This window comes from Amycolatopsis jejuensis, assembly GCF_000717335.1.
Classification (GTDB): Bacteria; Actinomycetota; Actinomycetes; order Mycobacteriales; family Pseudonocardiaceae; genus Amycolatopsis; species Amycolatopsis jejuensis.
The window spans coordinates 280,614-328,109 of record NZ_JNYZ01000003.1; the positions used below are offsets into that span (position 1 = coordinate 280,614).

58 protein-coding genes and 4 pseudogenes (1 of these 62 cut by a window edge) are annotated in these 47,496 nt (G+C 65.7%); 14 read left to right on the top strand and 48 right to left on the bottom strand.

The features are described from left to right. The 21 genes from OO71_RS04410 to OO71_RS04500 all read right to left on the bottom strand — a co-directional run. Positions 1-124, bottom strand: the 5' portion of a protein-coding gene (locus tag OO71_RS04410; RefSeq protein ID WP_033288276.1) for a hypothetical protein. The gene continues 104 nt to the left of window position 1, outside the view; 124 of the gene's 228 nt are visible here — the first part of the coding sequence; it begins with the start codon at positions 122-124; its stop codon lies off the left edge, out of view. Next, positions 121-810 carry a helix-turn-helix domain-containing protein gene (locus OO71_RS53545; RefSeq protein ID WP_483756972.1) on the bottom strand — a complete coding sequence of 230 codons (690 nt, stop codon included), beginning with the start codon at positions 808-810 and terminating at the stop codon, positions 121-123. Before OO71_RS53545 ends, OO71_RS04410 begins: the two co-directional genes overlap by 4 nt. 147 nt (positions 811-957) lie before the next feature. Beyond that, positions 958-1,344 carry a hypothetical protein gene (locus OO71_RS04415; protein WP_051790995.1) on the bottom strand — a complete coding sequence of 129 codons (387 nt, stop codon included), beginning with the start codon at positions 1,342-1,344 and terminating at the stop codon, positions 958-960. Then, complete coding sequence (locus tag OO71_RS04420; protein ID WP_033288277.1) at positions 1,341-1,775, bottom strand: DUF6011 domain-containing protein; 435 nt, start codon at positions 1,773-1,775, stop codon at positions 1,341-1,343. The genes OO71_RS04415 and OO71_RS04420 overlap by 4 nt, the downstream gene beginning before the upstream one ends. Then, positions 1,772-2,278, bottom strand: coding sequence for a hypothetical protein (locus OO71_RS04425; protein ID WP_156096162.1), 507 nt, complete (start codon positions 2,276-2,278; stop codon positions 1,772-1,774). The genes OO71_RS04420 and OO71_RS04425 overlap by 4 nt, the downstream gene beginning before the upstream one ends. Further along, the gene (locus OO71_RS04430; RefSeq protein ID WP_033288279.1) at positions 2,275-2,508 is read right to left on the bottom strand and encodes a hypothetical protein; all 234 of its coding nucleotides are present in this window, start codon (positions 2,506-2,508) and stop codon (positions 2,275-2,277) included. The genes OO71_RS04425 and OO71_RS04430 overlap by 4 nt, the downstream gene beginning before the upstream one ends. Further along, positions 2,505-2,774 carry a hypothetical protein gene (locus tag OO71_RS04435; RefSeq protein WP_033288280.1) on the bottom strand — a complete coding sequence of 90 codons (270 nt, stop codon included), beginning with the start codon at positions 2,772-2,774 and terminating at the stop codon, positions 2,505-2,507. The genes OO71_RS04430 and OO71_RS04435 overlap by 4 nt, the downstream gene beginning before the upstream one ends. Next, complete coding sequence (locus OO71_RS04440; RefSeq protein ID WP_033288281.1) at positions 2,771-3,016, bottom strand: hypothetical protein; 246 nt, start codon at positions 3,014-3,016, stop codon at positions 2,771-2,773. Before OO71_RS04440 ends, OO71_RS04435 begins: the two co-directional genes overlap by 4 nt. Next, positions 3,013-3,444, bottom strand: a complete 432-nt coding sequence (locus tag OO71_RS04445) for an HNH endonuclease signature motif containing protein (RefSeq protein ID WP_156096163.1) — start codon at positions 3,442-3,444, stop codon at positions 3,013-3,015. Before OO71_RS04445 ends, OO71_RS04440 begins: the two co-directional genes overlap by 4 nt. Then, positions 3,437-4,177 carry a hypothetical protein gene (locus OO71_RS47005; RefSeq protein ID WP_051790996.1) on the bottom strand — a complete coding sequence of 247 codons (741 nt, stop codon included), beginning with the start codon at positions 4,175-4,177 and terminating at the stop codon, positions 3,437-3,439. The genes OO71_RS04445 and OO71_RS47005 overlap by 8 nt, the downstream gene beginning before the upstream one ends. Next, positions 4,174-4,770 carry a hypothetical protein gene (locus OO71_RS49875; RefSeq protein ID WP_033288283.1) on the bottom strand — a complete coding sequence of 199 codons (597 nt, stop codon included), beginning with the start codon at positions 4,768-4,770 and terminating at the stop codon, positions 4,174-4,176. The genes OO71_RS47005 and OO71_RS49875 overlap by 4 nt, the downstream gene beginning before the upstream one ends. After that, positions 4,767-5,162, bottom strand: coding sequence for a hypothetical protein (locus OO71_RS04460; RefSeq protein WP_033288284.1), 396 nt, complete (start codon positions 5,160-5,162; stop codon positions 4,767-4,769). Before OO71_RS04460 ends, OO71_RS49875 begins: the two co-directional genes overlap by 4 nt. Then, the gene (locus OO71_RS04465; protein WP_033288285.1) at positions 5,159-5,413 is read right to left on the bottom strand and encodes a hypothetical protein; all 255 of its coding nucleotides are present in this window, start codon (positions 5,411-5,413) and stop codon (positions 5,159-5,161) included. The genes OO71_RS04460 and OO71_RS04465 overlap by 4 nt, the downstream gene beginning before the upstream one ends. Next, positions 5,410-5,598 (bottom strand): hypothetical protein, encoded by a 189-nt coding sequence (locus tag OO71_RS04470; protein ID WP_033288286.1) that lies wholly within the window; start codon positions 5,596-5,598, stop codon positions 5,410-5,412. Before OO71_RS04470 ends, OO71_RS04465 begins: the two co-directional genes overlap by 4 nt. Then, positions 5,598-5,876 (bottom strand): hypothetical protein, encoded by a 279-nt coding sequence (locus tag OO71_RS04475; RefSeq protein WP_033288287.1) that lies wholly within the window; start codon positions 5,874-5,876, stop codon positions 5,598-5,600. Before OO71_RS04475 ends, OO71_RS04470 begins: the two co-directional genes overlap by 1 nt. A 2-nt stretch (positions 5,877-5,878) precedes the next feature. Next, positions 5,879-6,304: a hypothetical protein gene (locus OO71_RS04480; protein ID WP_033288288.1), complete on the bottom strand. Its 426-nt coding sequence runs from the start codon at positions 6,302-6,304 to the stop codon at positions 5,879-5,881. Then, entirely contained in the window at positions 6,301-6,660 is a 360-nt protein-coding gene (locus tag OO71_RS47010) for a hypothetical protein (protein ID WP_051790997.1), read from the bottom strand. The genes OO71_RS04480 and OO71_RS47010 overlap by 4 nt, the downstream gene beginning before the upstream one ends. Continuing rightward, positions 6,660-6,785 carry a hypothetical protein gene (locus OO71_RS52855; RefSeq protein ID WP_281178388.1) on the bottom strand — a complete coding sequence of 42 codons (126 nt, stop codon included), beginning with the start codon at positions 6,783-6,785 and terminating at the stop codon, positions 6,660-6,662. The genes OO71_RS47010 and OO71_RS52855 overlap by 1 nt, the downstream gene beginning before the upstream one ends. Continuing rightward, positions 6,785-7,195 carry a hypothetical protein gene (locus OO71_RS04490; RefSeq protein ID WP_033288289.1) on the bottom strand — a complete coding sequence of 137 codons (411 nt, stop codon included), beginning with the start codon at positions 7,193-7,195 and terminating at the stop codon, positions 6,785-6,787. The genes OO71_RS52855 and OO71_RS04490 overlap by 1 nt, the downstream gene beginning before the upstream one ends. A gap of 132 nt (positions 7,196-7,327) precedes the next feature. Then, positions 7,328-7,579, bottom strand: coding sequence for a helix-turn-helix domain-containing protein (locus OO71_RS04495; RefSeq protein WP_033288290.1), 252 nt, complete (start codon positions 7,577-7,579; stop codon positions 7,328-7,330). Continuing rightward, positions 7,576-7,905 carry a helix-turn-helix domain-containing protein gene (locus OO71_RS04500; RefSeq protein WP_033288291.1) on the bottom strand — a complete coding sequence of 110 codons (330 nt, stop codon included), beginning with the start codon at positions 7,903-7,905 and terminating at the stop codon, positions 7,576-7,578. Before OO71_RS04500 ends, OO71_RS04495 begins: the two co-directional genes overlap by 4 nt. Positions 7,906-8,084: 179 nt before the next feature. Here OO71_RS04500 and OO71_RS04505 point away from each other — a divergent pair, with 179 nt between their 5' ends. The 3 genes from OO71_RS04505 to OO71_RS04515 all read left to right on the top strand — a co-directional run bounded on the left by OO71_RS04505 (position 8,085) and on the right by OO71_RS04515 (position 10,304). Next, a complete protein-coding gene (locus tag OO71_RS04505) occupies positions 8,085-8,534 on the top strand; it encodes a helix-turn-helix domain-containing protein (protein WP_033288292.1) in 450 nt (149 codons plus the stop codon). Between the two features lie 160 nt (positions 8,535-8,694). Next, positions 8,695-9,018: a hypothetical protein gene (locus OO71_RS04510; protein ID WP_156096164.1), complete on the top strand. Its 324-nt coding sequence runs from the start codon at positions 8,695-8,697 to the stop codon at positions 9,016-9,018. A 131-nt stretch (positions 9,019-9,149) separates the two neighbouring features. After that, positions 9,150-10,304 (top strand): site-specific integrase, encoded by a 1,155-nt coding sequence (locus OO71_RS04515; RefSeq protein WP_162186024.1) that lies wholly within the window; start codon positions 9,150-9,152, stop codon positions 10,302-10,304. 17 nt (positions 10,305-10,321) lie between these two features. Here the strand turns inward: OO71_RS04515 and OO71_RS53215 are convergent, their stop codons facing one another. The 7 genes and pseudogenes from OO71_RS53215 to OO71_RS51940 all read right to left on the bottom strand — a co-directional run bounded on the left by OO71_RS53215 (position 10,322) and on the right by OO71_RS51940 (position 13,365). Then, positions 10,322-11,161: a recombinase zinc ribbon domain-containing protein gene (locus tag OO71_RS53215; RefSeq protein ID WP_084144711.1), complete on the bottom strand. Its 840-nt coding sequence runs from the start codon at positions 11,159-11,161 to the stop codon at positions 10,322-10,324. A 17-nt stretch (positions 11,162-11,178) separates the two neighbouring features. Next, positions 11,179-11,364: pseudogene (locus OO71_RS53220) on the bottom strand (recombinase family protein); the annotation flags it as partial. Between the two features lie 66 nt (positions 11,365-11,430). After that, a complete protein-coding gene (locus tag OO71_RS47020) occupies positions 11,431-12,003 on the bottom strand; it encodes a recombinase family protein (RefSeq protein ID WP_156096166.1) in 573 nt (190 codons plus the stop codon). Next, the gene (locus tag OO71_RS04525; protein WP_033288295.1) at positions 12,003-12,449 is read right to left on the bottom strand and encodes a recombinase family protein; all 447 of its coding nucleotides are present in this window, start codon (positions 12,447-12,449) and stop codon (positions 12,003-12,005) included. Before OO71_RS04525 ends, OO71_RS47020 begins: the two co-directional genes overlap by 1 nt. 92 nt (positions 12,450-12,541) lie before the next feature. After that, positions 12,542-12,676, bottom strand: a complete 135-nt coding sequence (locus tag OO71_RS52860; protein WP_281178389.1) for a hypothetical protein — start codon at positions 12,674-12,676, stop codon at positions 12,542-12,544. Positions 12,677-12,739: 63 nt separating this feature from the next. After that, positions 12,740-13,123 carry a recombinase family protein gene (locus OO71_RS51935; RefSeq protein WP_245633559.1) on the bottom strand — a complete coding sequence of 128 codons (384 nt, stop codon included), beginning with the start codon at positions 13,121-13,123 and terminating at the stop codon, positions 12,740-12,742. Continuing rightward, complete coding sequence (locus OO71_RS51940; RefSeq protein WP_051791001.1) at positions 13,087-13,365, bottom strand: hypothetical protein; 279 nt, start codon at positions 13,363-13,365, stop codon at positions 13,087-13,089. The genes OO71_RS51935 and OO71_RS51940 overlap by 37 nt, the downstream gene beginning before the upstream one ends. Positions 13,366-13,683: 318 nt before the next feature. On the opposite strand from OO71_RS51940, the gene OO71_RS53225 reads away from it, so the two are divergent. The 10 genes and pseudogenes from OO71_RS53225 to OO71_RS04565 all read left to right on the top strand — a co-directional run bounded on the left by OO71_RS53225 (position 13,684) and on the right by OO71_RS04565 (position 23,024). Beyond that, complete coding sequence (locus OO71_RS53225; RefSeq protein WP_425388649.1) at positions 13,684-13,794, top strand: hypothetical protein; 111 nt, start codon at positions 13,684-13,686, stop codon at positions 13,792-13,794. Between the two features lie 474 nt (positions 13,795-14,268). Continuing rightward, positions 14,269-14,634 (top strand): annotated as a pseudogene (locus OO71_RS53230) (lanthionine synthetase LanC family protein); the annotation flags it as partial. Positions 14,635-14,879: 245 nt separating this feature from the next. Beyond that, the gene (locus OO71_RS51950) at positions 14,880-15,128 is read left to right on the top strand and encodes a hypothetical protein (protein WP_245633561.1); all 249 of its coding nucleotides are present in this window, start codon (positions 14,880-14,882) and stop codon (positions 15,126-15,128) included. After that, positions 15,128-15,322: pseudogene (locus OO71_RS53235) on the top strand (protein-L-isoaspartate O-methyltransferase family protein); the annotation flags it as partial. The gene OO71_RS51950 and the pseudogene OO71_RS53235, both read left to right, overlap by 1 nt. Before the next feature lie 76 nt (positions 15,323-15,398). Further along, positions 15,399-16,058, top strand: coding sequence for a class I SAM-dependent methyltransferase (locus OO71_RS51955; RefSeq protein ID WP_245633562.1), 660 nt, complete (start codon positions 15,399-15,401; stop codon positions 16,056-16,058). Between the two features lie 191 nt (positions 16,059-16,249). After that, positions 16,250-16,591 carry a hypothetical protein gene (locus tag OO71_RS04545; RefSeq protein ID WP_033288297.1) on the top strand — a complete coding sequence of 114 codons (342 nt, stop codon included), beginning with the start codon at positions 16,250-16,252 and terminating at the stop codon, positions 16,589-16,591. A gap of 151 nt (positions 16,592-16,742) precedes the next feature. After that, positions 16,743-17,216, top strand: coding sequence for a hypothetical protein (locus OO71_RS04550; RefSeq protein WP_033288298.1), 474 nt, complete (start codon positions 16,743-16,745; stop codon positions 17,214-17,216). Between the two features lie 400 nt (positions 17,217-17,616). Further along, the gene (locus tag OO71_RS04555) at positions 17,617-19,350 is read left to right on the top strand and encodes an ATP-binding protein (protein WP_033288299.1); all 1,734 of its coding nucleotides are present in this window, start codon (positions 17,617-17,619) and stop codon (positions 19,348-19,350) included. A 205-nt stretch (positions 19,351-19,555) separates the two neighbouring features. After that, a complete protein-coding gene (locus OO71_RS48480; protein WP_084144692.1) occupies positions 19,556-21,736 on the top strand; it encodes a ParB N-terminal domain-containing protein in 2,181 nt (726 codons plus the stop codon). A 289-nt stretch (positions 21,737-22,025) separates the two neighbouring features. Further along, positions 22,026-23,024 carry an IS630 family transposase gene (locus OO71_RS04565; protein ID WP_245633563.1) on the top strand — a complete coding sequence of 333 codons (999 nt, stop codon included), beginning with the start codon at positions 22,026-22,028 and terminating at the stop codon, positions 23,022-23,024. A gap of 7 nt (positions 23,025-23,031) precedes the next feature. Here the strand turns inward: OO71_RS04565 and OO71_RS04570 are convergent, their stop codons facing one another. The 5 genes from OO71_RS04570 to dndB are packed head-to-tail and all read right to left on the bottom strand — an operon-like array spanning position 23,032 to position 29,528. Then, positions 23,032-24,450: a DNA phosphorothioation-associated putative methyltransferase gene (locus OO71_RS04570; RefSeq protein ID WP_033288302.1), complete on the bottom strand. Its 1,419-nt coding sequence runs from the start codon at positions 24,448-24,450 to the stop codon at positions 23,032-23,034. Next, a complete protein-coding gene (dndE, locus tag OO71_RS04575; RefSeq protein ID WP_033288303.1) occupies positions 24,447-24,842 on the bottom strand; it encodes a DNA sulfur modification protein DndE in 396 nt (131 codons plus the stop codon). Before dndE ends, OO71_RS04570 begins: the two co-directional genes overlap by 4 nt. Positions 24,843-24,865: 23 nt before the next feature. Next, the gene (dndD, locus tag OO71_RS04580; RefSeq protein WP_033288304.1) at positions 24,866-26,842 is read right to left on the bottom strand and encodes a DNA sulfur modification protein DndD; all 1,977 of its coding nucleotides are present in this window, start codon (positions 26,840-26,842) and stop codon (positions 24,866-24,868) included. Next, positions 26,839-28,380 carry a DNA phosphorothioation system sulfurtransferase DndC gene (dndC, locus tag OO71_RS04585; RefSeq protein ID WP_084144693.1) on the bottom strand — a complete coding sequence of 514 codons (1,542 nt, stop codon included), beginning with the start codon at positions 28,378-28,380 and terminating at the stop codon, positions 26,839-26,841. Before dndC ends, dndD begins: the two co-directional genes overlap by 4 nt. After that, positions 28,377-29,528 carry a DNA sulfur modification protein DndB gene (gene dndB, locus OO71_RS04590; protein WP_156096169.1) on the bottom strand — a complete coding sequence of 384 codons (1,152 nt, stop codon included), beginning with the start codon at positions 29,526-29,528 and terminating at the stop codon, positions 28,377-28,379. The genes dndC and dndB overlap by 4 nt, the downstream gene beginning before the upstream one ends. A gap of 159 nt (positions 29,529-29,687) precedes the next feature. Between dndB and dndA the strand changes: the two genes are divergently transcribed. Beyond that, positions 29,688-30,839 (top strand): cysteine desulfurase DndA, encoded by a 1,152-nt coding sequence (dndA, locus tag OO71_RS04595; RefSeq protein WP_033288306.1) that lies wholly within the window; start codon positions 29,688-29,690, stop codon positions 30,837-30,839. 924 nt (positions 30,840-31,763) lie between these two features. Here the strand turns inward: dndA and OO71_RS04600 are convergent. The 15 genes and pseudogenes from OO71_RS04600 to OO71_RS04670 all read right to left on the bottom strand — a co-directional run. Then, positions 31,764-32,666: a patatin-like phospholipase family protein gene (locus OO71_RS04600; RefSeq protein ID WP_051791003.1), complete on the bottom strand. Its 903-nt coding sequence runs from the start codon at positions 32,664-32,666 to the stop codon at positions 31,764-31,766. 142 nt (positions 32,667-32,808) lie between these two features. After that, positions 32,809-33,327, bottom strand: coding sequence for a LeuD/DmdB family oxidoreductase small subunit (locus OO71_RS04605; protein ID WP_033288307.1), 519 nt, complete (start codon positions 33,325-33,327; stop codon positions 32,809-32,811). Between the two features lie 2 nt (positions 33,328-33,329). Beyond that, the gene (locus OO71_RS04610) at positions 33,330-34,580 is read right to left on the bottom strand and encodes a 3-isopropylmalate dehydratase large subunit (RefSeq protein WP_245633564.1); all 1,251 of its coding nucleotides are present in this window, start codon (positions 34,578-34,580) and stop codon (positions 33,330-33,332) included. Next, positions 34,577-35,161, bottom strand: coding sequence for a hypothetical protein (locus OO71_RS04615; RefSeq protein ID WP_051791004.1), 585 nt, complete (start codon positions 35,159-35,161; stop codon positions 34,577-34,579). Before OO71_RS04615 ends, OO71_RS04610 begins: the two co-directional genes overlap by 4 nt. A gap of 71 nt (positions 35,162-35,232) precedes the next feature. Then, on the bottom strand, positions 35,233-36,492 hold the full coding sequence (locus OO71_RS04620; RefSeq protein ID WP_033288309.1) for a hypothetical protein: 1,260 nt from the start codon (positions 36,490-36,492) through the stop codon (positions 35,233-35,235). Beyond that, positions 36,489-36,767, bottom strand: coding sequence for an acyl carrier protein (locus OO71_RS04625; RefSeq protein WP_051791017.1), 279 nt, complete (start codon positions 36,765-36,767; stop codon positions 36,489-36,491). Before OO71_RS04625 ends, OO71_RS04620 begins: the two co-directional genes overlap by 4 nt. A 23-nt stretch (positions 36,768-36,790) precedes the next feature. Then, positions 36,791-38,440 (bottom strand): acyl-CoA dehydrogenase family protein, encoded by a 1,650-nt coding sequence (locus OO71_RS04630; RefSeq protein WP_051791005.1) that lies wholly within the window; start codon positions 38,438-38,440, stop codon positions 36,791-36,793. Then, the gene (locus OO71_RS04635) at positions 38,437-40,005 is read right to left on the bottom strand and encodes an acyl-CoA dehydrogenase family protein (RefSeq protein WP_051791006.1); all 1,569 of its coding nucleotides are present in this window, start codon (positions 40,003-40,005) and stop codon (positions 38,437-38,439) included. Before OO71_RS04635 ends, OO71_RS04630 begins: the two co-directional genes overlap by 4 nt. Continuing rightward, positions 39,998-41,740 (bottom strand): fatty acyl-AMP ligase, encoded by a 1,743-nt coding sequence (locus tag OO71_RS04640; protein ID WP_084144694.1) that lies wholly within the window; start codon positions 41,738-41,740, stop codon positions 39,998-40,000. The genes OO71_RS04635 and OO71_RS04640 overlap by 8 nt, the downstream gene beginning before the upstream one ends. 420 nt (positions 41,741-42,160) lie before the next feature. Continuing rightward, positions 42,161-43,276, bottom strand: a complete 1,116-nt coding sequence (locus OO71_RS04645; RefSeq protein WP_033288310.1) for a cupin domain-containing protein — start codon at positions 43,274-43,276, stop codon at positions 42,161-42,163. Next, the gene (locus tag OO71_RS04650; protein WP_051791007.1) at positions 43,273-43,977 is read right to left on the bottom strand and encodes a GntR family transcriptional regulator; all 705 of its coding nucleotides are present in this window, start codon (positions 43,975-43,977) and stop codon (positions 43,273-43,275) included. Before OO71_RS04650 ends, OO71_RS04645 begins: the two co-directional genes overlap by 4 nt. Continuing rightward, positions 43,974-44,533 (bottom strand): annotated as a pseudogene (locus OO71_RS53550) (maleate cis-trans isomerase family protein). Before OO71_RS53550 ends, OO71_RS04650 begins: the two are co-directional and overlap by 4 nt. Continuing rightward, positions 44,530-45,423, bottom strand: coding sequence for a fumarylacetoacetate hydrolase family protein (locus tag OO71_RS04660; protein WP_033288311.1), 894 nt, complete (start codon positions 45,421-45,423; stop codon positions 44,530-44,532). Before OO71_RS04660 ends, OO71_RS53550 begins: the two are co-directional and overlap by 4 nt. A 16-nt stretch (positions 45,424-45,439) precedes the next feature. Then, positions 45,440-46,414, bottom strand: coding sequence for a carbon-nitrogen hydrolase family protein (locus OO71_RS04665; protein ID WP_033288312.1), 975 nt, complete (start codon positions 46,412-46,414; stop codon positions 45,440-45,442). A 455-nt stretch (positions 46,415-46,869) separates the two neighbouring features. Continuing rightward, positions 46,870-47,496, bottom strand: a 627-nt coding sequence (locus tag OO71_RS04670) for an amidase (protein ID WP_162186025.1), incomplete at its 5' end; no start/stop codon positions are given.

A 47,496-nucleotide genomic window follows, 5' to 3' on the forward strand; every position in this document is an offset into this window, starting at 1 on the left:
CGTAGCAGGGACGCGGATGATCAGCGTCCCGGTCCACCCAGCCGTTCCCGTCGCAGCGCGGGTCATGCAACGGCAGTTGGGGTTCGTCGTCGTCGATCCGTTCGCCGGTTCGGTCGTGGCTCATGCGGTGTCCTTGGCGGGGAGCCCGCGCCGACAGGCGGCACAGGTGGGTGTTCCGTCGGGGCGGTGGTGGGCAGGGAGGCCGTGCGGACATTTGCGGGGGCGAAGCTGGATCGGCTCGGTTGGGTCGCGCGCGGTCGGTGGTTGCGTTGGGTCCGGGCCAGAAGGTTGGTCGCTTTTAGGTGGTTGGTGTAAGTGACTTGGTAGGCGCTCGGAGCTGCGAGCGGTCAATAGGCCGGAGCGAGCGGTCAATAGGCCCGTAACGGTGTTTTCCGAGCGGTCAATCGGTTCGTCCGCCGCGGATTGACCGCTCTCTATGGCGAGCAGTGAATCCGATTTGTCCACAGGGGACGGTGCCGATTGAGCGCTCTCCTGGGCGAGCGGTGAATCGTCGGATTGAGCGCTCGCTATACGGAGCGATGAAACTTCGGTCGGCGGCAGCAGCGACAGACTGTCCACATCAGACGGAAGCGTCAATCGGTACTCCGTGGCGCGCCCACGACCCGACCGGCCGCCACCACGCGCCACGACCTCGATCAGACCCGACTCCCGCAACGCGGCCACCAGGCGCCGTACCGTGCTCGCTCCCTGCCCCGTCACAGCAGCGAGGACATCGACCCCCGGGCGTACGCGGGTGCCGTCGGCGTCGGCGTACGTCGCCAGCGTCAACGCGACCAGCTTGAGCCGCATCGGGAAGTCAACCCGGCGCACGACGCGTTCCCATTCGAACCGTCCGCACGGCTGCTGCCCATCGACCGACACGATCGTCAATCGTTCGGCTCCTTTCCGGGTGGTGCACGGTCCCGCCCGTACCGGGGAACGACCGGGACCGCGAGATCAGGCGGTAGCGACGAAGCCGGGGTGCTGGCTGGCCATGTGCCGCGCGACGTCCCGGAACGACCGGTTGCAGCACGCACAAACACCAGCGGCGGCGCGCTTCCTCTGCTTGGTGATGACGCCGCGGAGAGCAGCGTTCGAGCGCTCGGCTGCCTCGCGCTGGTCACGCTGGTGGGTCGCGTTGGACTCCGCCCATTCCAGCCGCCGCTTGAGCTTCGTTGCTTCGCTCTCCCGGAACACTAGGCTGTGGCCGTTGGGGCAGTAGAAATCGCCGCCGTCCTCGCGACGCTTCCGCATGAGGTAGTCCGGCATCGCGAACGGCACGCCGCACGTGACGCAGTGCGTGGAGACCAGGGTCAATTCCGCGTTCAGGGTGTAGGTGGTCACTGCTTCTGTCCTTCCTGGACGGTGGGGGCAGCGTGGCCGTCATCTTTTGCGGACGGCAAGCTGGCGATGTGGTCGCGCCACGGGCCTTCGAGTCCGCCGAGGCCCACGAGCGACACCCATGCCCACGCGTCGTCGCACGAGCACTCGCCTCGGTAGGTGTTCGGGTTGATGCCGGAGTGTTCGACGGTGAGCCGGTGCTGCACCTCGGGTGTCGCGTTCACGGGTACCTCCACCTCCATGAGCGGGATCTGGTTGGGGTCGACCGGGTGGTGGTCGACGGGCCGCGCGGCAGAAGGGCGGGCTTTGCTGCTGCGGAGTTTCGGCTCGGGCGGGCCGAACAGCTTCCGGTAGCAGACCGGCCCGTACTTGCGCCGCTTGCTCTCGACGTCCTTGAGCGGCCTGTGGCACTTCTCGCACACAGACGCGGTCATGCGGCCCGCCTCAACGCGGCGTCGATCGCGTCCGGGCGGACGCCGAACCGTTGCGCGACGGCTTCGACGCTGTCGGTTTCCAGCAGCCACCGCAGTTCCCCGGCCGGTGGCAGCGTCCCGCGCCGACGCTCGGCAGCGGCACGCTCCCGATCCCGCACACGCTGGTCCCGCTTCTTGAGCCGCTGATACTCGCGTTCCCCCTCGACGACCCACAGCGACCGGTTGCCGCCCGCGTAAGCGGTGTGCGCGCGGCGCAGATACCGGGTCAGCGGCGACACCGACAGGTCGACCGGGCGCGGCTCCACGGCCGGGATCTCCCCGGTCGGCCGGACCGGGTCGCCGTCGGCGAGCGCGGCGGCGAGCACGCCGAGCACCTCGACGACACGCGCCGGGTTTTGCCGGGCCTGCCCGATCAGGCCCGCGACATGGTTGGCGAATTGGCCCTCCGAGGCCAGCTGCACCAACACTCCCGCCTGCCGTCTTGCGGCAGGACTGCCGATCACTTCGGGACCTTCTTCCGCCCGTTGCGCGACACCGCGACCCACCGGAAGTTGACGTCGACTATCCCGAGCATCTGCAGGATGTCCACGGCCTCAGCCGAGTCTCGGGCCTCCAGCTTCACCCGCCGCACGCACGCCGCGGTTTCCTCTGGCGTGCCCTTCCCGATCGGGCCGCCGAGCACGCCGTGCGCCTGCTCCGTCGGGGTAGCGAACCGCCTGTGCTTCGAGGTCATTCGCCACCGCCACGGCTGACCAGTACCACCGGTGCGCCGTCGAGGATTGCGAGCGCGCCAGCAACCTTGTCGACGTTCGGGATCGTCGGGTTCCCCAGGATCGCGCGGGCATGGTTCACGCGCGTCCACAGGCGCCCGTACTCGACGTGCATCGTGATCCATCCGGGACGCGCACGCTCCATCTGCTTGGCGTGCTGCTGCATCAAGACCTCGGTACGGCGCCGGACTTCCGCGTCCGGTAGTTCCGGCGCCCACTTCCGGCTCATGACACACCCGGCCGAAGCACAGCCCACGAGGCCACGTCCTGAGGCAGCAACGACATGGTCGGCCAGTGCGAGTGATGCCCGGGCGGAACCCACACCACCGACCACGGCCGCGCCCGGCCCCCGTAGAACCGTTCATCGTGGACAGCGACCACACCGATCGGTGACACCCGGAACTCCGCAGGCATCGGCGGGGCGGCCAGGCGGTCGCAGATCGCGTTCAGCTGCTGCACCGTGATCGTCATGCTGCTTCACCTTTCCGGTGATAGTCGGTGGTGTCGTCGTCGATGAGCACCGGGCCCCATTGCCAGTGCTCGAACGGCACAGCAGCCGGGTCCGCGTCGCGATCGACAAGCCACCCGTGCTCCTTCGCCTCGTCCGGGTTGGCGTGCACCCATCCATGGCAGGGAGGGCAGAGCCGTAACCCGTTCGACGGCGCCCACGTCCCGCCCTGCGACCGTCGTTTCCGGTGATGCCAATGCATCACCCCGCCCGCGCCGCACTTCTCGCAGCACTTCGAACGGTCGGCCACCCGCGCCCGGCCGTTCGCCTCGGTCCACTCCGAGCGGCGCTCGGCCTTTGTCCGGCCGCGGGTGCGTTTCATCGGGGAGCGTTTCAGCCCGGCGCCGCGGGGCAGGAACCCGCGGCGCTGCAACGGAGTCCGCCTAAGCATCGGCACCGTCATCAGGCGTGGAATCCAGGTGCTCGCGGTACCGGTCGAGCAGGTCTGCCGGTGCGGTCGCGAACGTCTCGCCGCCCAGGCCGCCTGCCCAGCACGTGAAATTGGCGTCGATCTGTGGAAGCGCCCATCCGAACCGGCGTGACGCGTAGTTGCGGATGGTTCCGCGGATCGCGTCGGCGTCGCGTTTGTCGACTGGCTTAACGGCCGCCCGGGCAGGCGGTCTGGCAGCGCGGCGACGCCGTGGCGACTGCGTCTTCCACAGATCCAACGCCATCCCGAATGACTGGCCAGCGTTGCGGAGCGCGTCCCCGATGACTTCCTTCGTGGCGGCGGTGCCGCGGCGCCCTTCGGCGTCGCCGTATCCGAGCCGGGACACCCCGGCCACGGTGAGCCGGATCCACAGGCCGCCGTAGCTGTCGAACACTGGGTTGCCGTTGTCGTCGCGCCCCAACGGTTCCCAGTCCCACCCCGGGTCGGCCTCGATAAGGCGTTCCCGGATGTGGGCGTGGCCCACGTAGTCGAGGTGCTCGTGCGCGACGGTGAAGACCTCGCCGCAGCTCTCGCAATGCGAGGCCTCATGCTCCGCGCAGACCGCGCCCGGCTGGTCCCGGTCCAGCAGCTCGCAGGCCGGGCAGGTGATGATCGGCCGCTGCCGGACCGCGGAATTCGGGAACTTGCGGCGCAGCTTTTTGAGCGCGGCTTTCTGTTCGTCGGTGAGGGTCACGCCGACCGCCTCTCGGGCTCAGCCTCGGGCGCGGTGAGCAGGTCGAGCAGAAGGTCGCCGTCGGCCAGCATTTCCAGCGCCGCGGCCCCGCCGTCCGGCGCGGTTTGGCACTTCACCGTCCCGCCGGTACGGTCGATCACCACGCCCGGGATCTCGGCCTCGCCGTCCGGCGCCATCGGTGCACCGTTCGCCGTGGACAGGTCGAGCACCTTGCGGCGCAGCTCGTCCGCCACCACCGTCACCGACTTCACCAGATGCGTCGCACCGGCCAGATACAGCGCTTCCGCGACTTCCTTCTCCGACCCGGTGATCTCGAACGCCGGTTGCGTCGCATCCGGGTACGCTTTCGCCGCCCACGCCGCGAACGCGGCCGTGTCGGCGATCCGCGCGGACACCTTGATGTCCTCCCGCAGCACCGTGCCCAGCCGCCAGCCCGCCGGGGAATCCACCCGCAGCCGCGACCCAGCCGACAGCTTCTGCGACACCCGCTGTCTCAGCGCGTCGTACCGGCCGTCGACCCGGTCCTTGAACGCCTTGAGCTGAGCCAGTTCCGACGCCAGCTCTTCCAACGTCACCGTGTTCGGGTCGCTCACGCCGACACATCCTTGGCGCGCTTCGCCGCAATCTCGTCGGCGAGAGACGCGAGCATGTCGAGCTGGATCTCACCGCGCAGCTCACCGAACTCGCGGAGGATCAACTGACCCTCGTCTGCGTCGAGCACTGCGGCTACTCGGTCCAGCCGCGCGCCACCGTCCATGACGCCGGACAGGTACAGGTGGTAGCCGCTTCCGTACGTGTACCGAACCTTCGTCCCGGTCAGTGTCTTCGACCAGGCGATCAGGGCCGCGAGGTGGCTGCCGTCGCGGACGAACAGCTGCACCCCGGCGTTGTTGGCGACCTGCAGACTCGAAAGGGTGCCGTCGAGTTCGGGGTGCGCTTCGAGATGTTCGAGGATGGCGCGTACCCGCGCGGTTGGGGTGCTCACAGGGTTCCTCCGATACGTCCAGCGCCCGGCATGGCGAGCGCGAGGTAGATGGCTTTGAACTGACCGACACCGGCGTTGCTTCGGCGCACGGCGGCCAGGAATTCCTTTGTCGACGGTGCCTGCCAGCCGAGTTCCGCTGCGTCGATCACGGCGGCGGCCCCGGCGGCGAAGTCGTCGACCGCGTGCACCAGCTCGCGGTCACGCTGCTCGTCGAACCGCGCGAACAACGGGTCCAGGTCGGGCGCGGTCATCTGGGTTCCTCCGTGCAGGTGCCGTACTGCGGTCGGCAGTGGGTCATGGTCGGATCGGGGTAAGAGTTGGGGCCGCCGGTGGCGATCAGCGTCAGCGCGACGGCGAGCATCACCACCGAGGCGATCAGCGCCACGACCGCGGCCACCGCCAGCAGCCAGCGTTTCGCCTTATCCGGGAGACCCATCACCGGCCACCGCTCCAGATGTTGAACGGCTTCACGAGGTCTTCCGCCCGAGCACGAGTCACCGGCTCAGGGCGGAGATGTTCCGGCAGGCTCGCGAGCGCGGCCGCGTTCTGCTCTATGAACTCGTCGGCCGTAGCCAGACGCAGCAACACCGGCTTGCCGTCCACGGTGGACACGACGATCGGGTCCCCGGCCGCCGCGGTAAACAGCTCGTGCAGCACGCAGTTCACGACCGGCATGCCTTCGCGTGCAGCACGTTCCTCCGCCAAGCTCGCCATTGCTACGCCACCTTTCCGAGGTAGAGGGGTTCGCTGTCGACGTCAGCTCGCCACGCGCGCAACATCGCGCCGAGGTCGTCGTCAGCAGTGAGGGCTTGATCAACCGCGTCCGCGGGTGGTCGGGGTGCCCGCGCCGGGGGCGGTGGACCGTCCGGCAGCGGCCCGTTATTGCAGCCCGTCACGGCGACCGCGACCAGCAGCAGCGGCGCCAGCACCCGCCGGGCCGGTGCCCGATAAGCACGCCACGCCAGCAGGAAAGTCCCGTATGCCAACGCGATCAGCCCAGCAGCGACCGCGAGCAGCGTCCCGTCGGCGGTGAGCCGGAACGAATGCGCCGGGCCGGTCTGCTCCACCAGCGCCGCCGGGGCCAGGAACACCAGCACCGCGAACGCGGCCACGAGCAGCGCGCTGGCTGCGCGGCGCTTCACCGCTTCACCGCCGGGTCATCCGGGCCGCACTGCCGGTTGCCCATCGTGTGGCAGTCCCAGCACGGTTCGTCTTCCTCGCACTGCACCGACGGCGACGGCGCCGGGTGCGGCGTACCGGGCTCGGGCTTGCACCCGGCCAGCCCGAGCACCGCGGCGGCCATGGTGACGGCGACGATGCCCGTGATCCCGATGCGCTCGCCGAGCCCCTGCAGCTTCCCCGTCCGGCCGTCGTTGTCGTTGCGGCGCTTCGGTTCCGGCTTCTGCTCGGCCGCCTTCTTCTTCCCGTGCTCGATCTCGAAGTCGACGACCTTGTCGGTCCATTCACGGACGGTCCGGAGCCTCTTGATGATCCCCATCACTCGCACACCTCCGCGGCGGTCGCCGCTTCACACTCGTCGACCAGGCGCTGCAGGTCTGTGAGTTCCATCTGGAGCTGCTCGATTCGCTTCTGGCGCTCGCGGCAGCGTTCGCACTTCGCCATCACTCGCACACCTCCACGGACACGAGTCGGAACGGCCCGGCCTCGATCAGGGCCTGCCGCACCGCGCCGGTACGCGGGTTGATCGCGCAGGAGTGGCACACCTCGACCGCGAACAGCGGACGCAGGTCGTCCCGGTCCGGATCGGGGTCGCCGCACACCCGCACCGTTGCCAGCTCCGGCCGGGCCGGTGCACACCACGTGCACTCGCCTGGTGTGAAATGCGGGTCGATCATCACCCGCAGCGCGCCGTGCATCTGCTCGGCGACAGCCTCGATCTCCGCCACCCGCACCGACGGCGGTGCGAGAAGCTGCCAGCTCGGCGGCGTCGCCTCGACCGGGCGCCGCTGGCCATTCAGCCACGCACCCAGCGCCCGCCGACACCGGCGGCCAGTACTCTGTTGAGCGATCATGAGGACTCCCTTTCCTCTTGGTCAGCCCGTTCCGGAGCCCTGCACGGCACCGGGGCGGGCGTCTTCATTTCTTGGGGTGGGGAGCTGGCGGGCCGGGCGGGGTCGGGGGGGCACACCCAGCCCGCCAGCAGCTCAGGCGGCGGTGACGCCGCGGGCGAGGTAGCGCTGCAGCTCGACGTCCGGAACGACGTGAAGTCGGCCATCCTGGACAGCGCCGAGCAGTCCCTCGTGGATCAGTTCGAGGACCTGCTTGTAGGAGAGGCCCGTCATCTGCGCGACCTCGCGCGGACGCCACGCGACGCGGACCGGGGCCTTCGCAGCCTTCTCCAGCCGGGAGATGCGGTCCGTGAGCTTCTCCACCGCCTCGACAAGTGCGGTGCTCATGCTGCAACTTCCTTGCCGGTTGCGCGTTTCGGACCGGTCGACTTCTCCTGATCCTGGCGCCGGGTCGGGTGGGCGGGTTCACGCTTCGGCTGTTTCGGCGGCTCGTCCGGGACGCCGTCGTTCGTTGCCGTGATGTCGTCGATCGTCACGCCGAGGACTCGTGCCATCCGGTGCACCAGGCGATCGCCGGGCTTGTCGGTCTTGCTGAGGATGTTCCTCAGGTACAGAGGGGAGATCCCCAGCGCGCCCGCGAATTCCTCGTTCGAGAGGTCGCGCTCGTCACGCCTCTCACGGATGGCGGTGGGGTTGATGGGGTGGAGTGCCATGCGAGAAGTTTTGCAGGTTTTTGCAAGAAGTGCAACCCATTGATCCTGCAGATCTGCCTGTTTGTGCAACCTTGATATTTCCTGTAGGCTGCAGAACCATGCGAAGACGAGGTCGGAGGCACAACCCGAGACCATCGAGGCGTTCCCCGCCTTGCAGAAACCTGCGCTACGCTCTGCGCGTGGAGGCCATGCGCAAGAAGCTCGGCGAGCATGTCCGCGACACGCGTGAGCGGCTCGGGTTCAGCAGCCGGGAGGCCTTGGCGGAGGTGGCGGACATTGGCACTCGCAGCGTCGCCGCTGTCGAGCGCGGCGAAGCAGCCGGCCGAAAGGTGTTGAACGCAGTCGAGGAAGCGTTGAACTGGCCTCACGGCACGATCTCCGCCTTCCTTAAGGGTGAGGCCGAGTTGCCGCCACTCCCCAAACGCGCACCAGCTCCCGAACTCGCACCTCGGCACGAGTGGTCAGCATCGGAGCGCGCCCGGATGCGGGACATGTCCATGGCCGAGGTCCGCGATACGCACGACATGTTCCGCAGGAAGTCGGAGTACTTGGCCGACGTGTGGATCCGCGAAGTGATGCGAGTTAAGGCCGAGGCCGAAATCGAGGATCAGCTAACTACGGACAGTTAGCTCACGTCGATTTCGAGATCTTCCCTTGACCAGGATCGTTACCTGATCTTAGGCCGTCTTGGTGATGTATCCACAGAGTGCGAGCCACGTGTTAACGCACCCTACGTGACGAACGACGTGCCTCGTACATGTGTTCGATCCTTGTCCGAAGGAGCCTGCTTTGTCCCTCATGCCGCAAACCGTGTCCCGGTCCCCCCGGACGTTCGCGGTCGCCTGCGCCGCGATCGCCTTGACCGCCATCATGGGAGTGCTCGTGGTCTCAAACATCGACAACGACTCGACCCCGCCACTCCTCATCGTCGCCACCACCGCGGCCGGGTTGGCATGGATCTGGCTGATGTTGTTGCGCCGAACCGAGAAAGACGAGCGTGCCGATGAGGAACTGATCGCGGCCATGCGATGCAGCCACGACCAATGTCGCCGTGAGGAGGCAGCATTTCGAGAGATCACCAGATATTTCAACGAAGGAAAACCGTTCTCGTAAAACTGCGGGGGGGCGTCCTTGCGCTTTTCCTTCCCCCAACCCCGCGCCGACCGAAAGGGAAAGCGATGGGCAGACCTCGAACCGAAATCGGAACTTACGGAAATATCAACATAACGGAGATCCGGACCGGCGTGCACGAAGCACGTACACGGTTCAGATATCGCAATGGTCAGCTGAGACCGGTCAAGCGCCGAGGAAAAACCGCCGCCGCCGCTGAGCGGGCGTTGAAAAGGGCGCTGGTTCAGAAGTCCAAAGAGGTAGCCGGAAAGAAGATCAATGGTGACACCAGGTTTGGTCACGTCATGGATTTGTGGCTGGCCGACTTCAAGGCGAAAGTCGAACGCGGCGAGCGAGCCCACAAAAGCCTGTACGACTACCGCGACACGCTCAAGCATCTCCGCAAACACATGAGCGAACTAACGTGCCGCGAAGCCGAGGACGCAGGCATGTGCGACGAGACACTCAAAACGATCCGGAAGGACACGGCGGGCGGCACGCGCGGGAAGAGCGGCTACTCGGCAGCCACGCGCGCCAAGACTGTGCTCTCGCATGTCTGCGGATACGCGGTCCGGCACGGCGCCATGATGACCAACCCCGTTCGATCGGTCGAGACCATCGAGAACGGTGACCAGGAGCCCATTCTGGTACTTGAGCCCGACCAGAGAGCGGACTTCATCGCGAAGCTGCGCGCCGAGTGCGAGGCGCGGGCAGGAAACAAGAAGCTGGGTCCGCGGGCACAGGCGTGGCTGGATCTTCCCGACCTTGCCGAGGTCATGCTGGCGACGGGTGCGCGGCCGGGCGAAGCGCTTGCCATGATTGGGTCGGACGTCGAGCCGACGAAGCGCACTGCCCTCATAGGGCATCACCTCGTTCGCGTCGAGGGCCAGGGCATTGAGCGCAAGGTCCTCCGCAAGGGCCGACGTAAAGCGATCAATCCGATGTATCCGTCGTGGGCGGCGCCGACGTTCAACCGGCGGAAGATCGCAGCCGGCAAGGGAGCGATGTTTCCGACGTGGAACGGTCAGTGGCAAGACCCCAGCAACGTGTCGAAACGCCTGAACGCGGTGTGCGAAGCGATCGGGTACGGCTGGGTGTCGGCCCGGATGTACCGCCATACGGTTGGTACGCACATCGTCGACCAGGGCGGCACGAATGAGGACGCGGCCGACCAGCTGGGCAACACCCCTGCGATGGTGCAGAAGCATTACCGGCGACCGAAGATCACCAACACGAAAACCGCCGAGGCTCTGGAGTCGCTCATGGATGCTCCCGATACGGGTTCATGATCGGAACGTTGGTCCATTTACGGTCCGGAAACCCTCGGTTGCAACCGACCACAACGGCGCGACTTCTCCTCTCCCGCCCAGGTGTAGCCCACAATCGACCCTATCGGACCGGGTTTTCTGAGACAGCGGGTGTCGCAGGTTCGAATCCTGCCGGGGGCACCAATCCAGGCAATGTGCGAACCTTTCGCTCCGTAGTCGTCGCTGGTGAGGCGGCTGCGGAGCGTTGGGTTGGCACATTGGCCGCGTCGGGGATGATGAACGTGGGCGCAGCCGTTTCGCGGCTGGTGATATCGACTCGGTGAACAAAGGTCTGCATGACGCGGCGGAGGGCTTCGTCGCTGCCAGCGTCGGCTGCGGCTGAGATGGGTGGCGAGTTTCTTGACTCGGGGCGAGCAGGTGTCCTCGTCCATCGTGCCGTTCTCGAACGCGTTGAGGTAGCGGTCGATGGCGTCCTCGTTCTTTGTGATGTCGCGTTCGAGGGCGGAGAGTTCGGCGGCGTAGGTGGCGCGTTGGTCTTCGACCTCGCTGGTGGTGTTGGCCAGGCTCTGCTCGATGAGGTCGCTGCGGGTCAGGGTGTTCAGCAGTGAGGTCAGGACGGCGTGTTCGAGTTGGTCGGCGGGCAGCCGGTCGGCGGAGCAGTGTTCGGTGCCGTAGCGATGCCGGGTGAAGCAGGTGTAGTAGCGGTACTGGTACTTGTTGCCTTTCGCCGCTGTGCCGAGGTAGCGGTTGCCGCAGTGGCTGCAGAACAGGCGCCCGGCGAGGTGGTAGTCGGAGTTGGCGACGGCGCGGTGGGTGGTGGCGTCGCCGCGGGCGTCGAGGATGTCCTGGGCGTCGTTGAATAGCTTCTCGCCGATGATCGCCGGGTGGTGATCTTCGGCTTATACCAGCGGTCGCGGAACCAAATTTCGCCGAGGTAGGTGCGGTTGCGCAGGACGTCGAGCACGGCGGCTTGGGACCAGGGGTTGTTCGCTTTGGTGCGGTAGCCGTCGGCGGTAAGGCGTTTGGCAATGGCGGCTGCACCGAGTTTGTCGCGGACACAGGTAGTGAAGATGCGTTCCACGACTGGCTTCTCGTAGTCGATGATGGTGAGCTTGCCGCTGCTGCCGACTTCGTAGCCGTGGGAGCGCTAGCCGCCGGGCCATTCGCCGCGGGCGGCTTTGCGTTCCATACCGTTGATGACGCGGTCGATGATGGTGGCGCGTTCGAACTCGGCGGCCACGGCCAGCATCTGCACCATCATCCGTCCGGCGGGGGTGGCGGTGTCGAAGGGTTCGGTCGCGGACCGGAACGCCGCGCCCGCGTCTTCGAGGTCGGCGAGGATCTCCGACAGGCCCCGGATCGATCGGGACAGCCGGTCCACGCGGTAGACCAGCAATACGTCGAACTTCCCGGCCCTGGCGGCAGCCAGGGCGCGTTTCAGGGCGGGTCGGTCGGTGGTCGCCCCGGATTTCTCATCGATGTAGGGCTTGCCGACGAGCTCCCAGTTGTCCTGCGAGGTGACGTAGTTGCGCAGCTTGAGGTTTTGGGCTTCCAGCGAGAAGGGCTGGTGCAACTCGTCGGTGGAGATCCGGAGGTAGATCGCCACCCGCAGCGGCGGGCTGTTCTCCTCGGCGCCGATGGTCGCCTGTGGCTGGGTGGCCTGGTTGGTCCGAACCCGGGGGCGACGCTGGCGGCGCTTGGGTGCGGTGGGTGCCGACATCACCGCACCGCCCGGCGACGCACCTGCTCGCGGTGCTCCTGCTCGTATCGGGCGAAGGCGGCCATCAGCCGCAGGACCATCCGCCCGGTGATGCTTGTGGTGTCGAGGTGCGATTCGGTGGCCGAGCGGAACGCCACGCCCGCCTCGTCCAGCTCGGTGATGATCTCGCTCAGCTCGTTCAGGTTGCGCGAGACCTGGCTGGCGCTGTGGACCAGAAGGAGGTCGAACTCTCCGGAGCGGGGGTCGGTGAGCGCGCGCCGCAGCTCGGGGCGAGTGGCCAGCGGGCCGGGTTCGCGGTAGGTGCGGTTGATCTGCCGCCAGGTGGGGTGTGCGCCCAGGCAGGCGGGGATCGCGGTTTTGATGCCGCCGCCGACGAGGTAGACCGCGACGCGGGTCCGCGAAGTCGGCGGTGCCGGGTCGGGTTGCGGTGTGTGGTTGTTGCTCATGGGACCGTCCTTGGTTACGTCGTTGGCCCCAGGCCAATCGGCCTGGGGCCAACGACGAACGCTCGACTCCTCGGTAAGGGCAAGCTGCTTGATCAGCTGCTTCGGCGGCGGTGACCGCGCTCGGCGAGGCGCTGCTGATGCCGCTGCTGGAACGACTCGTCGGCGAGCACCTCGGCGAGCCGCTGCGCGAGGACTGCGACCGCGGCGGGCCGGTCGGCCTCGGGCATCGGCAGCACGGTGGGCGGCTCGACGGTCACCCTCCGGTCGGCGGTAACCGCGTCGTCCGCGGCTCACTCAGACGGCCCGTCGGCAGACGCCACGCCTGGCCGCTGCGGTCCGACTTCTGCTGGCCGCGTCCGATGGCCCGGGTGGAGCCGGTAGTAGCTGCCCCAGAACTGCGCGGGGCCGACCAGCGCGGGGTGGGCTTGATCGAGCGACCAGGTCCACTGCCGCGGGGGTTGCGGGACTCCGTGGTGGGTGCGGCCGTGGACGACATAGCCCAGATAGGCCGGATTGGTAAGCAGCCCGCGCGCGACCTTGACCGTCCACCGTCCCGGCGGCGGGTAGAGGTCGGGCTCGGCCGCCAGGCGTGCGGCGATCGCGGACGGCCCGTGGCCGTCGTGGTACCACCGGAAGATCACCGGAACAACGCGGGCGCAGTCCTCGTCAGGCACGAGACGCCGAAGCGTGCGGCTGCGTCCATCCTGGTCAGTGACGCGATGGAGGTGCACCTGGTAGCCATACGGTGGCAACCCCGCCACCATCCGTTGATCGCGTCGAGGTAGCGGCGGTACCACGCGCGGAAGGCGAGTTCGCGTTGGTAGCCGCGGATCGCCGCGGTCTCCAGGCGGTGCCGTTCTTGCATGAAAACCGGCCACGCGACCTCGCACACGAGGCGGTACAGCCAGGTGCGCACCGGGCGGGGCTTGTCGGTGACGGGCTCGCTCCACGATGCCCATCCGTCGTCGCAGCCACCACCGCGCGCACGAGCCGCCGTTCGTCGTCGACCGGCAGCGGCGCCTGGCCAGCCGCGGCGCGGCGCTGCACCCAGGCAGTAACTTCCTCGGCAACGTAGGCCCGCATCCGGGCCTGCTGCTCTTCGACCGACAGCGGCGAGTCCAGATGTGTTCCCCGGCGGCGACCCGTTCCAGCCGAGCGGCGACCGACTCCCGGATCGCCCGCACGGCCTGCGGGTCCAGGAACCCGCCCGCACCGCCGTCCCGCGCTGCTGCACATGCACCACAACCGCGCCCTCGGCGTCAACCGGGACCGGGAAGCCATCTGCTTACGGCTGGCACGCCAAGCCGCCGCAACCTGGCGCAGTACGTCCCGGAGGCAGCCGTGACCACGCAATCGCTGGCCGACGGCCCCGCCGGACAGGCGCTGCTAGCCCGGGAACGAGGCCAAGACGCCCACCGGTGGCTGGCCGCCCTGGTGGCCGAACCAGTGATGGCCCACCCCGAGGAGGCGAGCTTGTTCGAGGGAGCACCTGCGGTCGCGTTCGCCCTCGTCCCCACCGCTCAACATCGGGCGCTGACCGTGCTCGGTGACCACGTCGAGAAGATCACCTCGTCTAAGTTGGACGCCGCCTACCAGCGCATGGGCCGCGGCGAGCTGGCCGACAAGCGCGAGTTCGACCTCATCGGCGGCCTGACCGGGCTGGGCGCCTACCTGCTGCGCTGCGGCACCGCCGACGAGCTGCTGCGCGAGGTGCTGCGCTACCTGGTGGGCCTCACCCGGACGCACCCGGACGGGCGGCCCGGCTGGTGGGCCTGCCGGTCCTGGCCCGGCCTGGCAGATGGGGCACGGCAACCTGGGCATGGCCCACGGCATCGCCGGGCCGCTGACGCTGCTCTCGCTCGCTCTGCGCCGCGGCATCGTCGTGTCCGGGCAGACCGCGGCCATCGACCGGATCTGCCGGTGGCTAGACCGCTGGCGCTGCGGTGTGCCACCGCGGGCGTGGTGGCCCGAGGCCATCAGCCAGGCCGACCACGCCCGCGGCGCCGTGCACCTACCCGGCCCGTCGCGGCCGAGCTGGTGCTACGGCACTCCCGGCATCGCCCGCGCGCAACAAGTCGCCGGCCTCGTACTCGGCGACCGCGCCCGGCGACGGTGCGCCGAGAACATCCTGGCCTGGTGCCTGCGCGACGAGCAGCAGCTCGCCCGGCTCGGTGACGTGTCGCTGTGCCACGGATGGGCCGGGGTTGTGCACACTGCGTGGCGAGCCAGCCGCCACAACGACCAGCTCGCCGCCACGCTCCCGCGCCTGCTCACCGGCCTCACCTCCCTCCTGGCACGCCAGCCTCCGAACGGGCGCGGGCTACTCACCGGCGCCGCGGGGTCATGCTGGCCCAGCGCTCCGCCCGCACGAACACACCACCGGTCACGCAGTGGGACACCTGCCTGCTGCTCAACGAATGAAAGGAAGCGATGGACAACACCACCGACACCACTGCCAGCTCACCCGAGGCCCTGCGCGAGACCATGCTCGCCAAGGCCCAGGGGAAGGGCTACGCGAAGCGCCCCGAGGTGGCGCGGGTGCTACGTGAGGTGGCTCGGCACGAATTCGTGCCCGACGCCGACCTGGACGCCGCGCACAACCCCTGGCAGGCGGTGATCACCCACCGCTTCGCCGACGGCACCTCGCTCTCCCGCGCCTCCCGTTCGTCGTCGCGATGATGCTCGACCGGCTCGCTGTCGAACCTGGCAACAAGATCCTCGAGATCGGTGCCGGGACGGGATACGACGCCAGCTTGCTGGCCGAGCTGACCGGCAACGAGACGAACGTCGTCACCATCGACATCGATCCCGACGTGACCGAGCAGGCCACGCGCAACCTGGCCGCCGCCGGTTACCGCGGCGTGCACGTGGTAACCGGCGACGGCGCGCTCGGTGTCCCCGTGGGATATTCCCTGGGCGTGGTGGCGGCAGCTCGCCCCCGGCGCCAGGGTGGTGCTGCCGCTGCGGTGGCGCGGCCAGGCCCGCTCGGTCGCGTTTACCTACCGCGATGGGCGGCTGATCTCCGACTCGATCGAACTGTGCGGCTTCGTCTACCTTGTCGGCGAGGACGAAGGCGAACAGTCTGCGCCGATCACCCATGACGAGACCATCCTGCTGCACTGGGACCGCGACCAGCCTTTCGATCTCGACGCCCTGCACGGAGTGCTCGATCGTCCGTGCCAGCGAATGGTCCGGGGTAACCATCGCGGGCGACGAGCCCTACGCCGGGGTGTAGCTGCGGCTGACCGTCACCGACCCACGGGTGTGCCGCCTCAACGTCCCCGCCGACATCAAGCCCGCGGTCTGCGACCCGATCTCGCCCGGTCGCGCACCCCGCTGGTAGAAGGCAGCTCGCTGGCCTACCTCACTTCCCGCCGCCGCGAGGACGGCGGCACCACCAGGTGGGAGCTGGGGGCCACCGGGCACGGCCCCGCCGCGACCGAACTCGCCCGCCACCGCTGTGACGAGATCCGCGCCTGGTCGGTGCACCGCGACGAACGCAAGGCCACCCTCGTCGCCTACCCCGCCGACACCCCCGACAGCGAGCTGCCCGGACTGGTGATCGACAAGACCCACAGCAGGTTCGTCCTCACCTACGAAACCGAGTAACCATCTCGGCGGGGAGCAGATGATGACCAGGAAGCCCGAACCGCTGGCCGAACAGGCAGTCGATGCCTTCGAGACCGAGTTGATCCAGGCGTTCCGTCGTACCGTCCGCACCCGGGATCTGGGGCGGTCGTAGAGCTGGCCGACTTCCTGATCGTCAGCGGGACATCCTCGTCCGCCACAGCGGCGGCACCGTGCTGATCATCAGCCACGGCGAAACCGTCACCGTCGCCGCGCACCTCTTCCTCGACCTCTCCGCCAGCATCCGGGCCAGCGCTGCGTTCGTCGTGCACTACGCCAGCATCACTCGCTGGGAACAACAACGTTTCGCCTGGACCCAACCCGACGCCAGGCTGGCGCTGACCCCTGCTCATCCAACGACGACACCACCCACCTCACCCGGTAGCGACCAACGCGGAGCAACGCTCGCGCTGTCGGGCTACTTGGTAAACCAGGTGCAGTGGCAGTTCCACCAGGGCTTTGGGAAAAACCTTCTCGAGACTGCAACGAACGGCGACTTCGACCGATCTATGTAGGCAGGAGCAACCTCGACTCGGCAAGTTCAGCGCTGACGGTGCCGCCGTCGGCAGAGTCGAGTACTCTCGACTGCACAACTTCACACGCAGTGCTTCACCGAACGGACGCGTGCCACCGCATGGGGCTCGCCACCAGACCAATGGAGCAGTCATGATCAGCCAAACTGTCCAGGCAGCCGTTATCGTGCTGCAACAGCGAGCCCTTGCCGCTCGCGACCTGTACGAACTCGACCGCATCGAACGTGCTCTCGACGAGTTGTTGCGGACCCCAAGCGGACAGTCTACTTCGACACCGGCAGCTGCCCGCATGCGATCCGCACTCGGGCACGCCTACGAGGCGATCGAGCGGCGCCGAGAAATTGCCCCGTCAACCGTGCTAGACGATCACACGGACCTCGGCTTCGAAGACCAGAACTACCGCTTAGCCGAGATTCACCTCTGGCTCCAGACCGAACCGGCCCTCACGGCCAGCGACCGGACGATACTCCGCGACCTGGCCGACGGCGAGGACGCGGCGAGTCTTGCCGATCGTCACGGATTGCCAGTAGCCCGCGTACGCGAACGCATCAGCCGTGCTCGTCGCCACGGCCGCCAGATCTGGCACGAGACGGCGTTGGCCGCATGACGCCGCGCCTCCTTCGCCTGCGCCCCTGGCTCATCCGCGCGCTCATTCCCGCGAACCACATCGGCACGTACATGCTGTACGGCGACCAAGGCGAGTTGTTCTACGTCGGCCGTAGCGACACCGACGTGCAGCGCCGATTGGTTTGCCACGCATCCGACCAACGAGGCGAGTACTTCACCTACGACATCCGCCACACAGTGACCAGCGCCTTCGACGTCGAATGTGCACTCTTTCACATCCACGTCGAAACACCGTCCAACCGGCTCCATCCGGACAAACCCGACTTCCACCCTATTACCTGCGCGTTTTGTCCATATCCCTCGACCGCCATCCGTGTCGCAAACAGGCCGACTACTGCGTCACACGTCGTCCGTACAAGTCGCAAAGGATCTCACTCACCATGACTAGCCAACCGCTCTTCCTTTCCACTCAAGATCAGCGTGCTGATCTTGTTCAGGTCGATCGAGCGTTGGAGTCCATGCGCGATGCAGGCTTCGATCTCACTGCCGCCGTCGGCGAGCCCTTGGACAACTCTATCGAGGCCGAGGCCACAATCATGCGCGTACTGCCCGTGTTTGGTCCCCGGAAGAAGACCATCGACAGCATCATCATCGTCGACAACGGTACGGGCATCGATCCGACGATCATGCACAAGGTTCTGTCCATGGGCTATAGCAACCGCTACAACCAGCGAGCCGGTCTCGGTCGCTTTGGCGTCGGCCTGAAGCTAGCCGGGCTCAGCCTCGGTGAGCGTATCGACGTTTACAGCAAGGAGGCCAACAGTTCGAAGGTCTACCACAGCTACATCGACCTCGAGGAAATCCGCGAAGGTCGACAGCAGTACATCACGACTGTGCCTGTCGACGATTGGCCGGCGGCAGCCGCCAAACTCATGGTCGGCCGAGACGGCCGCCCCTTCTCCTCCGGTACGGTCGTGGTCTTTGGCAAGATCGACCGGTTGTCGAGCGGCGGTAAGTTCGCAACGTCGCTCGAGCAGAAGATTGCCGATCTCAGGAAGTTCATCGCACGGGCCTACCGCACCTTTATCGACACCGGGCGCTCCTTCGAACTTGACGGCAAGGAGGTCACGCTGCACGACCCGCTGTTCCGGATGGACAATCCCCGCATCATTTCGCGATACAAACCAGCCGACCCACGCGGTCAGCTCATCGAAGAGGATGACATTGTCGTTGACGGGCAAAAGGTTCATGTCGCCGTCGCACTTGTGCCGCGGGAGTTCCGGCCTTACTCCGGGGCAGGAGGCGACACTGACCACAAGGGTCAGGACATCCGAGAGTTCCAGATCAACGCCGACAATGCGGCGCGGATCAGCATCCTCCGCAACGGACGCGAGATCTACTACGACGTGGTACCTCAGCTGGTTGAAGGCGGCAGATCAGACAAGGTGATCCGGTACATCGCGATCGAGGTCCGTTTTCCTGCTGATCTAGACGAATACTTCCAGGTTCGTCACGTCAAGCGCGGTGCGGAACCGGTCAGCAAGCTTCGCGACGAGTTGCGTACGTGGTTGAAGCGGCCAGTCCGGCAAGCACGTTCCCTGGTACGGCAACAGTGGGAGGAATACGACGCCCAGAATCGAGCCGAGAATGGTGAGCACAGCGGCAGCATGAACACCGCTGAACGCGTTGACCCCAATCTCCCCAAGGGGCTCGCCGGGCGCACAGCGACCGCGGAGGAGGAGGAACGGATCGTCCAAGAGGCAGCCGAAGATCGGGGGCTCGATCCGCAGGTCGACACCGGCAAGATCGAGAAGATCCGCGAACAGGTACGGACCAAGCCGATCACGCTGCTCGACGGTCGCTGGCCCGGCAAGGAATTTCTCGACATTCGACACCTCAATGGCAAGTCCGTCGTGAAGCTCAATCAACGGCATGCCTTCTTCAGGGACGTCTACGCGCCCATCAAAAAGGTGGCCGATGAAGGCGTCGGGAACATGGCTCCCGAGGAGATGGTTGATCTCGCTAGGCGCGCGGAGTCAGCGATCGACTTGCTCTTCATGGCGTACGCCCGAGCTGAAGGCATGTATGAGAACCCCGAACAGTTCGACGACCTGCGGACGTACTGGGGCATGTTCAGTGAGGCCCTGTTGAAGGAGCAGTTCAAGGATCAGTAGTCGGGCCGGCCGGTGGGGACACGCAGACGAGTACAGCCCCCACCGGCGCCGACCGCACACGGTAACGTTTGATGCCCGGCGTGTGATTCCTACGGAGTAGTCCGCTCGCACGAAGCAACGTCGCTCACCCAGTGTGAGCGACTGGACACGAAGTGCAAGTGGGAGCGCGACGCGATGTACTAGAACACAAGGAAGGCAACGAAGTATGTTCGGCTCCGGCACCAAGCTAACCTTCCGGGACTATGTCCAGGGAACTTGGGGCAGTTTCGATACACCTGCCGGTCGCGTCGACTACGTGATGACCAAGGCCAAGCTCGGCGGTGAAGGCGACGCTCCCGAGCGACAACTTACCAAGAGTCTGGCGCCAGTCCGGGAGATCATGGATGCTGGCGACCTCGACTTCAACCAGCTCCTGCAACGCGACCTCGATGACCACCGGGTCGCGGTCAACCTCATCCCCTACCTGCTCAAACCTCAAGCCACCGGCCCAGCCTTCTTTCCGCCTATCGTTGCGGTACTTCTACCGTTCCGCAACAAGAAGCCAACTAAGTTCCCTGCTCTTGGGGAGCCTGTCACCAACGATCACGACGACGCAACATGGCAGGAGCAGCGCGCTGGTAACGCATTCCAAGTCCATCGGCTCCTGGACCCCGACGGCGAGCCGCATGGCGCCAACGTGGGAAAGCTCTGGTGGAATCGGTCAGAAGCGAGTTTGGTGGTGCTTGACGGTCAGCACCGCGCGATGGCTCTTCTCGCCATCGAACGGACGCTCTCCAACTCTTGGCAGGACACGTCGGGAGTTAAATTCCGATCCTTCTACGAACATCAAGTCAGGCAGCTAATCAACACCCACGGCACAACAGAAGTCGACCTTGAAAAAGTTGAGGTGCCGGTCACAGTCTGCTGGTTTCCACAACAAACAGGCGAGGAATCACGGCCGCACGAAGCAGCTCGAAAACTCTTCGTCGACGTCAATAAGGAAGCCCGCCCACCAAGCGAATCTAGAATAATTCTACTGTCCGACGCCGAACTCGGTAATGTACTGACGCGGAGTATGCTCAGTGCACTCCGAGGCCGCAGTGAAGATGCACGTATTCCGCTGTACGCAGTCGAATACGACAATCCAGACGTCAATAGCAGTCGACCGGCCCGCTGGTCTGTCGTCACTAACGTGCATCTACTGAAGATGGCCGTCAACCGGTGCATCTTTGGCCCTCCCAAGTACCTCGCAAACTTGGCTCAACCGATTATTGGACGGGAGAGCCCAGAAGAGCGCGACGAGTTCATGCGTGCCCAACTCGACCTCGAGACGCTCCTGCCAAGTCGACTTGACGATGGAGGTTACACCTTTGACTGCAAGTCCATCGGAAATCTCAACTTCCCCATAGGCAAGGCCGACGCAATTAGCGAGCGATTTATGGAGACCTGGGGCACCGCGATACTCACGTTGCTCTCAAAGACCAAACCATACGCTGCACACGCAACGAGCCTTGCAAAGCTAAAAGAGGATTGGCACACCGCAGACACTTTTGCCTCCCTTGCGCATGACGCGCTATTCGGGGGAGTTGGCGTGTTCTGGACACTGCGCGCCAGCCATGAACACTATCTTGAAACCAAGAATTCGGGCGATTACAGAATTCCAAAATCAGACGTAATCCGAGCCTGGGAGGCACTGAAAGCAAAAGAGGATGACTTCGATCGATATCGCGCGCTTGAGTATCTCGAATCAACTCGACCCGAGAGAATGAAGAATTGCAAGGCTGCCTACAGTGTCTATAACACACACGCTTGCCAACTGGGATTGATCATGACACTCGGCTCCCTGTGGGAAATGCGCAAAGGAATGCTTCCTGACACGAGAATCGTCGACCTGCCGAAGTTTGCCGACGCCCTGACTGCTGCGTGGAATACTTTCTTTGCGATCGACCACGGGAAGGGTCGGGATCGGAAACTTGCTTTCAGTAAGACGATTACCAACCCAATCAATCAAATTGGGAACATGGACACCCCTCAAGCTGTTTACTTTCGGTACTTCTGGATGCAGGCCCTTGCAATTCCTCACGCGTGGCAACACGTTGCGGACTGGTTACCTGCGCGCGCCAGGTTCGACGCGAAGCTTGGCCAAGCCCGTCGCATGTACCTGGATCTATGCACGAAACAGCAACTTAAAGCCTTGGCGACCAGTCAGCCGGGCGTTTCCGACAGTAAGCTACGTAACCAGGCCGAAAAGATCGCCGCGACCAGCCTTAAGAGGGCACTTCGCGACTGGTTCTTTGTTTCTGAGGAAGAGTTCAACGTTTGGTCGGCCAATGCCAAGGTCGGCGATCAACAGGGAGCACTCGATCTAGCTCCGACAACGCCAGAGGCCGCTGCAGACAAGGAGTGACACTGGAGGTCGGCGGCTGCAATTGTTCCACATGAGCGGCGCCGCAAGCTTGGCTTTTCCTGGGAACAGCCCGCTGTAAGTTACCGCGACCGCCAGATTACAGTAATGACTAGTGCCTCATCAAGGAACGTTGACGCGGTAACCGTGTCGCGTGGACATCCGGGCTGGTGAGCGCGAGGCTGGCCGGTGGAGGTGAGTCATGGCGCGTCAGCCGGAGGTGTTCGCCCGGTCGTTGCAGCCCGACGAGGCGCAGCAGCTGGTGAAGATCACGAGGTCGACTCGGGATCGGGTGCGGCTGCGGCGGTCCGGGATCGTGCTGGCCTCGTCGCAGGGCCGCTCCGCGGGAGAGATCGCGGTGATGTTCGCGGCGACCGAGGGCTACGTGCGGGAGGTGATCCACGCGTTCAACGACTCCGGGTTCGCGGCGTTGTCCCCAAAATGGAACGGCGGCCGACCTCGTAAGTTCGGGCCGGCCGCCCGTGAACAGATCTGCCGCATCGCCACCTGCAAACCGACCGAGCTGGGGTTGCCGTTCACGACGTGGAGCCTGGCCAAGCTGGTCGAATACCTGGCCGACCACGCCTGGATCAGGGCGAGCACAGAGACCGTCCGGCAGATCCTGCGCCAAGAGGGCGTGTCCTGGCAGACGACGAAGACCTGGAAAGCCAGCAAGGACCCGGACTTCATACCGAAGAAGACCCGCATCCTCGACCTCTACGATCAACCACCCGCCGACGGGCGCGTCATCTGCGTCGATGAGTTCGGGCCGCTGAACCTGCAACCACGTCCCGGTCGCGGCTGGTTCCCCCGCGGCCGACCGGCCCGCCTGCGCGCGACCTACACCCGCACCAAGGGCATCCGGCACATGTTCGCCGCGCTCGACCTCGCCACCGGGCAGATGTTCTACCGGTTCCGGGACCGCAAACGCTGGCCGCAGTTCCTCGACTTCTGCAAGCAAATCCGCCGTCGCTTCCCCGCTGGGAAGCTCCACCTGATCTGCGACAACTACGGACCCCACGGCAAGGCCGAGGTCACCGCGTGGTGCGCCGCCAACGACATCGAGCTGGTCTACACACCCACCAACGCCTCATGGCTGAACTGGATCGAGTGCGAGTTCACCGCGATCCGCTACTTCACCCTCGACGGAGGCGACTACCCCAGCCACGCCGCCCAGGAAGCCGCCATCGCCGGCTACCTGCGCTGGCGCAACCGCCACTGCCACCCCAAACGCCACTTCGCCGTCAACTCCAAAATCCGCCGACCGGATTACCTACCTAACGTTGCTTGATGCGGCACTAGCTCCTTCGACGGAGCCGATCACGTTCGCGCTGCCAGCCACCAAGGGTGGCAATCCGTTCTGGGTGGTCGTACAGGCCGGCTTCGGTCTCAGTGACTGAGATCGCGGAGAGCCGCTCACGGCGGGGGTCGTCGGGGCCGAGGAATTCCTCGGTCCGATGCAGCAGCGGTGGGTCCGGCGAGCCTCGGTGGTCCTGGACGTCGACGACGCGGGTGCGCAGGTCGACACTGAGGGCGGTCGCGAGGGTCGGGTGTGAATCTTGCCCAAATGTCGGGTAGGTCAGGTAGGCCACCTTCGGCTCGTTGCGGTGCAGCTTAATGATGTTCGCGCCGGGAACGTTGCCCACGAGCGTGCGTGCACATCCCTCGAGGACCCTTAGCACTGCGGGCGCGTGACGGAGAGCATCAACGTGGATGTACAGGGCAGTGGGGGATCGCTTGCCGACAGGGCTAGCGTCCACGGCGAACCCGACCATGTCGGCGTTGCCGGATGCCATGAGCAGGCGGTCGGCGCGGCGACAGGCGTTGCGATAGTTCTGCGTGAACTCCCGGACGTCGTGCTGCACGGTGCGGGGAAGGTGGCCATATCGTGGTCGTCCGTCGAAGCGGGCGAGCGCGAGGTGCACAAGCAAGCTGGCGGTAGCGCGGGCGCGCAGGCGGACCCAGTGTTCGGGGTCGGTGCTGGTCGAGATGATCGCGAAGGCGCGGGCGAGGCTGCCGAACCGTCGGGTGATGGTGGGTGCGGTGTCCATTTCGGTCGACCTAGGCAGTCGCCCGTATGCGGTGAGGAACTCGACCAATGGCATGAGGGTGTCGCGGTGCTGGTCGTAGAGCTGTCCGCAGATCCAGGGCTCGGGTACTGCGGTTCGGCGGTGGGTTCGGGCCGCGAGTAGTTCTTGTGCGCGTGTGGGATTGCGGAAAACGTAGATGATGCCAGGGGCAGCGTTAAGTGTTGGCGCGTTGAGGGCGTCTTGAACCAAGGTTCGGAGTTCATGCTGGTCGAAGAACTTCTGAAACGTTCCAGTGCTCGTGAGGACGCCGTCCCCGGAGGGCCGGCCGCGAAGTCCGCGAGCATCCCATGTCATTCGTGCGGACACGATGAGTGCATCCCGGGCGAGTTCCCATGCCGCGTGTAAGGTGCGGACGCGTTCGTCAGGGTGCTCGATGACGTTGAGGACGTAGCCGAGGTTGACAACCTGCGCGGGTTGGCGTGCCTCGTGAGGTCGGTGCGCAGGATCCCATCCAGCGCTGGTGATGCCGAGCTGGTTGAGGTGTGCAAGATCGGTTCCGCGTCCGCAGCCGTAGTCGAACACTGTGCTCTCGGTGGTCACGATCTTATCGGCTACCGCGCAGGCGAGTGGACGCGAGAGCTTAGTGCGGATGAGTGCCGTTCGGTGGCGAGGTACCGCCGCTGTCACGTCACGTTGGCAGGGACGTCGATGGCTTCGTTGACGAGGTCGGTGATGGTGCGCAGGCTCCGGTCGCCGACGAGGTAGCCGATCCCGCGGTGGAGGTGGACGCGGAACTGTTGAGCGAGTGTTTCGTCGTCCAGGGGCAATCCGTCGGAGTGGCAACGCTGACGCAGCAAGGCCCAGTAGAGGTCGCCGTGGGGTCCGGCGAAGGTGCGCCAGTCCATTTGAACGTTGCTATCGGCTGGATGTTTCGCTTTCGGTGGTGGTGTTGCCTCGGATAGTGACCGGCAGAAAGCCCATCGGCAGAGCGTGTTCCAGTGCGGGATGCCGGTGCGCCGTTTGAGCGTGACAAGTTGGTCGCGCGCTTTTTGGCTAAGCCGAATGTTGTCTATGGGCATGAGGTTTCCCGGATGTTGTCGTTTTACCAGAGATAGCCGGTGGTGGCGCGTGTGCTGCCGCGGCCGGCGTCGTGTTCGAGTTGATATGTGTGGCCAACGTGCTTACGGAGCCGCTTCCACGCTGCTTCGTCGATCTCCTGGTCGGTAGACAGGAGGATCACCTGGTGGCTTGCCTGGGGGAAGTACCGTTCAAGCAGGTGGTTGCGGTGAATACCGTCAAGCCGGCCGAGCGGCGTGTCGATCACAACGGGAAGCGGACGGCCGGATGCCTGTCCAAGGCCCCACAACATGGACACGGCAAGCAGCTGTCGTTCCCCCGCAGAGAGCTGCTGCGGTAGGAGCACTGTGCCATTGCGTCCTTGGAGCTCGACTTCGAAGGTTTCCGGGTCGATACGAATATCGGTGATCAGGCGGTCCTTCCGAGCAAGGCGCTGCAACGATTCCAGGATGAGCTTCTGAATTCGGTCCACGTTTCTGCGGCTGGCCTCGTGTCGGAACCGGCTCAGCGTCGTCCGCACTCGTTGGCTGTGTTCGATCACCCGGCGGGAGTCCTCCGCGGCGCCGAGTTCGTCCGCGGCCTTCTCCAGCAGGCCGCTGAGGCGCCGCTCGGCCTCGTGTTCTGCTGCTGCAGCAGCAGAGACCTCGGTCTCGGCCTGGTTGAGCAGTTGAGTCGCCTCGGCAACGACGCGATAGGCGTCGTCTCGGTCCTGGCGAAGTTCGTCCAGGGCTTTCTCACGCGGAACGCTTGCGATCATTTGGAGCACATCATCGAGTTCTTGCACTACCGTGGCCCGTTGATCGATGAGCCGCTGTGCGTTCCCGATCTCGGCATCCAGATCGGCATCGATCAGGCGACGGAGGATAACCACACTTTCGTTACTCAGTTCCGCAATCGGCTTCTTTTTTTCTTTGCCCGTCTGTGACTTCCGGTCGGCAGCGAGATAGTCCTGTACATTCTTGATGACTTCCGTAGAAACCGCCTGCTTTTTCAATTGACCAAGGATAGCTCGGTCACGCTTCTGCAGAATGTCGCGGATGTCGCGTTGTCGCCGATCGTACAGTTCGGACTCGGCGCTTTCAGCGAGCTCAAGGAGCTGTTCACGGACGAGCTGCAGCGGGAGTGTTCCTGCTGCAGCGTCACGTAGCCTCGAGTCAAGGTCCTTCGCCGACTCTGCCAGGTGGAGTTTGGCTGCCTCCAGTTCGCTGCTGCGATCAAAGAGTTCACCACCCTCGAGACGTAGTCGTTCATTGACGTCGAACAGTCGCTTTTCCGCTCGTTCAAGCTTGCCGCGGGCCTCGTCGACGCTCCGCTTCATTTGCTCCTTCTGTTCGCGGTGCATGTCAACTTTATTCCGCACGGTATCGAGGACCTTTTGCATTGCTGGCGCTGCTTGGTCGGCCTTGTGGTTACGTTCCACCAGAGTCAGGTCTGCAGCGAGGCGGTCAACCAGATCGAGCCCGAGGAGGGCGCCGATGGCCGTGCGGAGGACTTCGCGGGCGTTGTCGAGTTCGGCTAGCGTCTCAATCTTCTCTCCATCGAAGAAGAACAGTTCCGCGACACCTCGAGGCACGAACGCATCGACCCGTTCTGCCCACTGGCGTGACAAGGTGCCGTCTGGGCGATCGTCGACGAGGACGTCGACCCGCTCGCGGGCACCCGTGGCGGTACCGGTCCACGCCCGGCGTAACCGGTAATGGCGTTCGTGGCCTCGTTCAACGATGTGGAACGCGAGTTCGATCGCTGCGCCTTCATCCAGCGGCGCGTCGTTGTGGATCAGTCGGCGGAGATAGCTTTGGTAGCTGCCGCCGCCTCGGCTGGCGGTACGGGCAAGCGGTCCGAACAACGCCAATTGGATGGAGTCGAGGAAGGTTGTCTTTCCGGCGCCGTTGAGTGCGCCGATCAGAATGATCGGCTTGTCGGGCGATGGGGGTGTCAGTTCGAAGCTGTGGCGGCCGGCGAAGACGCCGACGTTGTGCAGCACCAACTCATCGAGGATCATGCGTTAGCCTTACGATCAACGGGAGTCAAATTGATCATTCCTGTCTCGGCGTCGATCAGGGAATCCAAGGATTCATCGCGGTCTTCCCCCTTCCGACGCGCCCGGTTCGTGCGAGCGCGGGCAACAGCGTCCTCTCGATCGTCGTAGAATCCTTTTCGCAGGGCCGCTTCCAAGGCGTCGAAGAGGCCGGCGCGACGCGACATTGCGCGATGTCGCTGTTCAATATCGAGCAGCTCACGCACGAGCTCGAAGTGCAACGATCCACCGCCGCCTCCGACGATTTCACGCAGAAGCCTGACGTCATCTGAGCCAAGTGGCAGATGATCGTCCATTGGCTTACCGGGATAGGGCTCGCCGACGGCCTTCTCGTATATCATTGGAAGGGAGTCTTCGAATTCGTGCTTCTCCACAACCCAAATCCGGCGAATCTCTTCCATCTCCTCCAAGGTGATGAGTTCGATGTTCGCCACATTGTCAGGACCTCCTTGCCGAATGTAGGTCTGCGCCTCCAGTAGCTTGTTCAGCCACGCTTCGCGCCACTCCTGCAGGTATGGGCCGTGGATAGGTGCATCATGGAAGAGTTGGACCGTGCCGTTCATTCGACGGAAGTCTCGCTTGGATCGGTCATCGGTCTCGTCAAGTTCGTTGCGAATATCCAGAAGAGGACGCATCCATTCTTTCTCTTCGTCGTTCTGGATCATCGCGGACATCGACTTGTCTTTTTCAACAAGCGTGCATGTCCAACACCCGAAGCGGCTGTCGCCACAGCTCGGCGTGCTGGTGTCCACGACTAACGGGCACTCGCCATCCGATGAAGCACCTTGATACATGGTGAGCAGGTCTTTGTTGTTGTATCCCCACGGGTTCGGGCGCTGCATCAAGAACAGCCACACGTCGTCGTTGCTCCAGTCCTCGATTGGGCTGTACACCAAGGAGTTGGGCAGGTTCGAGTTCTGGCTGAGCTGGTCGCGAATCCTGCCACCTTCCAGTGACGTCATACGAGCCGAGCGCCCGGAGCTTTCCGCCTTGCGCGTGCCCAGCACCAAGATTGCTTCGCCGTGCTTACGGACCATCCGGCGAATAAAATCATTTGATGGATTGATCTTCAGCCGTTCGGTACACCAACGAAACTTCGGACGAGGAGCTGGGTATCCTCGTCCGATTAGATTTACCCAGAATGTGTCGGTGATCTTGGGTGTTAGCCTGTGGGGGTTGATCGGTAGCTTCGCCTTCTCAGCTCGCTGTCCGATCAGCTCGAGCGAGTGGGACACCCATGCAGCGACGACTGGATTCTCTACTAAGGTGTCGGTGCTGATCACGTGAACCTGCTTGGTCCGCTGAGCCTGCGGCAGCGCCTCTAGCGCCATCCAGACCAGCTGCAACGTTGCGGTCGAGTCCTTGCCGCCGCTGTAGCCGACAACCCAGGGAATCCGATCCGCGAGATACAGATTCTGGACTTGCTCGATCAGGCTGTCGAGAACCGCTGACATGCCTCCGTCGGCGAACGCCGAGTTCCTACTGGTCTTTGCGCGGCTCATGCCCGCCCCCGATCATACGATTCTTCGATCCGCTCTTCCTCGCTCGAAAGCGGCAGGTTGAGCAGCTTCTTAATAACATTTGTAGTCAGGGTGACGCTATTTCCCGACTTCGAAACTCGACCACCGACCATCGCGCGCCCCTCCCACAGCCTAGAATTTGTCCTGGACCAATCCAACGTGCTTAGCGACGCAAGGCTGCGTTTCCACTTGCGGGAATCTCGTGTCTCCCGTACAAGGACGTTCCCAACCTTCCCCAAGGCGTGCAACGCGATACCGTGGCTATGCAGGAAGTCACGGCGGATGTCTCCTGCGCTTACTTTCTTCTCGTGCACGAGCTTCCACTCTGGAATAGTCTCGCCCACGACAGTCCAGTAACTCCGCGCGATCCTGCTCGCCTCGTCAACGCTGAGATCATCGATTCCGTCCAGTAGCGCCTTCGTTGCCGTGTGTAAAGCTGAGAGCGTGAAGAGCTTTCGTGAGCGAGCAGATAGGTTGGTTCGCTCAGACTCGATGAGGTCTGTCCACAGCGGGGACGTCTTAACAACGCTTTTGACGATCCTCGCGCCGTTCTCACGTTGGTCGTACAGGATCGTCAGCGACCGAGAGGGACGAATCGCATACCGGTTGAGATCAGTGAACATCTGCTGGCAGCGCTCCAGGCCGATGTCAAGGAAGAGCACGATCGGGATGCTTTCGTCACCCATGTCGGGATTTTCACGAAGCGCCTGCTCAATGGCCGCTCGACGATGCTGGCCGTCGTTGATGACGAAGCGCGCCGACATGGGAATAGCCAGCAGGCCAACACGCGCCCCTGGCCCGCCCGCACCAAGAGGATCAAACCGCACCTTAGCGTCGACCGAGGCGGTCAGCGCGGAAAACACATACCCGTCGGGATTGTCCAGCATGTACCGAGCGATCTCGGGGATACGCGCCTTGTTCAGGTTGCGCTGCGCCCGCAGAGTAGGCTGCAGCTCCTCCTCGTCAAAAAGGAACAGACGCGGTACGAGCCGCAGTGGAAACATAGTGACGTAGAAGTCACGCTGCGCTTGCACGCCCCTGACCGCTGGAAACGTGTACTCGAACGCACCCCCGTAGGTCTCACCAGCCGACGGTGTCGGGTCAGCCGTCTCGCCGGTCGCAGGTGACATGATCGATCAGTACCTCCCCTTCGCCAAGTTCGCAACCGGGTGCGACTTTCTTCGTACATGCACCGGCGTGGCTACGAACACCGCATGCTCTAGCTGCGTACACTACCTACATCAACCGACAGTTCTGCGAGCAACGCCGACATGACGACAGAAGGTAGCGTGACCAGCGACAACACGAACGAGGCGGTCTACCTCGACAGCAACGCGACGACACCGCTCGAGCTGGCGGTGCTGCAGGAGATGACGCACTACCTGGCAGTGGAGTTCGGCAACGCTGGCAGTCGGACCCACGAGTACGGGCAGACCGCGAAGAGCCGTGTTCAGCGTGCGCGCGAGCAGGTCGCAGCGGTGGTATCCGCACAGCCCGATGAAGTCGTCTTCACTAGCGGTGCGACCGAGAGCAACAACATCGCTTTGCTCGGGTTGGCACCGCACGGCGAGTCGTCAGCCAAGCGACACCTTGTCACCACCCAGATCGAACACAAGGCCGTCCTCGAACCCCTGGAGCAACTCCAGAAGAGGGGCTTCGACGTCACGTTCGTCCCACCAACAACTGGCGGCTGGGTCGACCCCGAAGCCGTAGCGTCCGCTGTCCAGCGCGACACTCTTGCAGTATCAGTGATGCACATCAACAACGAGACGGGCGTCCGCCAGCCGATCGGCGAGATCGCCAACCTTCTGCGAGACCACCCGGCCTACCTGCACGTCGACGCGGCACAAGGCTTCGGCAAGGAATTCGACGACCTGTCCGACCCGCGCATCGACCTGATCAGCATCTCTGGTCACAAGATCTTCGGCCCCAAGGGCGTTGGAGCGCTGATCACCCGCCGCCGGGGCTACAAACGGCCGCCGCTAACCCCGCTCGCCTACGGCGGCGGGCAAGAACGCGGTCTCCGTCCTGGCACGCTTCCCGTCCCGCACATCGCTGGGTTAGGAACTGCCGCTCAACTCGCCATCGACAACCATCAAGCACGAACTGACGCGTGCCTGAAGTACCGCACTGACGTACTCACAGCGCTGCAAGAGCTGGGCGCTGAATTCAACGGCGACCTCGACCGCACGGTCGCGCACACCGTCAACGTGTCCATACCCGGACTCGACTCAGAAGCCGCGATCGTCGCTCTGAAAGGCTCCGCCGCCATCTCCAACGGCTCAGCCTGCACCTCCCACAGCTACGAACCCAGCCACGTGCTGACCGCCATGGGACTACCTGCGGATCGCGTCTCTAGCGCATTGCGCATCTCGTGGAGCCACCTCACGCCCGCCACCGACTGGCGCGGAATTCGCGAACGGATCAACGCCGTCCGCTAGCCCTTCAAGGCCGGTGACAACAGAGCGTAGTTCCTATCGCTGCTTCCGACGAGGCTTTCCATATCCCTGCCTTCGAACCTTCGCGTTGAGGTGCCTTCACAGAGATCGGCAAGCCGCTGACCAGCAGGTTTAGGTTCGTATACTGGCTTGTTGGGTGCACCCAGAACATGGGCAACATCGACAGGCGAGCGGCTGGTACTCGAAGACTCCTTCACGGTGTGAGTATCAGCGGCACGCCTATTCACGCTGGTCAGCTCTTCGTGAGAGCACGCGACGCCCCAGCAGACACATGATCGACGCTGAGCGTAATGCAGCCCGACGGTCGTCGTTGGTGGCTGCCTCAGCCACAAGCTTCACGTCGGCGGCTGACGACCCGGCACCCGCAGTGCTGGCCGACTTGCTCGACGTCAAGGTCAAGCATCCTCGGGCCGAACGGGGTGAGCGGGCCCACGATCTGCGTCGCGAAGATCGTTATCTGGTGGTTCGCCGGACAGGACGCCGATGTCTGGCGCACGATTGCGCCTTTCTCGCCGTTGGGGGCGTTCTCATACGCGGTGACGATCGCGAGTTTGCAACACCCGGCGGGTCCGGTGCGGTGCCGGATCTTGGTGGGCCGGGTTGGCTGGGGCGGACACGTGTTTCAGGATCGCCGATCCCGCCCAGGGCGCGTGCTGGACGGCTTCCGGATCGTGGCCCTCTACCTTGAACCGACCTGCGGTCTCGACGGCTTCGTTTCGCCCTCAGGATGGGGTCGAGGATTTCGCTGCTGACCGGCAGACAAAACACGGAACCGTCCGTGCAACTCGCATAAGTTCCTGCCGAGCACGCATTTCTGTCAGGCCTACCGCGGAGACAAGGGGTGGCGTCCCGAAGTGGTTAGCAGCTCGCTGAAGTACCGGCGGTCACCGAAGATCACATCGATCGTCAGCTGCAGGATCGCGCCGAAGGGGGTTGGCCGGTCCACACGGTAGCCAGGCGGTCGGCTTCGTGTTCTGCCTGGCGAATGCCCAGAGCGTATTCCTCAAGCGCCAGTTGCAGGTCCATCGCGTTGGGCGTCGGCCCGGATTGCGCTCTCGTGCGCGGTTCTACGGTCGCCAGCCATCGGGTCTTGCCGATGGTCGCGAGTTCTCGGTTGGCGGTTCTGGCCATCAAGGGTGACGGCCTCGGTCCGGTCGTGCTCAGCGGGACGGAGGACATGATGATCATGCGATCGGTCGGGGGTGCTGCGGCTGCGTTGAGGTGATTGACGACCACGGCGTCGAGGTAGCGGCGTCCGTCCAGGCTGACTGGTGGGTAGAGCATCGGCACCGCGCAGCTGGACGCTACCGCCTTCTGCAGCGGCACGCCGGATTCCGGTCCCCACACTCGTAATTCGCCGTTTTCGGCGTCGATGGCCGTGCAGTGGAACGAGTGGGGCCATGGTAGGTCGGCGATCTCCGCAAACAGGCTCAGATAGGTTCGCTCGTCCATCGTGTCGGCCCGTTCGGCGGCCTCGCCGATCCGTACCAGGCCCGCGCGCAGGTCGGTGTCCAGCCCAGCCTTCGCCACGATGGTCATGAAATTCTTGAAGCCCGCGGCCAAGGTCGCGCTGTCCATTACCTCTGCCACGCTGGCCAAGGTGGTCAACCCGGCCGCGAAGCCGGCGCGCGACGCCACCAGTGCCCCGACGAGCGAACCTGCCGACGTGCCGAGAACTACCTCGGCATCGGACAGGTCGAGCCCGGCTTCGCGCAGGCCGGTGAGCAGTCCGGTCTGCCAGCCGAGGCCGACCAGGCCACCGCCGCCCAGAACCAGCGCACGGGTTGGTTCACCCGGGTCTGCCGCCATCACATCCTCCGCTGTCGTTGTCCAGCAATCGGTTCAGCCGGGAGCGGGATCCGCACGACGTGGACGCCCGGGCGTCGGCGGTGGCGGAGCCGAGGTGCACGACGGTGACCGGAATGGCCAATGGGCTCGCGTGGAGAGTGCGTCAGGATCGCCGATGGGTCTCGGGAAGGTAGCCGTCCATGGCGAGCTTCTCCATGATGCCGCCGGCGGAAAGGATTTCGAGTACGAGGTCGGGGAGCCGGTCACCCGGCAGACGAGTTCCCCGGTCGTCGTTGGCCACCCAGCCTTCGGACAGGTCAAGGGTCATCGTTTCGCCGTCGGCGAACGCGGTGGACACCCCGCCGACCCGCAGCGCGGGGAGTCCGTGATTGATCGCATTGCGGAAGAAGAGCGAGTTGAACTCCTCGGCGACCAGCGCCGAGATGCCGAGTTCCCGCAGCAGGGCGGCAACCGGGCGCGAGGAGCCCAGCCCGAAGTTCCGCCCGGCCACGATGATGTCTCCCCGCTCCACGTCGTCGACCCAGCCTGGGCGCAGTTCGTAGAACACGTGCCGGGCGGCTTCCGGAATGCTCATTTTCATGGCATGGGCCGGATACATCGCGTCGGTGTTCACCGAGTGCCCGACGACCCACACCCGGCCCGAGAAACGCGTCCGCAGCATCGTCAGTCCCTGGTGTCTCGCGGATCCGTGACCCGCCCGACGAGCGCGGACGCGGCCACCGTTGCGGGAGAGGCCAGGTAGATCTCCGCGTCCGGGCTCCCCATCCGGCCGGTGAAGTTCCGCGTGGAGGAGGTCAAGCACACCTCACCCGGTCCGAGCACGCCGAGGTGATACCCGAAGCACGCGCCGCACGTCGAATTGGTGATGACCGCACCGGCGTCGGCAAGGTCCTGGAGGTAGCCGGCGCGCATGGCGTCCCGATAGACCCGCTGCGAAGCCGGGGTGACGAGAAGCCTTACCCCGGCGGCGACCTTCTTGCCCCGCACGATCGACGCCGCGATCCGCAGATCCTCGAGCTGGCCATTCGCACACGAACCGATGAAACACTGCTGGACGGCCCGATCCTCCACCGCGGAAACCGGAAGCGAATTCCCGCTCACGCCGCCCGGCCGGGCAACATGGGGCTCGAGGGCACTCAGGTCCACTCGCCGGACTGCCGCGTAACGCGCGTCCGGATCCGCCTCCACCCCATCGTAGGGCGCGGCGTCCGGCGGCGAGTGCTCGTCGACGAAGTCCCGGCACGCTCGGTCGGCGGGGAAGATCGAGAAATCGGCGGAAATCTCGGCTCCCTGCGTGGCGATCGTGCGTCGGTCGCTCATCGACAAGGAAGCTATCCCGTCCCCGCCGTACTCGAGGTTGTGGTTGGTCGCATCCCCGAAAACACCGGCGAGATGAAGGAAGACGTCCTTACCCGAGACGCCGTCCGGCAGTGAACCGATCAACTCGTAGCGGATCGTGGGTGAGACCTCGAACCAGGTACGTCCGGTGCACAGAATCGCGTAGACCTCCGCCGGGCCCAACCCCCGGGCCGCGGTGTTGTACGCGCCTGCCGCACAGGAGTGAGAGTCGGTACACGCGAGGATTTCGCCGGGACGCGCCAGGCCGTTTTCGGCGATCACCTGGTGGCAGATCCCGTGGGCGCCGACGTCGAAGAACTTGCTGATGCCGAAGTCCGCTACGAAGCGGCGGGCATTCACCCCGCCTTCGGCGTCCTGGACTGTCGGTGCCGGGACGGCGTGGTCCATGACGACCGCGACCCGGTCCGGGTCGGCGATGCGGGTCGGCGGGATCCATCCGGTGGCGAACTGCAGATCGATCATCACGGTCAGGTCGACCTCGCAGGTGACGATCTGGCCTGGGGCTACGGTCGGCACGCCGGCCTTGCGGGCCAGGATCTTTTCGATCATCGTCATGCCCATGACGTGACCCCCAGCCTGGTGAGCGTCTCCAGATATGACTGCTCGCCCCGATCCTGTGCGCCGTGCCGGACCAGGTCGACCTTCCCGTCGGGTGCCATGCGCAGCATGGTGGTCGCTCGGTAGTCGAGATCGGGATCTCGGAGCGCGTCGCCGTCGACGACCGGAACTTCCGGACCGAACATGGCTTTGGCCGCTACCGCGGTCGCGGCGGGATCGTTGCCCGTGCTGTTGGCGCTGCTGACGTACAACAGCGGGAACTGGTCGATGAGGGAGGCAAGTGGCTCCCAGCGTCCGCCGCATACCAGTACGAAGCCGCGCCGGGTCGCCGGAGCGGACCATTCAGGAGGTGTTGCGCGCTCTCGTAGCGGCACGAGAAGGGTGACCAGCTCCTCTCGCATGAGCCGAGCCGCAGTCTGACGTGCGGCAGGCTCCAGATCGAGGCTCGGCGTCAGCGCGGTCCACGCCGCATCCTGGTAGAGCCAAACCGCCACCTCCTGATCGAGCGGACGGCCCTTCGCCGCATTGATCGACGCCGGTTGCCGGGAGACGATCACATACGTGAGCGGGGGCGGCATCGGAAGAACTGCTGCCCGGCCCTCGCGAAGGGCCGTATATCCCGGCTGGGCGCCGGGAAGTTCACCGTCTGTCATGTCACCGGGTCGGCCGAGGCCAGTGGACGGCCGGCCACCATTCCGTCGAGGAACATCGCAAAGTCGTCCTCGCTGACGACGGATTCGTTGAGCCGGAAAGCACGATCCTTGATCCAGGCCATGGCGGACGTGATTTCGTCCGAGGTCAACCCGTACCCCAGGTTCTCCGCCACCGATTTCACGATCCGGCTCGACACCAGCTGAGTGAGGAGTACCTTCTGCTCGATACCGAGATGCTCTTTCTGGTCGAACGCATGGAATACCGTCGGATCCAGAAAATGCGTTCCGGCGCTGGTCGTGCCGACCCCGGAACCGACGATCGGGGTGGTCACGGTGATCGGTACGCCCGTTTCGCGAGAGACCATTTCGGTAATCCGCGGCAGCTGCTTCAGATCCGGCGCCGACCACCACAGAGGGACGTCGGTGCCGAGTAGTTCGGCAGCCCGCTTCGGGGCGTAAGTGAGCAAGAAGACGAGCACCTCGGTGGGAGTCATTCCGCTGCGCTCGGAAAAGCCGAGCCAGGAAGTGGCGATGACCCTGGTTCCGGTCTCCATCGCGGCGAGGGTGTTCGGGAGCGCGAGGCCGAGATCATTGTGCATATGCGAGCCGAGGACCACCTCATCGCCCGCCCGCCGGGCGATGTCCTCGAAGAGGGCACCTGCCTCTCTCGGCAGCAGTCCACCGGTGGTGTCCGCCAGTACGATCAGACCCGCGCCCTCGGCGGTCATGGCCGCGGCGCTGTCCGCCAGCTGTGCCCGGTCTGCGCGGGGAGCATCCCCCATGATGACGTCGACGGCCACCTCTCCGGCTGATTCCTGAACTGCCTGCTTGACCACGTCGAGTGCATAGGCGAAAAATTCAGACGTCGAGCGTCCGGTCAGCTGGCACATCTCCGCCGAGCTTCCCACAATGATGAGCAGCCGGGTGTTCTTCGCGCCGTTGAGAGCCTTCAGTCCGAGTTCGACGTCCTGCGGGAGGCATCGACACACGGCAGAGACGCTGACGGCCTCTTGCGCCTCCTGCGCGACTTTCCGGATGGCCTCGCGCTCGTGGCCGGAGATGGCGGGGAAACCCGCGGCATACACCACCTGCCGAGAACCGTTCTCGCCGAACATCGCTCCTTGCGCCAGCGCGAGTTTCACTCGGAAGTCAGCGCTCATCAGAGTCTTCGCCTGCGCACCGTCCCGCGGTGACTCCTCGTAGACGACGACCCTTCCCGCCTGCGCCGACGCTCGGATCAAGTCATGCTCGGTCACTGCTGCTCCTCACGGTCAATTGCGGTGAGCGCGGCGCTCAACGCGTCCACGGACGGGTTGTCCCACAGCACCGTCGGATCGACGACGAGACCGAACTCGTCTTCGATCTCGCCACACACCGCGACCGCGTGCAGTGAGTCGAGCCCGTATTCGGGCAGCGGAACCGAACTGTCGATATTCTCCGGTGCCATCTGCAGGTAGCCGGCGATCCGGCCGGTCAGCCAGGTGGCCAGCCGGTGCCGGTCGATGGCCGGGGAAACTTGCTCGGGTGACATCGGGATCTCCTCGTCCGCGGTTGTCATGCCATGCTGCGGAGGTCGCGGCACGCAAGGTCGAACGTCATGTCCTGGTCGGCGCGTTCGGCAGCGTCGGTACCCAGTTGCGACCGCGCCGCTGCCACGGCGGCCGGCAGACCCGGGAGGTCAGGCAGGCGGCCGGTGAATCGCCTGGCCAGCCTGGCCAACGCCAGCAGCGGCCACGCCGGGTCGCCGCCGTCGGCCAGCCAGCGGCCAAGGCAGGCCGCCGCGCCGAGGGCGAGGGCGTAACGCGTGGTCAGCGCGAGAGCAGCCGGGCCGGCGGTGATACCCGGCTCGTTCGGCGGAAGCGTGCGGCAGTCCGCGGCCAGTGCGTCGACCTGGTCGCCGAACCACGCCGCCAGGGCACGCAACTCCCTGGCATCACGGGGAATCCGGTCGACGGCGGTCAGCAGCGTGCCGATCAGCGGGTCGTCGTCGTCCGGCTGGAGGGTGAGCCTGCCGAAATCCAGTTCATCGGATCCTGATCGGAACAACTCGTCCGGCGCCGGGATCCCAGACCGAGCCGAGCGCGGTAAGCAGGTCAGCAGGGTCAATTGAGCGGAGATGGCAGGCTCGTGCCCGAGACCGGCTGCCCGGACGTCCCGGACCAGTTTCTGGAAGTAGCCGGTTTCCCCGTCCCGCACGTAGAAGGCGGCTCCGAGCAGCGCACTCAGTTCCGTCGTCGCGTCGATCAACATCCGGGGGACCAGGAACTTCACCGCAGCCGCGTACCGGTTGGCGGAGCCGGGAAACCGGACCAGTGCCTCGGCCGCCGCGCCGCAGAACGCGTCGCAGCACAACAGGTCGGCGAATGCGCCGGACAGAATTGCCTCGGCACGCGGCATTCCGGCCAGCGATGCGCCGTACAGGATGCGACGGCGGGCGTGCCGCACTGCCAGCCGCAATGCGGTGTCCAGGATGCCGATCATCATGCCGGGCAGGGCGACCCGGATGACCTGGCAGGACCGCTGGCCATCGCCCAGGCCGCCAAGCGGGCTGGCCGCGGGTACCGGACACTCGGTGAACCGGATGCCGCCGAGTGAGACGCCCCGCATCCCGACCGTGGCGTGCCGGGGCAGGTCATGTACGCGGTCAGCAGCCAGTTCGCCGCGATGCAGCAGGAGTTGGCGGTACGGCCGCGTGCCGGGCGTGTCCATGGTGCGGGCCGACACAACCATGGCGTCGGCGTGCTCGATATTCGCAACGATGTCGTTGACCCCGTTGAGGACGAGCGAGTTACCCGACCGGACGGCCGACAGCCCGTGATCGGTGAGATCGCTGCCGCCCGCCAGGGTTCCTCCGGCCAGCAGCAGTTTCGCGGTTCGCGCGCATTGTTGCGGCGAGCCGGCGGTCCACACGTTGGCCGCGGCCACCAGGGGGCCGGCGCCGCAACCCAGCCCGAGAGCGGGGTCGCGCCGGTAGACCGCGCGCAGGACCTCGATCGTGCGGGCGAGGTTCCGCAGCCGGCCGCCGTGGTGGGCAGGCACGAACTCCGCGGTCAATCCGAACTCCGCCATTGCCGCGACGCCGGACGGCGGCAGCTCCGCCCGTTCGTCGGCTGCCAGGCACGCCGCGAGTCCCAGCGGGTTGTCCGCGGCCCAAGGATCGCCGAGGATCCGTTGTACGGCCGCCACGGCCGCACCGGTTGTCATGCCAGTCTCTCCTCGAAGGCCGGCTCGAGCCCATCCAACGTGTCGCGCTCGATCGGTTCGGCCGGCTCGCCGAGCAGCACCATGACGCGGGCAAGGCAAGCCTGCAGCCAGGTCGCGTCCACTCGGCCGGGATTCGCTTGGTACAGCCGCATACACGCGGCGCCGGCAAAACACAGTTCGTACCGGACAGCCAGTTCGAATGCCTCGGCCGGTGGCTGTTTGGCCGCCTGGTGATCAGCCAGTGCGGCCAGCACCTCGTCGGTGAGCGCCGCGAACCGCGCGACCAACGGGCCGGACAATGCCGAGGCCACTTCCGGTACCGACTGCACGAGATCACAGCCGGTCGGAGACAGCAGGCGCAACCGGTCGAACCGCAGCGGCCCGACCGGCCGCGCCAGATCGGTCACCGCGGCCACGTCCGAATTCCGCCGACGGGCCGCGTAACCCCGGGCGAGCAAGCCGAACTGGCCGATCAGGGCGTACCGGTTCACGTCGGTGCTGCCGTCGAAGATCGCGACCAGCCGGTGATCGCGCTCGATCTTCTCGAACTCGCCGGCCACCAGGAATCCTTGCCCGCCAAGCAGTTCACCGAGTTCGGCGAGCATCCCGTCGACGAGTGCCGGTACCAGCGCCTTCACCACGGGCGACACGACACTCAGCTCTTCCGGAGCGGCGTTGACATATCTGCCTGCCACCGTGGAGACGGCCTCCACCAGCCACGTGGTCGCGACCGCACGGCCGAGCACCCGGCGCACGTTCGGCAGATCGGCGAGCCGGTGGACACCGGCGTGGCGGGCCGCCGCGAATTCCGCCGCGAACCGCAACCCGTGTGCTGCGGCGCCGAGCGACAGTGACGTGGTCAGAATCCTGGTCAGCTGCAGGGCTTTTACCGTGATCTCCATGCCCTGCCCGGCGCCGCCGAGCAGGGCGTCATCCGGTACCGGCGCGTCGTGCAGAGCGATGCCGCTGATGTCCGCGCCGCGCACACCGTGCGTGTGCAGCTTGGGCACGTAGGTGTAGCGGTCGGCGAGTACGCCGGACTTGTCGAGCAGGAACAGTCCGAAGCCCCGATTGCCGCCCTCCGGCTTTGTCCTTGCCAGCACACACAGTACGTCGCTGCGCGTCGCGTTGTTGATCGTCCACTTCGTGCCGTTGAGGAGCCAGCCCTGATCGGTGCGGGTGGCAGTCACCTCACCGGCCAGCAGGTCGCTGCCATGGCCCGGCTCGGTCAGGGCCCACGACACCACGGCGCCCGCTCCGATTCGACCGCCCAGAGCTGCTCGCTGCTCTCGGGTGCCGGCCAGCCAGGTGGCCACGCCGCCGAGAAACGTCTTCCCGTGCGCGACGGCAACGGTCAGGTCGCGAGCCGCGACGGCGGCCAGCAATCGGATCAGCTGGCTGAAATCGCCCAGCCGGCCGCCATCGGCCGCCGGTACGTAGTAGGCAGGCAGTCCGAACTCGTCCAGCGCCGTGCACGCCGCACTCGGAAACGCCTCTTCCGAGTCCAATTTGGACAGTCGGTCCGGATCGAGGGCGCCGGCGATCAGTTCGGCCAGCTCAGCCATCGGATTCTCGTCCTGGCTCCCGGAGCGCGGCGTCGACAGCTTCGTACACCGGTTGCAGCGCACCGGAAAGGAACAGCTCCCTCATCTCAGTGCGCTGGATCTTGCCGCTCGTGGTCCGGCGGACCGCGCCGGGCCGAAGCAGCACGACGGCGGCCGGGCGGATGCCGAACTCGCGCGTCACGGTGAGCCGGATCGACGTGGCCAGATTGCGGAGGCGCGCCTCGTCCGGCCTGCCGCGCAGCTCGTGGGTCACGACGATCTGTTCGTCCGGCGCGGCGACGCCGAACACGGCCCCGACAACCGGCTGCAATTCCGGGTGCTGCGCCCGGATCTCGTGCTCGATGTCCTGCGGGTACAGATTGCGCCCCCGCACGATCAGGGTTTCCTTGATCCGCCCGGTCACGTACAGCTCACCGCCGTGCACGATGCCGAGGTCGCCGGTGCGCAGGAATCCCGTCTCCCCGTCGGCCGTCGTGGCTCCGAACACAGCTGCCGTCGCTGCCGGGTTCCGCCAGTAGCCCATGGTCACGCTCGGACCGCGGAGCCAGATCTCGCCGATTCGCCCCTCCCCGGCGGTCGCGGACGTCGCCGGGTCGACGACCCGGACGTCGAAGTCGTCCGCGGTACCGCAGCTCACCAGTTCCGCCCCGGGCGTTGCCGGGTCCACCGGCCGGAACTCGTGGCGTTCCAGCGCCGCCGCGTCCACCCGCGCGATCATCGGTTCGCGGTCGCCCCGGCCGGACACGAACACGGTCGCCTCCGCGAGGCCATAGCAGGGCGTCAGAGCGTGTGACGCATAGCCGGCCGGGGCGAACCGCTTCGCGAAGGCGAGCAGCGTCCGCGCGCGGATCGGTTCCGATCCGTTCGCCGAATGCGTCCACCGCGACAGGTCGAGCCCGGCGAGCTGGTCATCGGTGACCCCGTGGACGCACTGCTCGAAAGCGAAGTTCGGCGCCGCCGAATAGTTGATGCCGAACCGGTCGATCAGGGTGAGCCAGTGGATCGGGCGCTTGAGGAACGCGGTCGGCGACATCAGTGCGCACTCGGAACCGAAGAAGAGTGCGGGCAGCAGCTGTCCGATCAGTCCCATGTCGTGGTAGAGCGGAATCCAGCCACCGAACCGGGTCCGGCCGGTGAAGCCCATCGCCCGCCCGAGGCAGGCCACGTTGTGCAACAGGTTGCCGTGGCTGACCATGACCCCCTTGGGATCGCCGGTCGACCCGGACGTGTACTGCAGCATCGCCAGATCGGCCCTGCTGACGTCGGGCGCGGCGAACGGATCGGCACCGGTCAGTTCCGCGACGTCGACCACGTCTACCCCGGGCAGTTCGGCCCGCGCCCAGTCCTGTGCGTCGGCGAAATCCGCGGGACCGGTGAGCACGCGGCGCGCACCGGAGTCGACCGCGATCGTCGACACGCGGCGGCGCTGGTGGGCGTACTTACCGGGGAGCGGCGCCGGAACCGCGACCATGCCCGCATACAGCACGCCGAGGAACGCGGCAACGAAGTCCGGACCGGACGGGAAAACCAGCATGACGCGGTCGCCGGGGTTACCGGACCGCAGCGCTGCCGCGATGGCGCGGGCCCGCCGGTCGAGCTCCGCGTACGACACCGTCAACGGCGTGCTGCCGTCTTCGGCAACGGTGGTCACGGCCGGTGCGGAGCCGTTTTCGGCAACCCGGCGGCGAAACAGGTCGACCACGCTCGTCGCAGTCTGGATGGCGGTGAGTGTCAAGCGCTCGCCTTCCTACCCAGTGGGTATCCGATCGAGGTCGGGTAATTCACTCGTCCCGTTCCCAATGGACCGTACTTGCGTAAACCGAACCGGGGCGCCAGCAGGGTCATTTCGGTCACGAACTTTGACCGGAGAGGAAAATGTGCGACCGCATTGGGGAGATCACCCGCTGGGGGTGATACGCGAAGCCGACTCGACAGCGGTCACCCTTGGGCGGACAGGAAAAATCCCCTTATCTGGCAGGCTCGTCGTCCGGCGCTGGTTCGCGTTGTGGTAGCTGTGCGATTTCGGTACCGATTCGTTCGGTCGGCTTTACCGATTCGCATGGCTCCATCTCTTGATATTGTCGATTTATCCAGGAGTGGCAGGCCTTGACGGCGGCATGTGGAAAAGGAAAAACGAATCGGGTGGGGTGCTGGCTCAGGCGGCGACCGGCTGGTGGCCGCCGTTGTCGGAGTAGCCCTCTTCGCGGAAGAAGCCGAGTGACCGCATCACCGGGAAGTCGTTGAACGAGAACAGGCAGGCGTCGTCGGACTGGCTTGCGTTCGCGTGTTCGTGCCACGTCCACGACGGGACGCAGAAGATGTCGCCCTCGCTCCAGTCGAAGCGTTTGCCGGCGATGATCGAGACGCCGCTTCCCTTGGCCGCGGTGTAGATCTTCGAGCCGACCTGGCGGTGTGCCAGGGTGGCCTCGCCTGCGCGCAGCAGTTGCATGTGCGCGCTCATAGTGGGCATGACCGAACCACCGGTGAGCGGGTTGCTGTACTCCATGATGATGCCGTCGTAGGGGGAACCGTCGGTGGCCTTCGCGGCGTTGAGCAGCGCCTCGTAGGTGGGTTCCCACGGGTAGGCGAGCAGCGGTGAGTGGTTTTTCGACCAGGTGTCGCCGTACGGGCGCAGCTGTCCGGCGCCGTAGGTGAGCAGCGAGGAGTTCACCACGCCCTCTTCCTTCTGGTAGACGTCCGGGTGCACCTCGTAGAACGGCGCGTCCAGGGCGTTGACCAGGGGGATGTCCAGTCCGTCCTGCCAGATCACCGGGCCGGACTCGGCGGCGCCTTCGTTGCCGTGCTCGTGCCAGGTCCAGTTCGGGGTGATCGCGAAGTCGCGTGGGCCGACCTTCAGTTTCTGTCCGTCCACAATGGTCCAGGCGCCGGTGCCTTCGAGGACGAACCGCAGGGCGGCGGCCTGGTGCCGGTGGGCGGTCATCGACTCGCCGGGGGCCATGACCTGCAGGCCGGTGTAGAGCAGCCCGACGGTGGCCGCGATGTCCCGGCGTTCGGGGTTGTACAGCGCCACGACGCGGCGGCCGGCGTCGTCGCCCTTGACGAGGCCGAGGGCTTCGAGCACGAGCGGGCGAAGGTCCTGGTAGCGCCAGTGCATGGGGATCGACTGCGGTTTGGGGGACCAGGGTTCGATCTTGTTCGCGATCGTCCACAGTGCCCCGGCGTCCAGCTCTTCGAGACGCTGGTAGTAGGCCAGCAGCTCGTCGGTGTCGCGTACCCGTGCCCGGCCGAGCATGTCGTCGTTTGCGGTCATGTCGCTCCTTCGGTCCGGTCCAGTCGTTCGGTGAGGCGGGCGGCGGCTTCGGCGTTCACGCTTTCGACCGTGGTGAGCAGGTGCGCCTGCAATGCGTTGACGGCTTCCGCGGGCTGGTGGTCCACACAGTGCCGGAGGATCAGCTCGTGCTCGCGGCGGCGGATCTTGACCTCCGCGGCGTCGGCCAGCGAGGCGGCGCGGTAGCGCTCGCTGTTGTGCCAGGTGGGGCCGATCGAACGGAACAGCCAGTTCGACCCGGCGGCCCGGTAGACGGTGAAGTGGAAGTCCTCGTGCGCTTTCCGGGCCGCGGCTTGGTCGCCGAGGCGCAGGGCGCGTTGCTGCGCGTCGAGGGCGTCGCGGGCCTTGCGCGCGGCCTGCTCGTCGAACCGCTCGGCGGCTTGGCGTACCAGCGCCCCCTCGAGCACGATGCGGGTGAGGTAGGTGTCGATGAGGTCGTCCTCGGTCATGGCGCGGACCCGGGCCCCGCGATGCGGTTCCACCTCGAGGATGCCGATCGCCTCCAGCTGGCGGATGGCTTCGCGCACGGGCATCATGCTCATCCCGAGATCGGCGGCCAGCCCTTGCAGCGGCAGCGGTGCCCCGGCCGGGATCGAGCCGTCGAGGATCGCGGCGAGGATGGCGTTGTAGGCCTGGCCGGCGGTCGTGGTCCGCGCGGGGGCACGGAGTTTGGGAGTGTTCATCGGTACCTTCCGCTCAGCAACTCTCCGGCGCCGGGCACCACCGGCTTCAGATCGAGTGCCTTGAGGACCTCGTAGGTGGTGGCGACCGCTGCGGACACTACGGGCTTGCCGATCCGCTCTTGCACCACCGGGATCGCCGCGAGGGAGGGCATCTGGACGCAGGCCGACAGGATGACGACGTCGGCCCGGCGGTGATCGAGCTGGTCGACGATGGTGTCGAGCGCCATCGGATCGCGGTTGCCGACCTCGAGGTTGTCGGGGATCCCGAGTGCGATGTGGCCGGTCACCTCGTAGCCCTCGTTGCCGAGGTAGCCGGCCACCTGCTCGGCCCCGTTTCCGGCGACAGCTCCACGGCACACCGGCCCGACTCGTCGTCCATGGCCGCCAGCTCTTCCGCGGTCACCGACTGCATCCGCATGCGGGAGGAGTGGAAGGTGAACCGCTCGGGTTCGATCTCGTCCCTTGCCCGGAGCATTGCCGGGATTTCCGTCTCCATGGTGACGTTGGAGCTGGGGACGATGAGCCCGATCCGGTGCGGCCGCGCGGTCGTCGTCATACCGCCACGACCGGGTTGGTCAGCACTCCGATGCCTTGGATCCGTGCCTCCACGACGTCTCCCGGCTGCAGGAACTGCGGCGGATCCTGCGCGGCGCCGACTCCCTGCGGCGAGCCGGTGGAAATCACGTCGCCCGGTTCGAGAGTGACCCCGGAGGTGATGTCCTCGATGAGCGCCGGGATCGGGAAAAGCATGTGCTTGCTGTTGCCGTTCTGCTTCTGCTCGCCGTTGACGGACAGGGTCAGCTCCAGCGCGTGCGGGTCGGCGAGTTCGTCCGCGGTCACCACCACCGGGCCCATCGGGGCGTAGCTGTCCTGGCCTTTCGAGAAGAACCACTGGCCCGAGCGGCGCTGGTCGCGGGCGCTGATGTCGTTCAGGATCGTGTAGCCGAAGACATACCGGTACGCGTCCTCCGCCCGGACTCCGTGTGCGGTGCGGCCGATGACGACCGCGAGTTCGCATTCCCAGTCCAGATGCTTGGTCAGCCGGGCGTCGTGGCGGATCGGTTGTCCAGGGCCGACGACCGCGGTGCCCGGTTTGCTGAACAGCACCGGGCGGGACGGCAGCTCCTTGGCGGTGTCCAGCGTGCGGCTCGACTCCTCCACGTGCTCGACGTAGTTCAGTCCGACGCCGATCACCTTGCCCGGACGCAGCGGAGCGTGTACCTGCACGTCGTCCCACGGGTAAGACGTGCCCTCCGGCCACGAAGTGCGGTTGTCCACGGCCTCGCGGACTGCGCCGAGAACGTCCGGCCCGGCCTCGATGAGGGTGCGCAGGTCACCGGGCACCGTGCCACCCAGCGCTGCTCGCACGTCGACGACGGTGCCGTCGACGACGAGGCCGAGCCGTGGGGGCTGCCCGGCAGCCGGGCTGAAAGTGGCGAACCGCATGGTGACTCCTCGGTGGTCAGGGACGAGGTGTGTCATCGGTGAAGACGACCCCGCTACGAGGCCGCCGATCGACGTGCAGCTGGAAGACGTCGAACCGGTTGTAGTGGCCGATGATGTCGTGCATCTGCTTGGGCTGGACGCAGCGGCGCAGGTCGATCTCGGCGTAGACGATGCCCTCGTCGTCGATCAGCGGTTCGGTGAGCAGGCGCCCGTCCGGACCGAAAATGCCGCTGAAGGCACTGTGCTTGCGCTGCAGCAACTCCCGGGACGCGTCGTCGTGCGCGACCGCGTCGACGATCTCCTGGCTGATCGCCGCACAGGAGACCACGGAGAAGATCTTGCCCTCGAACGAATGTGCCGCCGAGCGGACCTTGATGGCCTCGACCATGTCGTAGTCGGCAGGCGCGACGGGCAGCGCGATGTAGTTCGCGACGTGCACCGTCTCTCCCTGCGCCAGCAGGGCGAACCGGGCCAGCGTGTTCGTGTTCTCCCCGCACGCGAGCGCGCCGATCCGGCCGAGCGGGGTGTCGTGGACCCGCAGTGACTGCCCGTCACCCCCGGCCCAGGTGAGCTTCTCCGCCCAGGTCGGCACCAGCTTGCGATGCACGCCGAGCAGGGCGCCGTCCGAACCGATGAAGACCACGCTGTTGTACAGCGTCCCCAGCGAAAACGGGTCCCGCTCGTTGACGCCGATCACCACGACGGTTCCGGTGCGCCGCGCGGCTGCCCGGAGCTGGTCGACCTCCGGACCGGGGATGTCGATCGCGGCCTCGGCGAGCCGCTCGAACCACGGGCTGCCCTGCAGGGGTGACATCGTCCAGTTCCAGTAGGGATAACCGGGGACGAACACCTCGGGGAAGGCTACGAGTTCCGCACCCTCGTTGGCTGCGGTGGTGATGAGATCGCATGCTTTGGCGACGGTCGCAGCGGAATCCAGGTATACGGGTGCGGCCTGGACTGCCGCCGCCCGGAACCTCGGGTACTCCACCATCGCAGTCCGATCCGATATTAGTGGATTTGATCAAATGCTATTTTAGCAAGGGTGGCGGGGGTGCGTCCAGGGTTGGAGAGCGGGGGGCGGGTTGGCTGGGAGGTCGCGGGGGGCGGGACCGGCCTCGGTGGGGACGGGCGGGCTGGTAGCCGACAGTCATCGGGGACGGACGGCGGGCCGTTGGCCGACAGTGATGGGGACGGGCGCGGGGCTGCACCCATGCGGGACAGGCGCGGGGCCGCTTGGCCGATACCAATCGGGACGGGCGCGGGGCTGCTTGGTCAACACCAATCGCGACAGGCGCCGGGCCGCTTGGCCGACACCAATCGGGACAGGCGCGGGGCCGCTTGGCCAACACCAATCGGGACGCACCTCGGGACCGCTTAGCCGAGACCCATGTGGGACGCACCCCGGGATCCCTTGGCCAACACCAATCGCGACGTACCCGGGGCCGCTTAGCCGACAGTGGTGGTTTCCGCGGCAGGTGGAGCTTGGGTGTGCCAGCTGGTGCGCTGCTGATAGGCATTGGCGACGGTCAGCACGGTGGTGTCCTCGCCGGGGCGGCCGATGATCTGGAGTCCGATCGGCAGGCCGGAACTGGTGAAACCACAGGGAATCGACACCGCCGGGGCGCCGAGGAGGTTTGCCATCCGGGTGAATCGGTTGCCTGCCTTGGCCATGTGCCGGGCGCCGAATTGGTGGGCGGGCTGCTCACCGAAGCGCGGGGGCGGGGCGGGGGACGTGAGGGTGACGAGGACGTCCGTGCCGTCCATGGCTTTGCGGAACTCGTCCTGGAATACCTTGCGTACCCGTGCGGCCTGCAGGTACGCCGACGCGGGCACGGTGCTGCCCAGGGCGACCCGCTGGCGCGCGCTCGGACCGTATTGCTCGCTCCGGGCGCGGTACAAGTCTTCGTGCACGGAGTAGGACTCCGCCAGTACCAGCACCGAATGTGCGGTCTGGGCTTGTTCGATCATCGGCAGCTCCACCGACGTACGCACCATGCCCGCCTCCGTCAACACCCCCACCGCAGCCTCCAACGCCGACCGAAACTCCGGATCCACCCCATCCACAAAAAACCC

Coding starts and splice junctions, on each gene's coding strand:
- dndE (WP_033288303.1), bottom strand. CDS start 24,842: ATGCCCATAGACAACATTCGGCTTAGCCAAAAAGCGCGCGACCAACTT.
- OO71_RS04420 (WP_033288277.1), bottom strand. CDS start 1,775: ATGACCGCGTCTGTGTGCGAGAAGTGCCACAGGCCGCTCAAGGACGTC.
- OO71_RS04600 (WP_051791003.1), bottom strand. CDS start 32,666: ATGGCGGCAGACCCGGGTGAACCAACCCGTGCGCTGGTTCTGGGCGGC.
- OO71_RS04445 (WP_156096163.1), bottom strand. CDS start 3,444: ATGCTTAGGCGGACTCCGTTGCAGCGCCGCGGGTTCCTGCCCCGCGGC.
- OO71_RS04605 (WP_033288307.1), bottom strand. CDS start 33,327: ATGCTGCGGACGCGTTTCTCGGGCCGGGTGTGGGTCGTCGGGCACTCG.
- OO71_RS04465 (WP_033288285.1), bottom strand. CDS start 5,413: ATGACCGCGCCCGACCTGGACCCGTTGTTCGCGCGGTTCGACGAGCAG.
- OO71_RS04555 (WP_033288299.1), top strand. CDS start 17,617: ATGACTAGCCAACCGCTCTTCCTTTCCACTCAAGATCAGCGTGCTGAT.
- OO71_RS04665 (WP_033288312.1), bottom strand. CDS start 46,414: ATGGTGGAGTACCCGAGGTTCCGGGCGGCGGCAGTCCAGGCCGCACCC.
- OO71_RS04435 (WP_033288280.1), bottom strand. CDS start 2,774: ATGAGCCGGAAGTGGGCGCCGGAACTACCGGACGCGGAAGTCCGGCGC.
- OO71_RS04630 (WP_051791005.1), bottom strand. CDS start 38,440: ATGACAACCGGTGCGGCCGTGGCGGCCGTACAACGGATCCTCGGCGAT.
- OO71_RS04440 (WP_033288281.1), bottom strand. CDS start 3,016: ATGACGATCACGGTGCAGCAGCTGAACGCGATCTGCGACCGCCTGGCC.
- OO71_RS04495 (WP_033288290.1), bottom strand. CDS start 7,579: ATGAGCACCGCACTTGTCGAGGCGGTGGAGAAGCTCACGGACCGCATC.
- OO71_RS04645 (WP_033288310.1), bottom strand. CDS start 43,276: ATGACCGCAAACGACGACATGCTCGGCCGGGCACGGGTACGCGACACC.
- OO71_RS04660 (WP_033288311.1), bottom strand. CDS start 45,423: ATGCGGTTCGCCACTTTCAGCCCGGCTGCCGGGCAGCCCCCACGGCTC.
- OO71_RS04475 (WP_033288287.1), bottom strand. CDS start 5,876: ATGGCGAGCTTGGCGGAGGAACGTGCTGCACGCGAAGGCATGCCGGTC.
- OO71_RS04610 (WP_245633564.1), bottom strand. CDS start 34,580: ATGACGATGATCGAAAAGATCCTGGCCCGCAAGGCCGGCGTGCCGACC.
- OO71_RS04430 (WP_033288279.1), bottom strand. CDS start 2,508: ATGACCTCGAAGCACAGGCGGTTCGCTACCCCGACGGAGCAGGCGCAC.
- OO71_RS04490 (WP_033288289.1), bottom strand. CDS start 7,195: ATGATCGCTCAACAGAGTACTGGCCGCCGGTGTCGGCGGGCGCTGGGT.
- OO71_RS47010 (WP_051790997.1), bottom strand. CDS start 6,660: ATGGGGATCATCAAGAGGCTCCGGACCGTCCGTGAATGGACCGACAAG.
- OO71_RS04500 (WP_033288291.1), bottom strand. CDS start 7,905: ATGGCACTCCACCCCATCAACCCCACCGCCATCCGTGAGAGGCGTGAC.
- OO71_RS48480 (WP_084144692.1), top strand. CDS start 19,556: ATGTTCGGCTCCGGCACCAAGCTAACCTTCCGGGACTATGTCCAGGGA.
- OO71_RS04525 (WP_033288295.1), bottom strand. CDS start 12,449: ATGAGCAACAACCACACACCGCAACCCGACCCGGCACCGCCGACTTCG.
- OO71_RS52860 (WP_281178389.1), bottom strand. CDS start 12,676: ATGCCCGAGGCCGACCGGCCCGCCGCGGTCGCAGTCCTCGCGCAGCGG.
- OO71_RS04615 (WP_051791004.1), bottom strand. CDS start 35,161: ATGCCGCCCCCGCTCACGTATGTGATCGTCTCCCGGCAACCGGCGTCG.
- OO71_RS04550 (WP_033288298.1), top strand. CDS start 16,743: ATGATCAGCCAAACTGTCCAGGCAGCCGTTATCGTGCTGCAACAGCGA.
- OO71_RS04625 (WP_051791017.1), bottom strand. CDS start 36,767: ATGTCACCCGAGCAAGTTTCCCCGGCCATCGACCGGCACCGGCTGGCC.
- OO71_RS53545 (WP_483756972.1), bottom strand. CDS start 810: ATGCGGCTCAAGCTGGTCGCGTTGACGCTGGCGACGTACGCCGACGCC.
- OO71_RS04650 (WP_051791007.1), bottom strand. CDS start 43,977: ATGAACACTCCCAAACTCCGTGCCCCCGCGCGGACCACGACCGCCGGC.
- OO71_RS53225 (WP_425388649.1), top strand. CDS start 13,684: ATGCACCACAACCGCGCCCTCGGCGTCAACCGGGACCGGGAAGCCATC.
- dndD (WP_033288304.1), bottom strand. CDS start 26,842: ATGATCCTCGATGAGTTGGTGCTGCACAACGTCGGCGTCTTCGCCGGC.
- OO71_RS51950 (WP_245633561.1), top strand. CDS start 14,880: ATGGACAACACCACCGACACCACTGCCAGCTCACCCGAGGCCCTGCGC.
- OO71_RS47020 (WP_156096166.1), bottom strand. CDS start 12,003: ATGTCGGCACCCACCGCACCCAAGCGCCGCCAGCGTCGCCCCCGGGTT.
- dndB (WP_156096169.1), bottom strand. CDS start 29,528: ATGTCACCTGCGACCGGCGAGACGGCTGACCCGACACCGTCGGCTGGT.
- OO71_RS04635 (WP_051791006.1), bottom strand. CDS start 40,005: ATGGCTGAGCTGGCCGAACTGATCGCCGGCGCCCTCGATCCGGACCGA.
- dndC (WP_084144693.1), bottom strand. CDS start 28,380: ATGAGCCGCGCAAAGACCAGTAGGAACTCGGCGTTCGCCGACGGAGGC.
- OO71_RS52855 (WP_281178388.1), bottom strand. CDS start 6,785: ATGGCGAAGTGCGAACGCTGCCGCGAGCGCCAGAAGCGAATCGAGCAG.
- OO71_RS04470 (WP_033288286.1), bottom strand. CDS start 5,598: ATGGGTCTCCCGGATAAGGCGAAACGCTGGCTGCTGGCGGTGGCCGCG.